Annotated in this window: 54 protein-coding genes and 1 tRNA gene (2 of these 55 running past the window's edge); 24 read left to right on the forward strand and 31 right to left on the reverse strand. The window is 70.1% G+C overall.

The genetic code is table 11. From position 1 onward, the window contains the following. Window positions 1-381, reverse strand: the 5' end (the start) of a protein-coding gene (gene secA / locus AC07O8_RS21455; protein WP_495049960.1) for a preprotein translocase subunit SecA. 2,379 nt of this gene lie to the left of the window's left edge; the window shows 381 of its 2,760 coding nt (coding positions 1-381); the start codon lies at window positions 379-381; the stop codon falls past the left edge of the window. A gap of 266 nt (window positions 382-647) precedes the next feature. Between secA and AC07O8_RS21460 the strand changes: the two genes are divergently transcribed. After that, complete coding sequence (locus AC07O8_RS21460; RefSeq protein WP_495049961.1) at window positions 648-983, forward strand: hypothetical protein; 336 nt, start codon at window positions 648-650, stop codon at window positions 981-983. A 98-nt stretch (window positions 984-1,081) separates the two neighbouring features. Here the strand turns inward: AC07O8_RS21460 and AC07O8_RS21465 are convergent, their stop codons facing one another. From AC07O8_RS21465 to petA, 7 genes are all read right to left on the reverse strand, one after another. Further along, the gene (locus tag AC07O8_RS21465; RefSeq protein WP_495049962.1) at window positions 1,082-1,762 is read right to left on the reverse strand and encodes a DVUA0089 family protein; all 681 of its coding nucleotides are present in this window, start codon (window positions 1,760-1,762) and stop codon (window positions 1,082-1,084) included. Between the two features lie 278 nt (window positions 1,763-2,040). Continuing rightward, window positions 2,041-2,116 (reverse strand) — tRNA-Thr (locus AC07O8_RS21470). A 130-nt stretch (window positions 2,117-2,246) separates the two neighbouring features. Further along, window positions 2,247-2,819 carry a ClpXP protease specificity-enhancing factor gene (locus AC07O8_RS21475; RefSeq protein ID WP_495049963.1) on the reverse strand — a complete coding sequence of 191 codons (573 nt, stop codon included), beginning with the start codon at window positions 2,817-2,819 and terminating at the stop codon, window positions 2,247-2,249. Window positions 2,820-2,833: 14 nt separating this feature from the next. Continuing rightward, the gene (locus AC07O8_RS21480; RefSeq protein WP_088382809.1) at window positions 2,834-3,451 is read right to left on the reverse strand and encodes a glutathione S-transferase N-terminal domain-containing protein; all 618 of its coding nucleotides are present in this window, start codon (window positions 3,449-3,451) and stop codon (window positions 2,834-2,836) included. A gap of 167 nt (window positions 3,452-3,618) precedes the next feature. Next, window positions 3,619-4,401: a cytochrome c1 gene (locus AC07O8_RS21485; RefSeq protein ID WP_495049964.1), complete on the reverse strand. Its 783-nt coding sequence runs from the start codon at window positions 4,399-4,401 to the stop codon at window positions 3,619-3,621. Between the two features lie 26 nt (window positions 4,402-4,427). Then, complete coding sequence (locus AC07O8_RS21490) at window positions 4,428-5,828, reverse strand: cytochrome b (RefSeq protein ID WP_495049965.1); 1,401 nt, start codon at window positions 5,826-5,828, stop codon at window positions 4,428-4,430. 32 nt (window positions 5,829-5,860) lie between these two features. Next, complete coding sequence (gene petA / locus AC07O8_RS21495) at window positions 5,861-6,457, reverse strand: ubiquinol-cytochrome c reductase iron-sulfur subunit (protein ID WP_495049966.1); 597 nt, start codon at window positions 6,455-6,457, stop codon at window positions 5,861-5,863. 221 nt (window positions 6,458-6,678) lie between these two features. Between petA and mscL the strand changes: the two genes are divergently transcribed. Both mscL and AC07O8_RS21505 read left to right on the forward strand, forming a co-directional pair. Then, on the forward strand, window positions 6,679-7,122 hold the full coding sequence (gene mscL, locus AC07O8_RS21500; RefSeq protein WP_495049967.1) for a large conductance mechanosensitive channel protein MscL: 444 nt from the start codon (window positions 6,679-6,681) through the stop codon (window positions 7,120-7,122). A gap of 117 nt (window positions 7,123-7,239) precedes the next feature. Then, a complete protein-coding gene (locus tag AC07O8_RS21505; protein WP_495049968.1) occupies window positions 7,240-9,651 on the forward strand; it encodes a DUF1631 family protein in 2,412 nt (803 codons plus the stop codon). Between the two features lie 49 nt (window positions 9,652-9,700). Here the strand turns inward: AC07O8_RS21505 and AC07O8_RS21510 are convergent, their stop codons facing one another. The 3 genes from AC07O8_RS21510 to AC07O8_RS21520 form a co-directional block, all read right to left on the reverse strand. Beyond that, entirely contained in the window at window positions 9,701-10,357 is a 657-nt protein-coding gene (locus AC07O8_RS21510) for an energy transducer TonB (RefSeq protein WP_495049969.1), read from the reverse strand. 138 nt (window positions 10,358-10,495) lie between these two features. After that, window positions 10,496-11,524, reverse strand: coding sequence for a 4-hydroxythreonine-4-phosphate dehydrogenase PdxA (gene pdxA / locus AC07O8_RS21515; protein ID WP_495049970.1), 1,029 nt, complete (start codon window positions 11,522-11,524; stop codon window positions 10,496-10,498). Next, the gene (locus AC07O8_RS21520; RefSeq protein WP_495049971.1) at window positions 11,521-12,273 is read right to left on the reverse strand and encodes a Nif3-like dinuclear metal center hexameric protein; all 753 of its coding nucleotides are present in this window, start codon (window positions 12,271-12,273) and stop codon (window positions 11,521-11,523) included. Before AC07O8_RS21520 ends, pdxA begins: the two co-directional genes overlap by 4 nt. A 13-nt stretch (window positions 12,274-12,286) precedes the next feature. Between AC07O8_RS21520 and AC07O8_RS21525 the strand changes: the two genes are divergently transcribed. The 5 genes from AC07O8_RS21525 to AC07O8_RS21545 all read left to right on the forward strand — a co-directional run bounded on the left by AC07O8_RS21525 (window position 12,287) and on the right by AC07O8_RS21545 (window position 17,204). Then, complete coding sequence (locus AC07O8_RS21525) at window positions 12,287-13,447, forward strand: S1C family serine protease (RefSeq protein ID WP_495049972.1); 1,161 nt, start codon at window positions 12,287-12,289, stop codon at window positions 13,445-13,447. A gap of 75 nt (window positions 13,448-13,522) precedes the next feature. Then, window positions 13,523-14,272 (forward strand): HesA/MoeB/ThiF family protein, encoded by a 750-nt coding sequence (locus AC07O8_RS21530; RefSeq protein ID WP_495049973.1) that lies wholly within the window; start codon window positions 13,523-13,525, stop codon window positions 14,270-14,272. Between the two features lie 120 nt (window positions 14,273-14,392). After that, on the forward strand, window positions 14,393-15,358 hold the full coding sequence (locus AC07O8_RS21535) for an LOG family protein (protein WP_495049974.1): 966 nt from the start codon (window positions 14,393-14,395) through the stop codon (window positions 15,356-15,358). Window positions 15,359-15,401: 43 nt separating this feature from the next. Then, entirely contained in the window at window positions 15,402-16,322 is a 921-nt protein-coding gene (gene rocF, locus AC07O8_RS21540; protein WP_495049975.1) for an arginase, read from the forward strand. Between the two features lie 351 nt (window positions 16,323-16,673). Further along, a complete protein-coding gene (locus tag AC07O8_RS21545) occupies window positions 16,674-17,204 on the forward strand; it encodes a Csu type fimbrial protein (RefSeq protein ID WP_495049976.1) in 531 nt (176 codons plus the stop codon). 133 nt (window positions 17,205-17,337) lie between these two features. On the opposite strand, the gene AC07O8_RS21550 is transcribed toward AC07O8_RS21545, so the two are convergent. After that, window positions 17,338-18,270 (reverse strand): ketopantoate reductase family protein, encoded by a 933-nt coding sequence (locus tag AC07O8_RS21550; protein ID WP_495049977.1) that lies wholly within the window; start codon window positions 18,268-18,270, stop codon window positions 17,338-17,340. 63 nt (window positions 18,271-18,333) lie between these two features. Beyond that, a complete protein-coding gene (locus AC07O8_RS21555) occupies window positions 18,334-19,212 on the reverse strand; it encodes a DUF429 domain-containing protein (protein ID WP_495049978.1) in 879 nt (292 codons plus the stop codon). A 110-nt stretch (window positions 19,213-19,322) separates the two neighbouring features. Here AC07O8_RS21555 and AC07O8_RS21560 point away from each other — a divergent pair, with 110 nt between their 5' ends. Further along, window positions 19,323-21,005 carry a GGDEF domain-containing protein gene (locus AC07O8_RS21560; RefSeq protein ID WP_495049979.1) on the forward strand — a complete coding sequence of 561 codons (1,683 nt, stop codon included), beginning with the start codon at window positions 19,323-19,325 and terminating at the stop codon, window positions 21,003-21,005. A gap of 1 nt (window position 21,006) precedes the next feature. Here the strand turns inward: AC07O8_RS21560 and AC07O8_RS21565 are convergent, their stop codons facing one another. From AC07O8_RS21565 to hutC, 7 genes are all read right to left on the reverse strand, one after another. Next, complete coding sequence (locus AC07O8_RS21565) at window positions 21,007-22,563, reverse strand: methyl-accepting chemotaxis protein (protein ID WP_495049980.1); 1,557 nt, start codon at window positions 22,561-22,563, stop codon at window positions 21,007-21,009. Window positions 22,564-22,687: 124 nt separating this feature from the next. Continuing rightward, window positions 22,688-24,244, reverse strand: a complete 1,557-nt coding sequence (locus AC07O8_RS21570) for a methyl-accepting chemotaxis protein (RefSeq protein WP_495049981.1) — start codon at window positions 24,242-24,244, stop codon at window positions 22,688-22,690. Between the two features lie 86 nt (window positions 24,245-24,330). Next, the gene (gene hutF / locus AC07O8_RS21575; protein ID WP_495049982.1) at window positions 24,331-25,686 is read right to left on the reverse strand and encodes a formimidoylglutamate deiminase; all 1,356 of its coding nucleotides are present in this window, start codon (window positions 25,684-25,686) and stop codon (window positions 24,331-24,333) included. After that, the gene (gene hutG / locus AC07O8_RS21580; protein WP_495049983.1) at window positions 25,683-26,507 is read right to left on the reverse strand and encodes an N-formylglutamate deformylase; all 825 of its coding nucleotides are present in this window, start codon (window positions 26,505-26,507) and stop codon (window positions 25,683-25,685) included. The genes hutF and hutG overlap by 4 nt, the downstream gene beginning before the upstream one ends. Window positions 26,508-26,598: 91 nt before the next feature. Continuing rightward, a complete protein-coding gene (gene hutI / locus AC07O8_RS21585) occupies window positions 26,599-27,861 on the reverse strand; it encodes an imidazolonepropionase (protein WP_495049984.1) in 1,263 nt (420 codons plus the stop codon). Then, complete coding sequence (locus AC07O8_RS21590) at window positions 27,858-28,412, reverse strand: HutD/Ves family protein (RefSeq protein ID WP_495049985.1); 555 nt, start codon at window positions 28,410-28,412, stop codon at window positions 27,858-27,860. Before AC07O8_RS21590 ends, hutI begins: the two co-directional genes overlap by 4 nt. 122 nt (window positions 28,413-28,534) lie before the next feature. Continuing rightward, a complete protein-coding gene (hutC, locus tag AC07O8_RS21595) occupies window positions 28,535-29,269 on the reverse strand; it encodes a histidine utilization transcriptional repressor HutC (RefSeq protein ID WP_495049986.1) in 735 nt (244 codons plus the stop codon). A gap of 141 nt (window positions 29,270-29,410) precedes the next feature. Between hutC and hutU the strand changes: the two genes are divergently transcribed. From hutU to AC07O8_RS21610, 3 genes are all read left to right on the forward strand, one after another. Beyond that, window positions 29,411-31,117, forward strand: a complete 1,707-nt coding sequence (hutU, locus tag AC07O8_RS21600; RefSeq protein WP_495049987.1) for a urocanate hydratase — start codon at window positions 29,411-29,413, stop codon at window positions 31,115-31,117. 86 nt (window positions 31,118-31,203) lie between these two features. Further along, on the forward strand, window positions 31,204-32,763 hold the full coding sequence (hutH, locus tag AC07O8_RS21605) for a histidine ammonia-lyase (protein WP_495049988.1): 1,560 nt from the start codon (window positions 31,204-31,206) through the stop codon (window positions 32,761-32,763). A 49-nt stretch (window positions 32,764-32,812) separates the two neighbouring features. Then, on the forward strand, window positions 32,813-34,183 hold the full coding sequence (locus AC07O8_RS21610; protein ID WP_495049989.1) for an alpha/beta hydrolase: 1,371 nt from the start codon (window positions 32,813-32,815) through the stop codon (window positions 34,181-34,183). 37 nt (window positions 34,184-34,220) lie between these two features. On the opposite strand, the gene clsB is transcribed toward AC07O8_RS21610, so the two are convergent. From clsB to nudB, 3 genes are all read right to left on the reverse strand, one after another. Further along, complete coding sequence (gene clsB, locus AC07O8_RS21615; RefSeq protein WP_495049990.1) at window positions 34,221-35,495, reverse strand: cardiolipin synthase ClsB; 1,275 nt, start codon at window positions 35,493-35,495, stop codon at window positions 34,221-34,223. Continuing rightward, window positions 35,492-36,196, reverse strand: coding sequence for an endonuclease/exonuclease/phosphatase family protein (locus AC07O8_RS21620; protein WP_495050138.1), 705 nt, complete (start codon window positions 36,194-36,196; stop codon window positions 35,492-35,494). Before AC07O8_RS21620 ends, clsB begins: the two co-directional genes overlap by 4 nt. 119 nt (window positions 36,197-36,315) lie before the next feature. Beyond that, window positions 36,316-36,867: a dihydroneopterin triphosphate diphosphatase gene (gene nudB, locus AC07O8_RS21625; RefSeq protein ID WP_495049991.1), complete on the reverse strand. Its 552-nt coding sequence runs from the start codon at window positions 36,865-36,867 to the stop codon at window positions 36,316-36,318. Between the two features lie 309 nt (window positions 36,868-37,176). On the opposite strand from nudB, the gene AC07O8_RS21630 reads away from it, so the two are divergent. The 3 genes from AC07O8_RS21630 to AC07O8_RS21640 are packed head-to-tail and all read left to right on the forward strand — an operon-like array spanning window position 37,177 to window position 38,873. Next, window positions 37,177-37,590 carry a hypothetical protein gene (locus AC07O8_RS21630; RefSeq protein ID WP_495049992.1) on the forward strand — a complete coding sequence of 138 codons (414 nt, stop codon included), beginning with the start codon at window positions 37,177-37,179 and terminating at the stop codon, window positions 37,588-37,590. Between the two features lie 2 nt (window positions 37,591-37,592). Continuing rightward, complete coding sequence (locus AC07O8_RS21635; RefSeq protein WP_495049993.1) at window positions 37,593-38,147, forward strand: cell division protein FtsI; 555 nt, start codon at window positions 37,593-37,595, stop codon at window positions 38,145-38,147. Between the two features lie 18 nt (window positions 38,148-38,165). After that, window positions 38,166-38,873, forward strand: coding sequence for a flagellar basal body L-ring protein FlgH (locus AC07O8_RS21640; RefSeq protein ID WP_495049994.1), 708 nt, complete (start codon window positions 38,166-38,168; stop codon window positions 38,871-38,873). Window positions 38,874-38,906: 33 nt separating this feature from the next. On the opposite strand, the gene AC07O8_RS21645 is transcribed toward AC07O8_RS21640, so the two are convergent. The 5 genes from AC07O8_RS21645 to AC07O8_RS21665 all read right to left on the reverse strand — a co-directional run bounded on the left by AC07O8_RS21645 (window position 38,907) and on the right by AC07O8_RS21665 (window position 45,252). Then, entirely contained in the window at window positions 38,907-40,499 is a 1,593-nt protein-coding gene (locus tag AC07O8_RS21645) for a hypothetical protein (RefSeq protein ID WP_495049995.1), read from the reverse strand. A 123-nt stretch (window positions 40,500-40,622) separates the two neighbouring features. Beyond that, window positions 40,623-42,416, reverse strand: a complete 1,794-nt coding sequence (aspS, locus tag AC07O8_RS21650) for an aspartate--tRNA ligase (RefSeq protein WP_495049996.1) — start codon at window positions 42,414-42,416, stop codon at window positions 40,623-40,625. A gap of 149 nt (window positions 42,417-42,565) precedes the next feature. Then, window positions 42,566-43,240, reverse strand: a complete 675-nt coding sequence (locus tag AC07O8_RS21655; RefSeq protein ID WP_495049997.1) for a DUF502 domain-containing protein — start codon at window positions 43,238-43,240, stop codon at window positions 42,566-42,568. Window positions 43,241-43,261: 21 nt separating this feature from the next. After that, a complete protein-coding gene (locus tag AC07O8_RS21660; RefSeq protein WP_495049998.1) occupies window positions 43,262-43,624 on the reverse strand; it encodes an FmdB family zinc ribbon protein in 363 nt (120 codons plus the stop codon). Window positions 43,625-43,806: 182 nt separating this feature from the next. After that, window positions 43,807-45,252 carry a high affinity choline transporter 1 gene (locus AC07O8_RS21665; RefSeq protein WP_495049999.1) on the reverse strand — a complete coding sequence of 482 codons (1,446 nt, stop codon included), beginning with the start codon at window positions 45,250-45,252 and terminating at the stop codon, window positions 43,807-43,809. A 183-nt stretch (window positions 45,253-45,435) separates the two neighbouring features. On the opposite strand from AC07O8_RS21665, the gene AC07O8_RS21670 reads away from it, so the two are divergent. The 9 genes from AC07O8_RS21670 to AC07O8_RS21710 all read left to right on the forward strand — a co-directional run bounded on the left by AC07O8_RS21670 (window position 45,436) and on the right by AC07O8_RS21710 (window position 51,406). Beyond that, window positions 45,436-45,657, forward strand: coding sequence for a hypothetical protein (locus AC07O8_RS21670; RefSeq protein WP_495050000.1), 222 nt, complete (start codon window positions 45,436-45,438; stop codon window positions 45,655-45,657). Window positions 45,658-45,697: 40 nt separating this feature from the next. Continuing rightward, window positions 45,698-45,979 carry a hypothetical protein gene (locus AC07O8_RS21675; RefSeq protein WP_495050001.1) on the forward strand — a complete coding sequence of 94 codons (282 nt, stop codon included), beginning with the start codon at window positions 45,698-45,700 and terminating at the stop codon, window positions 45,977-45,979. Between the two features lie 91 nt (window positions 45,980-46,070). Then, on the forward strand, window positions 46,071-46,634 hold the full coding sequence (locus AC07O8_RS21680) for a hypothetical protein (RefSeq protein WP_495050002.1): 564 nt from the start codon (window positions 46,071-46,073) through the stop codon (window positions 46,632-46,634). 13 nt (window positions 46,635-46,647) lie between these two features. Then, window positions 46,648-47,022, forward strand: a complete 375-nt coding sequence (locus AC07O8_RS21685) for a hypothetical protein (RefSeq protein ID WP_495050003.1) — start codon at window positions 46,648-46,650, stop codon at window positions 47,020-47,022. After that, window positions 47,022-47,861, forward strand: coding sequence for a type III secretion system inner membrane ring lipoprotein SctJ (sctJ, locus tag AC07O8_RS21690; protein ID WP_495050004.1), 840 nt, complete (start codon window positions 47,022-47,024; stop codon window positions 47,859-47,861). The genes AC07O8_RS21685 and sctJ overlap by 1 nt, the downstream gene beginning before the upstream one ends. 14 nt (window positions 47,862-47,875) lie before the next feature. Next, window positions 47,876-48,622: a hypothetical protein gene (locus AC07O8_RS21695; protein ID WP_495050005.1), complete on the forward strand. Its 747-nt coding sequence runs from the start codon at window positions 47,876-47,878 to the stop codon at window positions 48,620-48,622. Beyond that, the gene (locus AC07O8_RS21700) at window positions 48,619-49,401 is read left to right on the forward strand and encodes a GNAT family N-acetyltransferase (protein ID WP_495050006.1); all 783 of its coding nucleotides are present in this window, start codon (window positions 48,619-48,621) and stop codon (window positions 49,399-49,401) included. Before AC07O8_RS21695 ends, AC07O8_RS21700 begins: the two co-directional genes overlap by 4 nt. 37 nt (window positions 49,402-49,438) lie before the next feature. Next, window positions 49,439-50,245 carry an EscT/YscT/HrcT family type III secretion system export apparatus protein gene (locus tag AC07O8_RS21705; RefSeq protein ID WP_495050007.1) on the forward strand — a complete coding sequence of 269 codons (807 nt, stop codon included), beginning with the start codon at window positions 49,439-49,441 and terminating at the stop codon, window positions 50,243-50,245. Between the two features lie 18 nt (window positions 50,246-50,263). Continuing rightward, the gene (locus AC07O8_RS21710; protein ID WP_495050008.1) at window positions 50,264-51,406 is read left to right on the forward strand and encodes an EscU/YscU/HrcU family type III secretion system export apparatus switch protein; all 1,143 of its coding nucleotides are present in this window, start codon (window positions 50,264-50,266) and stop codon (window positions 51,404-51,406) included. A 66-nt stretch (window positions 51,407-51,472) separates the two neighbouring features. On the opposite strand, the gene AC07O8_RS21715 is transcribed toward AC07O8_RS21710, so the two are convergent. The 3 genes in view from AC07O8_RS21715 to AC07O8_RS21725 are tightly spaced (at most 7 nt apart) and all read right to left on the reverse strand, a layout consistent with a single transcriptional unit that may run on beyond the window. Beyond that, on the reverse strand, window positions 51,473-52,012 hold the full coding sequence (locus AC07O8_RS21715) for a hypothetical protein (protein WP_495050009.1): 540 nt from the start codon (window positions 52,010-52,012) through the stop codon (window positions 51,473-51,475). A 7-nt stretch (window positions 52,013-52,019) separates the two neighbouring features. After that, entirely contained in the window at window positions 52,020-53,375 is a 1,356-nt protein-coding gene (locus AC07O8_RS21720) for a FliI/YscN family ATPase (RefSeq protein ID WP_495050010.1), read from the reverse strand. After that, on the reverse strand, window positions 53,369-54,341 hold the 3' portion of the coding sequence (locus tag AC07O8_RS21725) for a hypothetical protein (protein WP_495050011.1). 125 nt of this gene lie beyond the right edge of the window; only the last 973 of its 1,098 coding nucleotides appear in the window; the start codon falls outside the window, past its right edge; it ends in the stop codon at window positions 53,369-53,371. Before AC07O8_RS21725 ends, AC07O8_RS21720 begins: the two co-directional genes overlap by 7 nt.

Here is a 54,341-nt window from a genome sequence, read left to right on the forward strand (position 1 = left end):
GTGCACGCCCTTGCCGGTCAGCGCGTTGAGGTAGACCGGCAGCGTCGCCATCAGCGTCTTGCCTTCGCCGGTGCGCATTTCAGCGATCTTGCCGGCGTTCAGGACCATGCCGCCGATCAGCTGCACGTCGAAGTGGCGCATCTTGAGGACGCGCTTGCTGCCCTCGCGGCAGACGGCGAACGCCTCGGGCAGGATGTCGTCGACGGTCTCGCCATTGGCGATGCGCTGCTTGAACTCCTCGGTCTTCGCGCGCAACTGCTCGTCGCTCAGGCCCTCGAACTGCGGTTCCAACGCGTTGATGCGCTCGACGTCCTTGCGATAGGTCTTGAGCAGGCGCTCGTTGCGACTGCCGAAAATCTGGGTCAAAAGCTTGGGCAACATGCGGCTTTTTGAAGTTCTGTGGAGGGCCCGGTCGACCGGGCCTGAACGCCCGGCGGACCGCCTCGTGGGCGGCCTGGTGAGGGCAGCGCCGCGCGACCGGTGCACATGAGGCCGGGGGCCTCGGGTTGCAAGCGTCTGCGCGGAGAAAAACCGGCGGAGTTTAGCACCCGCCCCCCGGTAGCCCGGGGCGGCGCAGCCTGTGCCGGACCGGCGGCGGACTCCGGCCGACGCCGGGTTTCCGAGCGGCAGGACTACACTGCCGCCCCATGGCCACCCGCTATCTGCCCCCTCGCGCCAAGCCCGACGCGCCCGACCCGCTGGACTTCGGCCGGGCCATGTCGCAGCACGGCGTGCTGGCCCGGCTGGGGCAACAGCTGGCGCTGTCGCAACGTCATCTGGCGGCGGTGAGCGTCGCGCTGCCGGGCGCGATGAAGCGCTTCGTCCAGGCCGGCACGCTCGATGACCAGGGGTGGACGCTGGTGGCCGACAACGCCGCCATCGCCGCCAAGCTGCGGCACCTGCAGCCAACCCTGCTGCGCCTGCTGCGCGAGGAAGGCCTGCTGCTCGAGGGCGAGCTGCGGATCCGTGTCAGGCAGTCCTGACGCGCCCGCCGGCCCGACGCCGACTCCACCAGGTCCACCAGGTCCACCAGGAAAAAAGGGACCGCCGCGGCGGTCCCTTTCGCTTGTCCCTGTGGGGGTCAGTCCTTGCGGCGCAGGCGGCGCGCGCCGCCCAGCCCGGCCAGCGCGATCGCGGCCAGGGCCAGCGTCGCCGGTTCCGGCACATCGTTCTGCTGGGCGCCTTCGACGTTCAGGATGTCGAAGGCCCACAGCGCGTTGCGCTCACGGCCGCCGGCATCGCAGAACACGCCGTTGGCGCACTTGCCGTTCAGGAAGTTGGGGTTGCCGTCGTAGGTGAAGCCGTTGGACAGGTTGGGGCCGAGCGCGAAGTTGTCGAACTGCATGACCGCGACCGTGTAGACGCCGGCGCCCAGCGTCAGGTCCAGGCAGGTGTCCCAGCGCTGACCGCCCGCGGGATCGGGGTTCACCGCACTGCCGCCGCAGGTGCCGGGCGTGCTGCTGACGGCATCGTCGTTCTGGCCGACCAGGACGCCGCTGGCATTGAACAACGCCAGGATCGGGTCGAAGCCGCCGGCCGCGACGACGTTGCCGTTGGACTGCGTGCCGCCCGCGTAGCTGTAGGTGATCAGGCGGACCGCCGACGAGCCGTTTGCCGTGAAGGTGAAGGTCTGGACGTCGTTGGCCTGCGCGAAGCTGCCGGCGAACGAGAAGTTGGTCGGTGCCGCGTGGGCGACGGCGGAGAGGCCGAGGGCGGCGACGGCGGCCAGGGCGGCGACACCGCGACGGAACAAGCTGTGCATGAGGTTTCCCGTGAAAGCCGGCGTGTGGAGGTGAACCGGCGGGTTGGACACGGGGGCGGCCAGAGCAAACCCTATGCCACAACTGATTCCTCTTTGAAATCAATCACGTACAGATGGTTACGTGAGCGAAGTCACACAAGTGTCAAGCCGGGCGACACCGCCTTTTGGGGGTGTCCGGCTCCAATCCGCACGCCAGGGATGGGGACAGAAAGACCGAAGCCCCGGCTCGTCGGTGACGAAACGGGGCTTCGGAACAGGCTGGGCGCCTGCGTGTTCGATGGTGCCGGCTATCGGATTCGAACTGATGACCTACCGCTTACAAGGCGGTTGCTCTACCAACTGAGCTAAGCCGGCACAAGGAAAACTGAGCACCGCAGAAGCTGCGGCGCGGGCTGCATTCTAGACGCAGCTTCGAGGGGTCCGCAGCGAAAAACCGCCCTTCCCCCGCAACACTTGCCCCCGCATCTGGACGGGGTTCAAACGATCACTTGATGCGCTTGAGCGCCGGGCGACCGCCCGACGGACCCGCGCCCGGATCGTCGTCCTCCGGCGGCGTCGTCGGCGTCGTCGTCGTGGCCGCAGGGGCGACCGGCTCCGGCTTGGGCTCGGCCTGCGGCGCACCGCCGCCACTGTTGCCGCCGCCACCGTTCGCATCCGACGCCAGGCGCAATCCTCGCGGCGCGCTCGGCGCCGGCTGGCGCGTGGCGGCGTCTTCCGGACTCGGCGGCGGGAAGGCCATGCCCTGGCCGTTCTCGCGCGCGTAGATCGCGACCACGTGATCGACCGGCACGATGATCTCGCGCGCCACGCCACCGAACCGGGCCTTGAACTGGATCAGTTCATTGCCCAGGTCCAGATTGCTGGTCGCATCGAAACCGACGTTGAGCACGATCTCGTTGTTGCTCACGTACTCCATCGGCACCTGGACCGTGCGATCCACGTGCACCGCGACATAGGGCGTGAACCCGTTGTCCGTGCACCACTCGTGCAGGGCGCGGATCAGGTACGGCCGCGTCGAGCTGGCGGCGAGACCGCCGCCGTCCTTGCTGTCATCCATGGGGAGGCAGTGTATTACTTGCGCATCACCTTCTCGGACGGCGTCAGCGCCTCGATGTAGGCCGGACGCGAGAAGATCCGCTCCGCGTACTTCAGCAGCGGCACGGCGTTCTTCGACATGTCGATGCCGTAATAGTCCAGGCGCCACAGCAGCGGCGCGATCGCGACGTCCAGCATCGAGAAGTCGTCGCCCAGCATGTACTTGTTCTTCAGGAAGATCGGCGCCAGCTGCGTCAGGCGGTCGCGGATCTGCGAACGCGCTTTCTCCAGCTGCTTCTCGGTCGGCTTGACGGCCTGGCCGCGGTTCTCCAGCACGTTGACGTGGGCGAACAGTTCCTTCTCGAAGTTGAACAGGAACAGGCGCACGCGGGCACGGGCCACCGGGTCGCCGGGCATCAGCTGCGGATGCGGGAAGCGCTCGTCGATGTACTCGTTGATGATGTGCGACTCGTACAGGATGAGGTCGCGTTCGACGAGGATGGGCACCTCGTTGTACGGGTTCATCAGCGCGATGTCTTCGGGCTTGGCGAACAGGTCGACGTCACGGATCTCGAAGTCCATGCCCTTCTCGAACAGCACGAACCGGCAACGGTGCGAGTAGGGGCAAGTGGTTCCGGAATAAAGCACCATCATGGCAGTGGACTCCTGATCGAAGCCTCTCGGCTTCATCGATTTCTACAAACAACACAGTTCAACGCCGGCGCGGTCAAAAGACCGAACAGACAAACGACAACGCAGTGGGGGCCTGTTCGGCGCCCCACTGCGCTTGAGGACCCGGCCCTCGGCCGAGTCATCGGTTCTTACTTGATGTCCTTCCAGAAGGAGGCATTCAAGCGCCAGGCGAACACGGTGAACCCCAGCAGGAACAGCACCACGACGATGCCGAGCCGGAAACGCGTCCCTTGCGCCGGTTCGCCCATCCATTGGAGATAGGCGACCAGGTCGGCAACGGACTCGTCGTACTGCTGCGGCGTCATCGTCCCGGGCGTCACCTGTACGAAGTCCTTGAAGACATGCGTGACCTTGTTCGGGTCATGCGGGTCTTTTTCTTCCTCGAACCTGGCGGTGCGGACGCCCTGGAGCTCCCACAGCACATGCGGCATGGCCACGCTGGGGAAAGCGAGATTATTCCATCCCGTGGCCTTGGTTTCGTCCCGGTAGTATTTTCTCAGGTAGGTATAGAGGTAATCCGCCCCTGTTCCCTTGGCGCCGTCGGCCCGTGAACGAGCGATCACGGTGAGGTCCGGCGGCAGTGCGCCGAACCATTCCTTCGCCTGTTTCGGGTCCAGCGAGACCTTCATCGTCTCGCCCACCTTGTCTCCGGCGAACAGCAGGTTGCCCTTGATCTGCTCGTCGGTCAGGCCGATGTCCTTCAGCCGGTTGTAGCGCATGAAACTCGCGCTGTGACAGTTCAGGCAGTAGTTGACGAAGATCTTGGCGCCGTGCTGCAGCGCGGCCAGATCGTTCATCTTGGACGTCGGGAAACGGTCCCACTCGATGCCGCCCTCAGACGCGAGCGCCGTCGACGTCAGGCCCGCGCCCAGGCACAGCGACGTCAGCAGCGTGGCGATGATTTTCTTCATTCGTTCGACTCCGTGACGTTGGCGGTTCAGTGCGGGTGAAACGTGACGCGATCGGGCACCGGCTTGAACTGGCCGGCCCTGCTCCACCACGGCATCAGCAGGAAGAAGCCGAAGTAGTACAGCGTGCCCACCTGCGACACGATCGTTCCCGCATCCGACGGCGGCTTGACGCCCAGGTAGCCCAGCACCAGGAAGAGCAGCACGAAGATCCCGTACAGGTACTTGTGCCAGTCGGGCCGGTAGCGGATCGACTTGACCGGGCTGTGATCCAGCCAGGGCAGGAAGAACAGGATGATGACCGCGCCGCCCATGACGACGACACCCCAGAACTTCGCGTCGAAGGTCAGCAGCAGCGCGATGCCGACGACCGCGCCCACCACCACGATGCCCTTGCCCAGCGTCGACAGCCCGCCGCGCAGCAGCGTGATGACCGCCGACAGCGCGATCACGCCGCACAGCACCTGGACCATGACGTCGGTGGTGGCGCGCAGCATTGAATAGAACGGCGTGAAATACCAGACCGGCGCGATGTGCGGCGGCGTCTTCAGCGGGTCGGCCGGGATGAAGTTGTTGTACTCCAGGAAGTAGCCGCCCAGTTCCGGCGCGAAGAAGATCACCGCCGAGAAGGCCATCAGGAACAGGCCGACGCCGAAGATGTCGTGCACCGTGTAGTACGGGTGGAAGGGGATGCCGTCCAGCGGATGGCCGTCGGCCCCCTTCTTCGCCTTGATCTCCACGCCGTCCGGGTTGTTGGATCCCACCTCGTGCAGCGCGATGATGTGCGCGACGACCAGGCCCAGCAGCACCAGCGGCACCGCGATCACGTGGAAGCTGAAGAAGCGGTTCAGCGTCGCGTCCCCGACCACGTAGTCGCCGCGGATCAGCAGCGCCAGGTCGTTGCCGACGAAGGGCACCGCGGCGAACAGGTTCACGATCACCTGCGCGCCCCAGTAGGACATCTGTCCCCATGGCAGCAGGTAGCCCATGAAGGCCTCGGCCATCAAGCACAGGAAGATCGCGCAGCCGAAGATCCACACCAACTCGCGCGGCTTGCGGTACGAGCCGTACAGCAGCCCGCGGAACATGTGCAGGTAGACGACGACGAAGAACGCCGACGCGCCCGTCGAGTGCATGTAGCGGATCAGCCATCCCCAGGGGACGTCCCGCATGATGTATTCGACCGACGCGAACGCGAGCGTCGAGTCCGGCTTGTAGTGCATCACCAGGAAGATCCCGGTGACGATCTGGATCACCAGCACCAGCAGCGCCAGAGAGCCGAAGATGTACCACCAGTTGAAGTTCTTCGGAGCGTAGTACTCCGACATGTGCTCCTTGTAGAGCTTGGACGCGGGGAACCGGTTGTCCACCCAGGTCATGAGCTTGACGCCCAAGGGGGCTCCGGCGGGTGCTTCCTTGAATTCAGCCATGTGTAGTCTGCCTCGGTCCTGTTCCTGGGAAGTTAGGCCTTCTTGTCTTCACCGATGATGAGACGGGTGTCCGACAGGAACGCGTAGGGCGGCACCTCGAGGTTGTCGGGCGCGGGCTTGTTCTTGAAGACGCGGCCGGCCATGTCGAAGGTCGATCCGTGGCAGGGGCAGAGGAAGCCGCCATGCCAGTTGTCCGGCAGCGACGGCTGCGGCCCCGACTGGAACTTGTCGCTGGGCGAGCAGCCGAGATGGCTGCAGATGCCCACGACGACCAGGTACTCCTTCTTGCGCGAACGCCATTCGTTCTTGGCGTAGTCGGGGATCGGGAAGGCCTTGCGGTCGGACTGCGGGTCGGCCAGTTCCGGATCGTTGCCCTTGAGCGCGTCGAGCTGCTCCTGGGTCCGGCGGACGATCCACACCGGCTTGCCGCGCCATTCGACGGTCAGCTTCTGACCGGGCGCGAGGCCGCCGATGTCCACCTCGACGGCGGCACCGGCCGCCTTGGCGCGCTCGCTCGGCGCGAAGGTACTGACGAACGGGACGGCGGTGGCCACGCCGCCTACTGCTCCCGCGCAACCGGTCGCAATCAGCCAGGTGCGCTTGCCTTGGTCCACTTGTGGGTCACTCATGAGGGTCCTTACAGGGAACTTCTGATCAGGGGCAACCAAAGATTCTAGGTAAGAAACTTGCGGCGCGCCCCTAGGCGCTCTACCGATGTGCATCGGTGCACCACGTTGACATTTGTCGTGATGCAAACGCCGTTAGGATGCTTGCCCGGAGGCGGAGGGCGACCCCGGGAAAGCGATTGGTAGTGGACGCCTTCGCACACGCGAAGCACAAGGAGCAAGCGATGGGTTTTTTGACCGAATTCCGTGAGTTCGCCGTCAAGGGCAACGTGATGGACCTCGCCGTGGGCGTGATCATCGGCGCAGCCTTCGGCAAGATCGTCGACTCGGTGGTCAAGGACCTGATCATGCCGATCGTCGGCAGGGCGGTGGGGGGGCTGGACTTCAGCAGCTACTTCATCATGCTGTCGGACCCGCCGGCCAACTACGCCGGCCCGATGACCTACGAGGCCCTGACCAAGGCGGGCGTGCCGCTCTTCGCCTACGGCAACTTCCTGACGGTGCTGTTGAACTTCATCATCCTGGCCTTCATCATCTTCATCATGGTGAAGCAGGTGAACCGCCTCAAGCGCGACACCCCCGCCACCCCGGCGGAGCCCGCCGCGACGCCGGAAGACATCCAGCTGCTGCGCGAGATCCGCGACGCGCTGAGGCGTGACAAAGCGTAAAGCTCCTCTCATTCGTCACCTTTTGCGCACAAGCCGGGTCAGCCCCACCCGGACGGGGGATGGCCATCGCCGATACTTGGCGTGTGGTGCGGTCACCACAACGTGCTCGATGCCTCGATGAACCGTCTGAACCCCCACGTCGACGCTGCGCTCCAACGCGTACGCCTCGCGGCGGAACAAGCCGCGGAACGCGGCGCTGAAGGTCTCGGTCTCGCCGCCCTGTCCTCTGGACAGGCCAAGCGGCGGGACGCGCTGCTGTCTGCGCAATTCATTTTCCGCAAGCATCAGGCGCTGTTCTCGCAGCGCTTCGACCAGGCCATGCGCCAGCAGGCGGCCGAAGCGCCGGGCGCCGGCTCCGCCACGCCCGGCCCGGCACGTGCCGGGTCCAAGGCGACGCAGTGGGACGAGCTGTCCCTGATGGACGACGACCAGGTCAACACCCTGGTCGCCACGGATCGCATCGGCCTGGCGCTGGGTCATCAGAGCGAGTGGGAACTGCGCGAGGTCAATTCCTACATGGGCGACATCCCCGGCGTGGACGAGGACCGTCACCCGCTGCGCCCGCAGGCCATCGCCCAGGCGCTGCTCGAAGCCGTGAACGCGGTCACCGACGACCCGGACACGCGCCAGGTCCTGACCGACGAACTCACCCGGGCGCTGTCGCTGGAGATGCGCGCCTGCTACGCCGACGTCGCCGGCCTGTTCCGCAGCCGCGGCCTGCGTCCGCAGGACCTGCGCGTGCGAGGGGTCTCCGGCGCGACGCGGGGTCAGTCCTTGCATGGCGGCACGACCTCGGGCGTGCCCTTGCACGACAGCCGCTACGCGACGCTGCCGGGCGCGCTCCACCCGGCCGTCCATGGCAGCCGCGCTGGCGGGCTGCACAGCGTGGCCGGCGGTTTCCATGGCGCCGGCCCGGAAGGGTATGCGACGACCGGCGGCGGCGCCGGCGGGGGCATGGGCTGGTCCGTCGATCCGCAGCTGATGGACCTGATGCGTCGGCTGGCGATGAGCCCCACGCTCGTCGGTCCCGCGACCGGCGGCGGTCCGCTGCCCGTGAACAGCCAGTGGCAAGGTTGGGACGGCGATCCCGGCAGTCATGTCGACGGCGGTCCGATCGTCCTGCCGCCCAACCTGATCCACCTGCACCGCGACGAACTGCGGCAGGCGGCCAGCGGCTCGCTCGATCACATGGTGATCGACGTGGTGGCCGGCCTGTTCGACCAGATCCTGTCCGACGCCAAGCTGCCGCCGCTGATGGCGCAGCAGATCGCGCGCCTGCAGCTGCCGGTGTTGCGCGCGGCGCTGGGCGACCGCTCCTTCTTCTCCTCGCGCCGGCATCCGGTGCGGCGGCTGGTCAATCGCATCGCGACATTGGCCGCGGCCTACGACGATTTCACCGACGAGCCCGGCAAGTCCTTCCTCGCCCTGGTCCGCGACCTGATCCAGGACGTGGTCAGCGGCGACTTCGACCGCATGGAGCTGTACGAGTCCAAACTCGGCCAGCTCGAGCATTTCATCCAGGACCAGACGGCCCAGACGCTGAAGTCGCAAGGCGACACCGCCGCGCTGCTGGAACGCAAGGAAACCGAGCTTCGCCTGCAGCGCCGCTACATGCAGCAGCTGCAGCAGGCGATGGCCAGCGTGGACATGCGCGACTTCCTGCGCGACTTCCTCACGCAGACCTGGAGCGAGGTGCTGGTGCACGCCTCGCGCCATCCGGACCTGGACGCGGCGCTGGTCGAGCGGCTGCGCAACATGGGCCGCGACCTCGTGCTGTCGGTCCAGCCTAAGACGACGCCGCAGCAGCGCCAGGGCTTCCTCGCCTCGCTGCCGGTGCTGATGCGCACCCTCAACGAGGGCCTGGACCTGATCCGCTGGCCCGAGCCCGAGCGCAAGAAGTTCTTCGCCGAACTGCTGCCCGCGCACGCCGAGTCGTTGAAGGGCCAGGCCCTGAGCCCGCTCGAATACAACCTGCTGGCCAAGCAGCTGGAATCGGTCTTCGGCCTGGCGCCCCCGCGCGAGCAGGACCTCCCGGGACCCGGCGCCGCGCCGCTGGACCTGGACCTGAGCGAGAAGCTCTCCGACGAGGAAGCCCAGCGGCTCGGCCTCATGGAGGACGAGCACGTCGACTGGGACGGCCATGTCGACATCGACCTGGACCTGGGCGCCGACGAACATCAGCCGCTGCAGGCAGTGGACATCAGCATCGACGGCCTGCCCGCCGCAGAGGAAGCCCCGTCACCGCCGTCCGGCGAGTTGCTGATCGATCACCTCCAGATCGGCACCGCCTACCGGATGCATCGCGACGGCGACTGGATCAAGGTCCGGCTGGCCCACATCAGCGGCACGCGCAGCTTCTTCATCTTCACCCACGGGACGAAGCATCAGGAGACGCTGACGATGACCTCGCGCATGCTGCACAAGCTGTGCGAGGCGGGGCGCTTGCGGGCGTTCGAACACGCCCACCTGCTGGAGCGCGCCACGGCGCGGGCGCGGCAGCAACTGGCCGCGCTGGGCGCCAAGCACTGAGCGGCCCCGGCACCGCGACCGGTGGCGGGCCCGACGTCGGCGCCTGGACTTACAGCTTGCGCGGCTCGCGGAAATCGACCGGCAGGTCGTCGCTGGTCTTCATGCGCATCAGCACGACGTATTCACCCTCGACGGGCTTGCCGTTCACTTCCTGCGGCTTGAAGCGCCACTGCTCCATCGAGGCGCGCCCATAGCGCCGCAACGACTCGGGCATGCCCGCCGGCATCTCGACGTTCATCTGCATGCAGGTGCCGTCGATACCCACCCGGCAGATCATCTTGAACTCGCCTTCCCAGCCGGCCCTCGACGCGGCGTCCTTGGGATAGGACGCGTAGGCGACCTTCGTCGGGATGGGCACGATCCGCATGGAGCTGATCGCGACCGTCGACTTCGCCTTGTCGACGGTGAGGTAGAGCTCGACGCCGGTGCGGAAGGTGGCGGCTTTCCCGTCCTCCTGACGCGCCGGGATCTTCGCCTTCTGCAGCCGGGCGATCATCTGCTGCCAGAAGGCTGGCGTCTGCGACGCTTCGTCGATCGGCGTGACCTCCTTGGCCTGCCCGTTCTCGTCGAACAGCACGTCGAAACTGACGTTCAGCGGCTGCTGCACCTCTTGCGCCGACGCGGCGCCCATGACCCCGAACTGCAGCGCGCCCGCCAGCGCCAGCGCCGCCAGCCGGCCCGGCCGCATCGTCTGTCCTGCTTCCATCTCGAACTCCCCGAATTGATGTGATGCCGAGGATTATCGGCAAGGCCCCGGCGGGAATCCATCGTGCGAATTCCCCATCACGGGGGATGCCTGGCCGGACGGTCCGACTGCCAGATGGACGGTCAGGCCCGCGGCGGTTCAGGTCGACATCGTCCGGGCCATGCGAATCGCCGCCGCCATGCTCGACGGATCGGCACGCCCCGTCCCGGCAATGTCGAACGCGGTGCCGTGATCGGGACTGGTGCGCACCAGCGGCAGGCCCAGCGTCACGTTGACGCCCTCCTCCACGCCCAGGTACTTCACCGGGATCAGGCCCTGGTCGTGCGTCATCGCGACGACGGCGTCGAACTCGCCCGGATGCTTCGGCGGCGCGTGGCGCGCCCGCATGAATACCGTGTCCGGCGCGAACGGGCCGCTCGCATCGATGCCGAGGCTGCGGGCCTGCGCGATCGCCGGCGCGATGTGCTCCATCTCCTCGCTGCCGAACAGTCCGCCTTCTCCCGCATGCGGGTTCAGGCCCGCCACCGCGATGCGCGGCGCGGCGATGCCGGCGCGGCGGAGCGCCGCGTCGGCGATGCGGATCGTCTGCAGCACGCGCCCGGTGGTGATCTGGTCGACCGCCTGGCGCAGCGCGACATGGATCGTCACCAGCACGACCCGGAGTTCCTCGTTGGCTAGCATCATGCGCACCGGCGGCAACCGGCCGTCCGGATCCGCGCACAGCGCCTGCAAGAGCTCCGTATGGCCCGGATGATCGATGCCGCCGGCATGCAGGGCTTCCTTGTGGATAGGCGCCGTCACCAGCGCGCGGGATCGCCCCGCCAGTTGCGCCTGCGTGGCGGCGACGATGCAGCGCGCCGCCGCGGCCCCTGCCTGCGCACTCACGCGGCCCACCGGCTGCGCGAGCAGATCCTGCGGCAGCCCCGCCGGCTGCCACAGGGGCAACGCGTCGGGCGGCGCCGGATCGTCGGCGTGTTCCAGCACCGCCACCGGCAGGCGCAAGCCCATGCAATCCAGCGCGCGCCGGAAGACGCCGACATCGCCGACGAGCCGCAGGTCCGCCCCGCGATCCTGCGCCCAGGCGGCGACGGCGATCTCGGGGCCGATGCCGCAGGCATCGCCCATCGTCAGCAGCACGGGGCGGGAACTCTCGAGGGGGGCGCTCATGCGGGATTGGGGATGTCGATGAACCGGCACTGCAGGCCCAGCTGCTCGGCCACCTGGCGACCCAGGGCCTGCACGCCGTAGCGTTCCGTGGCGTGATGGCCGGCGGCGATGAAGGCCACGCCCGTCTCGGCCGCGTAATGCGCCTGAGGTTCGGAGATCTCGCCGGTGATGAACACGTCCGCGCCGGCGGCGATGGCCGCCTCGAAATAGCCCTGGGCGCCGCCGGTGCACCAGGCGACACGCCTGAGCGGACGGCCGTCGCCGGCGGCCATGACGGTCGCCCGGCCCAGCCGCTGCCCGACGTGCTCGCCCAGCGCCTCCAGCGACTCGAACGCCGCCGGCAGCGCGCCGATGCAGCCCAGGTCCTGCTCGCCGAAGCGGCCTTCGGCCGCCCATCCCAGGTGTTTCGCCAGTTGCGCGTTGTTGCCGAGTTCCGGGTGTGCATCCAGCGGCAGGTGGTAGGCGAACAGGTTGATCTCGTTCGTCAGCAGCCGCGACAGGCGCTGCTTCATCCAGCCCGTCACGCGACCGTCCTGGCCGCGCCAGAACAGCCCGTGGTGGACCAGGATCGCGTCGGCCCCGGCCTCGATGGCGGCGTCGATCAGCGCGAGGCTCGCGGTGACCCCGCACACCAGTTGCCGGATCTGGTCGCGGCCCTCGACCTGAAGGCCGTTCGGCCCATAATCCTTGAAGCGCGTGGGCTCCAGCGTGGCGGCGAGCAGCCGCTCCAGCTCCGTGCGATGTGCCATGACAGGATCTCTCTTGCGTCAAACCTGGCTGATTTTCTCCCAGGCCACCACGGTGGCGCTGGCCGGCTACTTCGTCGTGGCCACGCTCAAGCCCGAATGGCTGCACGAGGCCCCCAAGGTCGTGCCCACGCTGCCCGCCGCGGCCGGCGCTCCGCCGCGCGCGTCGGTGCAGTTCAGCTTCGCGGCGGCGGCCCAGGCGGCGTCGCCGGCGGTCGTCGCGGTGCTGGCCAACAAGCCCGCGCCCAGCCAGCGCGAGATCGACGCCGACCCCTGGCTGCGCTTCCACTTCGGCAAGCGCCCCCAGCAGCAGCGGCCGCAGACCGGCCTGGGATCGGGCGTGATCGTCTCGCCCGAAGGCTACGTGCTGACCAACAACCATGTCGTCGCCGGTGCGACCGAGATCCGCGTGCAGCTCGCCGACGGCCGCGACACGCCGGCACGCCTGGTCGGCACCGATCCGGAGACCGACCTGGCCGTCCTGCGCATCACGCTGCCGCCGCCGCTGCCGGTGATCCATCCGGGCAAGGCCGGCGAGCTGCAGGTCGGCGACGTGGTGCTGGCCATCGGCAATCCCTTCAACGTCGGCCAGACGGTCACCTCCGGCATCATCAGCGCGCTGGGCCGCACCCAGCTCGGCCTGAGCACCTTCGAGAACTTCATCCAGACCGACGCCGCCATCAACCCCGGCAACTCCGGCGGCGCGCTCGTCGACGTGCAGGGGCGGCTGGTCGGCATCAACACGGCGATCTATTCGCGCACCGGCGGCGGCAGCCTGGGCATCGGCTTCGCGATTCCCGTGGACTCCGCCTACCAGGTCCTGGAAGCGCTGGTGAAGGACGGCAAGGTCTCGCGCGGCTGGCTGGGCGTGATCACCGGCGACGTCAACCCGGAGGTCGTCGACACGCTCAAGCTGTCGGTCGACCACGGCGTGCTGGTCAAGGAAGTCTTCAAGGCCAGCCCCGCGGCGAAGGCCGGGCTGGAAGCGGGCGATGTCGTCACCGAGGTGGCCGGTCAGGCCGTGCGCTCGCCGCGCGAGCTCGTCAACGTCGTCGCGGCGCTGAAGCCGGACAGCCAGACGCTGATCGGCGTGCAGCGCGGCAAGGAGTCGCTGAAGCTGCCGCTGCAGGTCGGTCTGAGACAACCGCAGACCACCGACGACGCCGTGCCGGAGTGAGGCGCGACGACTGCCGATCCGCCGCCGAACCCTTGCCGCATCACCGCTGACCGCCGAGACCGCCCTTCCCGCCCCATGGACGACGATCAACTCCTGCGCTACTCGCGCCACATCCTGTTGGACGACATCGGCGTCGAGGGCCAGCAACGCCTGCTGGACGCGCACGTGCTGGTGATCGGTGCCGGCGGCCTGGGGTCGCCCGCGGCGCTGTTCCTGGGCACGGCCGGCGTCGGCCGGATCACGCTGGTCGACCACGACCGCGTCGACGTGACGAATCTCCAGCGCCAGATCGCCCACAGCCTCGCTCGCGTCGACCAGCCCAAGGCCGAATCGGCCGCCGCCGGCATCGCCGCCATCAACCCGGAGCCCCGCGTGCACGCGGTCACCCGGCGCGCCGACGCGGCGCTGCTCGACGAGCTCGTGGCGCAGGCCGACGTCGTGCTGGACTGCACCGACAACTTCCCGACGCGCCACCTCGTCAACGCCGCGTGCGTGAAACACGGCAAGCCGCTGGTTTCCGGCGCGGCGCTGGGCTTCGACGCGCAGTTGAGCGTCTACGACACCCGCAGCCGGACCTTCCCCTGCTACGCCTGCCTGTTCCCCGCCGACCAGCCGCCCGAGGAGCAGCGTTGCGCGGTGATGGGCGTGTTCGCGCCGCTGGTCGGGATCATCGGCAGCATGCAGGCGGCCGAGGCCCTGAAGCTGCTCGCAGGCATGGGCTCGACGCTGCCGGGTCGGCTGCTGATGCTGGACGCGCGCCGCATGGAATGGACCGACCTGAAGGTCGCTCGCGACCCGCGCTGCCCGTGCTGTGGCACGGACTGACCCCGTCGAGGCGATCGAGGGCGACCTCGCGCAACAAACCACCACCCGGCGTCGTGCATGGCGCCGGCGAACGAACGGAAATTAAGTGCCAACGCCCGTAATCTCTCGGGCCATCGAATCATGATCAGAAGCGACAAACTCACCGCCCGCAACTTCCCCTCCGCGCAGGAGGAGGTCGAACAGCAGGCCTCTTTCGAAACGACCTTCGACGCGAATCCGCCCGCCGCCTACCAGCTCGCGTTCACCGACACGGACTTCCTGGTCCGGCCGGAATTGCGCCCGGTGCGCATGCAGCTCGAATTGCTGAAACCGGAGCTGATCCAGCAGGAGCTGAACATCCAGTCGACGGTGGTGATCTTCGGCAGTGCGCGCATCGCCGATAGCGAGTCGGCGCAGGCGGCCGTCGACGCCGCCCGCGCCGCCAAGGACGAGGCCGCCGTGCAGCGCGCCGAGCGTCGCCTGCTGATGAGCGGCTACTACGAGGAAGCGCGCAAGTTCGCCCGGCTGGTCACCGAGACGACCAAGGACTTCGCGCATCCGCTGTACGTCGTCACCGGCGGCGGCCCCGGCATCATGGAAGCGGGCAACCGCGGCGCGCACGAGGCGGGCGGCCGCAGCATCGGACTGAACATCGTCCTGCCGCACGAGCAGCGCCCGAACCAGTACATCACGCCGGAGCTCTGCTTCCGCTTCCACTACTTCGGGCTGCGCAAGATGCACTTCCTGATGCGCTCGGTGGCGCTGGCGGCCTTCCCGGGCGGCTACGGCACGCTCGACGAGCTCTTCGAGACGCTGACCCTGATCCAGACCGGCAAGTGCCGCCGGCGTCCGATCCTGCTGTTCGGACGCGACTTCTGGTCGCGCCTGATCGACTTCGAGCTGCTGATCGACACCGGCATGATCAGCCCGGGCGACGAGCAGCTCTTCCATTACGTTGAAACCGCCGACGAGGCCTGGGGCCTGCTGATGAAGGAATACGACATCGGCGGCGCCACGAACGGCACCAACGGCACCAATGGCACCAACGGTGTGAACGGCACCAATGGCCACGACGGGACCTCCGCGGTCCCGGCCGACGGCACCTGATCCGGCCCGTTGGGGCCTTCCAGCAAGCAAGAGAGGTTCGACCATGACCGCAGCACGACACGTGAGCCTGATCGGCGCCCCCACCGACGTGGGGGCCGGCGCCCGGGGCGCCAGCATGGGACCGGAGGCCCTGCGGGTCGCCGGACTCGCCGAAGCGCTGCGGGCGCACGGCGTCGAGGTCAAGGACTGCGGCAACCTCGTCGGCCCGTCCAACCCCTGGCTGCCGCCGACCGAGGGCTACCGCCACCTCGACGAGGTGACGGCCTGGAACCAGGCCGTGCACGACGCAGTCTACGCGGAGCTCAACGCCGGGCGGATGTCCGTCCTGCTCGGCGGCGACCACTGCCTGGGCCTGGGATCGATCGCCGCGGTCGCCCACCACTGCCGCGACACTGGCAAGAAGCTGCGCGTGCTGTGGCTGGACGCGCATGCCGACTTCAACACCAGCAAGCTCACGCCCAGCGGCAACATCCACGGCATGCCGGTCGCATGCCTGTGCGGCTACGGCCCACAGGAACTGATCGAGATCGGCGGCAAGGTCCCGGCGATCGATCCGAAATGGATCCGCCAGATCGGCATCCGCAGCGTCGACGAGGGCGAGAAGCGCTTCGTCCACGAGGTCGGCCTCGAGGTCTTCGACATGCGCTACATCGACGAGATGGGCATGCGCCACACGATGGAGCTGGCGCTGGCCACGCTGGACGCCAACACCCACCTGCACGTGAGCTTCGACGTCGACTTCCTCGATCCCGACGTCGCCCCCGGCGTCGGCACCACGATTCCCGGCGGTCCCACCTACCGCGAAGCGCAGCTCTGCATGGAAATGATCGCGGACACGGGCCGGCTGGGCTCGCTGGACATCATGGAGCTCAACCCGGCGCTCGATGTCCGCAACAAGACGGCGCTGGTGGCGGTGGACCTGGTGGAGTCGCTGTTCGGCAAGTCGACGTTGATGCGCAAGTGATGCGCAAGTGATGCGCAAGTGACGCGTGGTGGATGCGCGGTTGATGCGCGGTTGATGCGCGGGTGAGGTCGGCAGGGCCCGCGCAGAATGGGACTTCCGTCACACCCGCGTCGTTGGATCACTTTCCGACAGCGCTGGTGACGTTACCAATCAGAGTTGGGCGCACTCTTCCCCATTTGGGGGGCACTCTCTAGGCCGATGGGCACGATCCGTGAAGTGGCTCACGGAGTGAAACTGACAAAATCGTGTCCAATTGATACCCAGGGAAGGCAAAGAGGCCCGACGTCGGAGCGCATCGCGCCGATGTCATTGCAGCCCGCCGATACCCCCGATGCACGAAAGAACCCCACCATGCTGTCACGCCAGTTGTCTTCAGTTCTCTCGCGGACGTTGGCCGTCGCCGCGGCCATCGTGGGCTCCATCGCCGCCAGCCAAGCCGCCACGCCGTCGACCAGCTCGGGCACCTTCCAGGTCGGCGCCACCATCCTGGTCGCCTGCAACGTCACCGGCAGCACGCTGACCTTCGGCGGCTCGATCGATCCGCTGCAGACGCCCGGCCCGGTGGACGCCTCGACCGCGCTCAACGTCACCTGCACGAAGACCACGCCCTACAGCGTCGCGCTGAGCGCCGGCGCCAATGCGGGCAACGCCTCGGCCTTCAGCGCGCGCGCGATGAAGAGCGGCAACAACAGCCTGCCGTATCAGCTGTACCTCGATGCCGGCCGCACCCAGGTCTGGGGCGACGGCAACAGCAGCGGCGTGTACGCCGGCACCGGCACCGGCAGCCAGCAGCAGTTGACCGTCTACGGCCGCCTGCCGTCGCTCAACGGCATCGTGCCGGGCAACTACGCCGACACGGTCACGCTGACCATCACCTACTGAGCCGCGGCCTCGCGCCACGCTCCCCCTCGAAGCCGGGCCCGTCCCGGCTTTTTCACGCCTGTCGGGCACGGTCCGGGCGAGGTCCGGTCGCAGTCCCGGCGCTGACAGGGCGCGGTCCCGGCCCGGTCCCGGCTCAGTCCCGGCTGAGTTCGGCGAGCCGCACCAGCGTGTGCAGCACGCGATTCGCAGGCGTGGGCACGCCCAGCGCGTCACCGCGGCGCACCAGGAAGCCGTTCAGGTGATCGATCTCCGTGCGCTTGCCGCGGCTCATGTCCTGCGCGGTCGAGGAGAACTGCCCCGGCATCGTCTCGGCGATCTTGCGCACCGCCTGACGGACGTCGCCCACCAGCGTGACGCCGTCCGCCGCGGCCACCGCGAGGCCCTCGTCGACGAGCTGGTCCATCACCGTCCAGACGCCCTCCCCCTTCACCAGCTCGCCGTAGGACTGCTGCGCCAGCGCGGACAGCGCGTTGTAGGCGCAGTTGATCAGCAGCTTGGACCAGAGCGCGCCGCGCACGTTGTCCGACACCTCGGTCGGCACGCCCGCCGCGATCAGGGCCTGCGCGATGCGCCCGGCACCGGACGCGGGCTCGATGACCAGCTCCCCGCGTCCGTGATGCTTCACGTGACCGGGACCCGCCATCTCGGTGGCGACGTAGACCACCGCCGCCGACACCGGCTGCGGCACCGTCTCGCGCAGCCGCTCGGCGTTGTCGACGCCGTTCTGCATCGACAGCAGCAGCGTGTCCGCAGCGAGGTAAGGCGCCAGCGCCTGCGCGGCGGACACCGTGTCGGTGGACTTCACGCAGAACAGCACGACCTGCGCGCCGCGCGCCGCAGCGGGCTCGGTGTCGGCGCGCAGGCGGACCTGCTCGTCGAACATCCGCGTCTCCATGCGCAGGCCGTGGTCGCGGATCGCTGCCACGTGGCCGGCACGGCCGATCAGCGTCACGTCGTGGCCGGCGCGGGCCAGCATGCCGCCGAAGAAGCAGCCCACGGCGCCGGCGCCCATCACGGCGACCTGCAGCGGCGTCTGCGCAGCGGGGGTGTCATCGATTCGGGTCATGGCGTCCTCCTCACGGTCGGAAATTCGGGAAGTTGAAACAGGGACAAGGCGCGGAGCGGATCGTCAGGCGCAGACGATCCATCCCTCCAGCGGATCCATCCCGACGGGCAGCCCGTAGTCCGGCCGCGCGTCGGCCCAGGCCGCCTGCATCAGGCACAGCACGGCATCGAGCTTGTCGCCGCTGCCGTCGTCGGCCAGTTCGTCCCGCTGCGCATGGCTGAGCTTCAGGCGCAGGCCCAGACGGCTGCGGCCCTGCTCCAGCGCCTCGATCATGTCCTTGCGGGCGATCAGCCGCTCCGGCGTCTGCCTGGCGCGGTCGTCGCTCTTGTAGCTGCGCGTGCCGATCAACTCGCGCGCCAGCAGCCCCGGATAGGCCTCGAGCGCCACGCGCGCGGCGTCCCCGGCATGCAGTCCGGGCAGATGCACGCCGGCCCGCAGCAGGCGCGGCACGCCCGCGTGCAGCATGTAGGCGACGGGCGGATTGACCCACTTCATGCTCGGCGACGAGCCCGCCGGGCCATCGCAGGCCCGGTGCGCGAATTTGCCGCCGACCGGACGCGCGTCGCAGAACGCGGCGAAGGTGTCCCGGATCTCGGCGCGCGACAAGCCTGCGTAGTGCGCGATCAGCGGCGCCCAGTCGGTCGGCCAGCCGAGGGTCTCGACCAGCTCGCGCGGCAATCCGAACGGCAGGTCGAAGCCGCCCAGCCAAGGGCCCGGCGCCGCGAGCCAGGCTTCGAAGGCCTCCAGCGTCGCGATCGCCACCTGGCGTTCCAGCTTCAGGACGCTCCCTTGCCGACGACCGAAGGCCAACCGGATCGGCTTGCGGGTCGACGGCGCGCTGGTGAAGTCGACGCCCACCAGCGCGCGGTCGACCGGGATCGCCACCGGAGGCGGTTCGACGGTGCGGCCGGACGCGGCCGGCGCTTTCGAGACTTTTGGCATGCCTGCGACTGTATCCATCGTCCACTGGGGCGTGCCGCCATTGACGTGCGCTATGCGGCGGCGAATGCTGCGGCATCGAGGTCGACGAGTTTGACGGAGGAGAGTCTGCCTTGTTCCAACGCGAGCTGGCACGAGCCCTGCACCTGAGCCGCCGCGGCGCCTACCGCGACGCGACCGATGCCCTGGAGCTGTCCCTGGTGGCGGCCGACACGGCGCGGGATCGCGCGCGGGCGCTGATCCTCATCGCCCACAACCTGCCACGGCAGGGGGACCTGCAGGGCGCGCTGCGGCGCGCGAGCGAGGCCGCGGCCCTGATCCGCCTCATCGACGGCCCCGACCAGGACGCCTGGACCGCCGAGGCCCTCACCGAGCTCTGCTATGTCTACGCGCAGTTCCAGATGGGGCGGGACGCGATGCAGGCCGGCTGGCAGGCGCTGGCCGCCGCGCGGCGCGCCGAGGACGCGGCGCGCGAGGCCTGGGCGCTGAACCGGCTGGCGGTGTCCTTCGCGGTCTCGGACCAGGTCGAGCAGGCCTGCCAGCACACCCTGCAAGCCCTGGAGATCGCGCAGCAGCAGGCCCCGGGCGAGCGCGAGCTGATGCTCTCCTGCCTGAACAACCTCGCGCACTTCTGGCTGCAGGCGCATGCGGAGGCGATCCGCGACGAGGACCGGACGGCGTCCGCCGAGGCGCTCGCGCAGGCCGAGCCCTACGCGGTGCGGGCGGCCACGCTGGTGCGGGAGGAAGGCAATCCCTTCCTCGTCGTCGTCTCGCTGTCCAACCTGGTCGAGCTGCAGCTGGGCACGGGCGCCATCGACGAGGCGCTCCAGATCACCGATGAATACGAACGTCTGGCGCAGCGGCACGGCTACGCCGGCATGGTGCTGCAGGCCCGCGCGCAGCGGGCCCTGCTGCAGCTCAAGCGCGACGACACCGCCGGCGCGCAGGACGCACTGCCGGCGCTGGAGACGCTCCAGGACCTGGTGAGCCAGCAGGCGCCGCAATCGCTGCCCGCGCGCCTGCGCCGGCAGCTGACGCTGGCGATCTATCGCGGCTACAAGCTCCGCGGCGACGCGGTGCGGGCGCTGGCGGCGCATGAGCAGCTCACCGCCCTGGAACGCCAATCGGCGCGCAACGCCATGGCGCTGCAGACCGAGGCCATGCTGATCCGGCAGGAATTCCAGCAGGCGCAGGCGCGCGCCGAGCACGCGATGCAGGACGCGCGGCGCGAGCGCGAGCGCGCGGATCTCGCCGAACAGGAACAGCAGCGCCTGCGGCGCCAGGCGGCGGAACTGGGCCGCATGGCCCATGAAGACGCGCTGACGGGCCTCAACAACCGGCGTCATGCCGAGTTCGCACTGCCGCTGCTGCTGGAGCGCGCGAGACAGGAGAACAAGCCGATCTCGCTGGGGCTGCTCGACATCGACCACTTCAAGCAGGTCAACGACGCCTTCGGGCACGGCGTCGGCGACCAGGCGCTGCAGAAGGTCGCGCAGGTCCTGCGGCGTCAACTGCGCAGCGCCGACCTGCTGGCGCGGGTCGGCGGCGAGGAGTTCATGCTGGTATTCGTCGGTGTCACGCCCGAGCGCGCGCAGGACATCTGCGAGCGGCTGCGCGCCGCGATCGCCAGCCACGGCTGGGGCGAGCTGGCGGCGGCGCTGCAGGTCACCGTGTCCATCGGGCTGGCCGCGGGCGAGCCCCCGGCCAAGCCCGCCCTCCTCGTCGAGACGGCCGACCAGGCCCTCTACGCCGCGAAGCACGCGGGGCGCAACCGCGTGCAGTTCATGGGCTGCTGAATCAGCTGAGCTTGAAGACCGCGACCGACTGGGCCAGCGCATCGGCCTGATGCTGCAGGCTCTGCGCCGCCGCGGCGGATTCCTCGACCAGCGCGGCGTTCTGCTGCGTCATCTGGTCCAGCTGCGAGATCGCCGAGCCGATCTGGTTGATGCCGCCGCTCTGCTCGGCGGTCGCATGGCTGATCTCCGCCACGATGCGCGACACGCGCGAGACCGACTCGGAGATCTGGTTGATCGTCTGGCCGGCGCGCTCGACCAGCGCGGCGCCGCTGGAGACGCTCTCGCCGCTGGCGGTGATGAGCTGCTTGATCTCCTTGGCGGCCTCGGCGCTGCGCTTGGCCAGCGAGCGCACCTCGCTCGCGACGACCGCGAAGCCTCGGCCCTGCTCGCCCGCGCGCGCGGCTTCCACGGCGGCGTTCAGCGCCAGGATGTTGGTCTGGAACGCGATCCCGTCGATGGTGCCGATGATGTCGCCGATGCGCGACGACGACGCGCTGATCCGGCCCATCGTCTGCACGACCTCGCCCACCACGCTGACGCCGCGCACGGCGACCTCCGCGGCCTGCTCGGCCAGCGCCTTCGCCTCGCCGGCGGACGCCGCGTTGTGCTGGACGCTCGAGGTCAGCTGTCCCATCGCCGACGCGGTGGCCTGCAGGTTGGACGCGGCCTGTTCGGTCCGCTGGCTCAGGTCGTGCGCGCCGGCGGCGACTTCGCGGGACGCCGTCGCGATGCTGTCGGTGGCGTTGCGCACGCCGCTGACGACCTCGCGGATCGACGCCTGCATGCCCTGCACGCCGCGCGCCATCGCGGCGGTCTCGTCGGCGCCTTGCGCGTCGACGGGTTGGCTCAGGTCCTTGCGCGCGATGCGTTCGGTCGTGCTCACGGCCTGGGCGAGCGGCGCGAGGATGGAGCGGATGTTCAGCACGGTCAGCAGCGCGATCAGCGCCACGCCGACCGCCATCACGACGCCGAGCACGCCGCGCACGCTCAGTTCGCGGGTGCCGAGGCGCTGCACCTCGTCCTGGCCATGCTGCAGGATCGCGGTCGTCATCTCGCCGACGCCGCTGTCCATCGCCTGCACCGGCGCCTTGATCGCGTCGGTCGAGCGGTTCGCCTCGGCCGCGTCGACGAAGTCGGCATTGAGGATGCGCTTGGCGATGTCGTCGACGCCGGTCTTGTAGGCCTCGAGCGACTGCTTGAGCCTGGGCGGCAGCGCGCGGACCTCGGGGCTGGCCTCGAGGCTGGAGAGCGTGTCGAGCGAACGGATCACGCCGGCGTAGGTCTTCTGCCAATCGGCTTGCGCCTGCTTGACGGTGCCGTCGTCGCCGATGTTGATCAGCATGTCCTTCTCGAAGCGGCGCAGGTTGCCGATGCCGGCGCGGACTTCGGAGAGCTGGGTCAGGGCGCCGACGTCCTGGGCGACGTACTGCTGGAAGTCGGCGCGCGAGCTGCCCATGGCCCAGAGGCCGGCGCCGCCGATGAGCAGGAGGGCGAGGACGGACAGGAGGCCCAGACCGAGCAGGCGGGTCCGGATCGTGTAGTTGCGCAGAGACTGCATGTTTTCCCGACGAGATGGATCAATGGGAAAAGCCTAGCAGCCGCCATGCCAGCGCCCGAGGACGCCGGACTCTAAACCCCGACAAGCGTGGAGTTCTCCCGCACCGATGTCACGGCCGCGGACATCAGCCGAGCTTGAACACCGCCACCGACTGCGACAGCTCATCCGCCTGATGCTGCAGGCTCTGCGCCGCGGCGGCGGACTCTTCCACGAGCGCCGCGTTCTGCTGCGTCATCTGGTCCAGCTGCGAGATCGCCGAGCCGATCTGGTTGATGCCGCCGCTCTGTTCGGTGGTGGCGTGGCTGATCTCGGCCACGATACGCGACACGCGCGAGATCGAATCGGCGATCTCGTTCATCGTCTGCCCGGCGCGCTCGACGAGGGCGGCGCCGCTGGAGACGCTCTCGCCGCTGGCGGTGATGAGCTGCTTGATCTCCTTGGCGGCTTCGGCGCTGCGTTGCGCGAGCGAGCGCACCTCGCTCGCGACAACGGCGAAGCCGCGGCCCTGCTCGCCCGCGCGGGCGGCCTCGACGGCGGCGTTCAGCGCCAGGATGTTGGTCTGGAAGGCGATCCCGTCGATGGTGCCGATGATGTCGCCGATGCGCGCGGACGACGCGCTGATGCGGCCCATCGTCCGGACCACTTCCCCGACCACGTCGACGCCGCGCCCGGCGGCGCCCGCCGCCTCTTCCGCCAGCGCATTGGCCTGGCGTGCCGACTCGGCGTTGTGCTGCACGCTCGCGGTGAGCTGCTCCATCGCCGACGCGGTCTCCTCCAGGTTGGACGCCGCCTGCTCGGTCCGGTAGCTGAGGTCGTGGGCCCCGGCCGCGACTTCGCGCGAGGCCGTGGCAATGCTGTCGGTGGCGTTGCGCACGCCGCTGACCACGTTGCGGATGGAGGTCTGCATGCCCTGCACGCCGCGCATCATCGCGGCGGTCTCGTCGGTGCCCAGCACGTCGACGGGTTCGCTCAGGTCCTGGCGCGCGATGCGTTCGGTGGTTCCGACCGCCTGCGCCAGCGGCGTCAGGATCGACGCGATGTTGAAGAAGGTGAAGAGGCCGATCACCAGCGCGCCCACCAGCATCACGCCGCCCAGCGCCGTCCGGATGCGGATCTCCTCGGCGTCGATGCGTTGCACCTCCTGGTTGCCGCGCGCCATGATCGCCTGGGTCATGGCGCCGAGCTGCTTGTCCATCTCCCGCACCGGCCCCTTGATCGGCTCGGTCTGCCGGTTGGCCTCGGCGGAGTCGACGAACTCCTGCTTCAGGATGCGCGCCACGATGCCGTCGAGCCCGCTCCGGTAGCTGCCCAGCGAGGCCTTCATCGCCGGCGGCATCGACTTGATCTCCGGGAGGATGTCGAGCCGGCCGATCGCGTCCAGGCTCTGGTTGACGCCCTCGAAGGCCTTGCGCCATTCGTCCTGGTAGCGCTTCACTGCGGCGTCGTCGCCGATGTTGATCAGCATGTCCTTCTCGTAGCGCCGCAGGTTGCCGACGCCGGCGCGGATCTCGGAGAGCTGCACCAGCGACTCGACGTCCTGTTTCACGTAGTGCTCGAAGTCCTGCTTGGTGCGGGCCATCGCCCACAGCCCGTCGCCGCCGATCAGCAGCAAGGCGAACACCGACAACAGGCCGAGCGCCATGAGGCGCGTCCGGATCGTGAAGTTACGCATGGACCACATGGCATTCCCAACTTGGTGGAAGGAGTGGGAAAAGCGTAGCAGCCGGCGTGCCAGCCGGACATCCTGCGGAAACGGGGGGCCGAGGATCAGCGCCAGAGCGCGTTCATCGTTTCCGTGAAGCGTTCACGGCGGCCGGCGTCGTCGATGACACGCCGTTCGCCGGCCACATAGACCTCGCGCCAGGTCGGCCCCTGGCTGGCGAAGACGAGCCCGTCCAGCAGCGCCGCGTCCGGCAACCCGGCCAGGCCGCTCGCGGCCGTGTCGAGCACCAGGAAGTCCGCGCGCGCGCCCGGCCTGAGGCCCCAGGCGCCCAGCCCCGCGGCCCGCGCGCCGCCCGCGACGCAGGCGTCGAACAGGCGCGCCGCCGTCGACGGCTGCCGGCCCGGTCGTGCCGCGACGTTGCGTCGTTGCAGGCCCAGGCGCTGGCCGTACTCCAGCCACCGCAGTTCCTCGACCCAGCCGCGGGTGACCTGGCTGTCCGAGCCCACCGTCAGCGGCACGTCCGTCGCCAGCCAGCCGGGCAGGTCCGCCAGTCCGTCGCCGAGGTTGCCCTCGGTGCCCGGGCAGATCACCACGCCCGCGCCGCTCGCGGCGACGCGGGCGATCTCCTCCCGCGTGCTGTGCGTGGCGTGCACGAGGTGCCAGCGCGGATCCAGTCCGTAGTCGGCCAGCAGGTCGATCGGCCGCTTGCCGGTGGCCGCGAGGCAGTCATCGACTTCCTGCTGCTGCTCGGCGACGTGCACGTGGATGGGAATGTCGGCGTCGCCGACCAGCGCCTGCAGCGCCCGCACGTCCTCGACGTGCGCCGCACGCAGCGAGTGCACCGCCACGCCGGCGCGCACCAGCGGCAGGCCCGCCGCATTGATGCGCTCGCAGGCGCGCCAGACCCACGCGGCATCGGTGCGGAAGCGTCGCTGCGTGTCGCGCAGGCCCTTCTGGGCGAAGCCGGCATGCGCGTACAGCACCGGCAGCAGCGTCAGGCCGATGCCGGTCTCCTGCGCGGCCTCGGCCAGCGCCATCGCCATGGCGAGCTCGGCCTCGTAGGGCGTGCCGTCCTCGCGGTGATGCAGGTAGTGGAACTCGCAGACCTGCGTGTAGCCGCCGGCCAGCAGCTCGGTGTAGAGCTGGGTGGCGATGATCTTCAGCTGCGCCGGCGTCACGCGCAGCGCAACGCCATACATGCGATCGCGCCAGGACCAGAAGTCGTCGCTGTCGCTGTCGCGCTGCTCGGCCAGCCCGGCGAAGGCGCGTTGGAAGGCGTGGCTGTGCGCGTCGACCAGCGTCGGCAGCACCGGACCGCCCAGTCGGATGGCGCCGGACGGCGCCGGCTGTCCGGCGGCGAGTTCGATCCAATGGCCGTCGCCGCCCGCGCGCAGGAGCACGTCGCGCTGCCAGCGCCCGTCCAGCCACGCCAGCGGCGCATGGAAGGTCGCAGCGCTCATGCCGCGCCCCGGACCGGATTGGCCAGCAGGTAGGCCTGCAGCAGCGTCGTCAGCGCCGGCCGGACGCCTTCGACGCAGGCCGCGTCGAGCTCATAACCGGTGAAGCCCATGTCGTTCTCGACCATGTAGCAGCGATAGCACATCTCCAGCTGCACGGCCTGCTGGCCGAGCTCCGGGCGCCCGTACTGGCGCGTGATGTAGCCGCCCTTGAAGCGGCCGTCGACCACCCAGCTGAACCGGTCCTGCGCCTGCAGCGCGATCTCCATCGCCTGGCGCGTGACCTGCTTGCAGGACTTGCCTTCCACCGTGCCGATGTTCAGGTCGGGCAGACGGCCCTCGAAGAGCCAGGGCAGTTCCGAGCGGATGCTGTGCGCCTCGAACAGCAGGGCGAAGCCGTGCTCCTGGCGCAGGCGCTGCAGCTCGCCCTGCAGCGCCTGGTGGTACGGCGCCCAGTAGGTCTCGATGCGGCGCTGCTTCTCCGGCGCGTCGGGCGCGAGGCCGTCCTTGTAGAGCGGCTCGCCGGTGAAGAAACGCGTCGGGCACAGCTCGGTGTTGGAGGCGCCGGGATACATCGGCGTGTCCTCGGGCGGGCGGTTCAGATCGATGAGGTAACGCGAGAAGCGCGGCACCAGCAGCCCGGCGCCGAGCTGCTCGGCGATCGGCGCGTACAGCGGCTCGAGGTGCCAGTCGGTGTCCTCGCTGCCGAGCGCGCGCTCGACGTAGCGGTGGTGCTGGTCGGCCGGGATCTCGCGACCCACGTGCGGCATGCTGATCAGCAGCGGGGTGCGGCCGCGCCGCAATTCAAAGACGTCGTGCTTCATCGCTCGTTCCTCGTGTCTCCAGGAGATCGCGGCGGGCCCTGCGGCGCACCGTGACTCCTCGTTCTTGTCTCTGCTGCGCTTCAATCGCGCGTCAGCCGCGCGGTCGCCCGCCGACGACCGTCTGCCGCAGCGGATTGCGGCCGAACCAGTAGGCCAGCTCGCGCGGATGCGCGGCGTCCCAAAGGCAGAAATCGGCGCGCTGGCCTGCGGCCAGCCGCCCGCGATCGGGCAAGCCCAGCGCCCGCGCCGCGTTCGTCGTGAGGCCGCGCAGCGCCTCCTCCGGCGTCATCCGGAAGAAGGTGCAAGCCATGTTGAGCATCAGCAGCAGAGACAGCCCCGGCGAACTGCCCGGGTTGTGATCGGTGGCCAGCGCGATCGGCACGCCGGCGTCGCGCAGCGCCTGGACCGGCGGCAGCCTGGTCTCTCGCAGGAAATAGAAGGCGCCGGGCAGCAGCACCGCCACGGTGCCGGCGCGGGCCATCGCGGCGATGCCCGCGTCGCTCAGGTATTCCAGGTGATCGCAGGACAGCGCGTTGAATTCGGCGGCAAGCGCCGCACCGCCCTGGTCGCTGAGCTGCTCCGCATGGAGCTTCACCGGCAGGCCGAGCGCGCGGGCGGTCTCGAACACGCGACGGGTCTGGTCGGGCGTGAAGCCGATGCGCTCGCAGAAGGCGTCCACGGCGTCGACCAGGCCTTGCCGATGCAGCGCCGACAACCAGTCGCAGACGACGTCGACGTACGCGTCCTGACGGCCGTCGAATTCGGGCGGCAGCGCATGTGCGCCGAGGTAGGTGGTCTTCACCGTCAGACCGAGCTCGCCCAGCTGACGCGCGACGCGCAGGCACTTGGCCTCGTCCGCCAGCGACAGGCCGTAGCCGGACTTCACTTCCAGCGTCGTCAGCCCTTCGGCCATCAGCGCGCGGGCACGCGGCATCGCCAGCGCATGGAGCTCAGACTCGCTCGCCGCCCGCGTCGCGGCGACCGTCGAGCGGATCCCGCCGCCGGCGCGCGCGATCGCCTCGTAGGTCGCGCCCTGCAGGCGCAGCTCGAACTCCGCCGAGCGCTCGCCGCCGTAGACCAGATGCGTGTGGCAGTCGATGAAGCCCGGCGTCACCAGCAGGCCGCCGAGGTCGCGCAACTCCCCCGCGCTGTCGCGCAGCTCGTCCGGCAGCGCCGCCATCGGCCCGACCCAGCGCAGGTGTTCATCCTCGACCAGCAGCGCGCCGTCGTTCACCAGCCCCCAATCGCGGTCGCCCGCCAGGGTGGCCAGCGTCGCATTGGCGTAGAGCACGCGCCGCGGCACGTCCGCCGCCGCCGTGGCCGTGGCCGTGGCCGTCGAGGACCCGTTCGTCATGACTCGCTCCAGATCAGCCACCACGCGGGGCCGTGTTGATCGCCGTCGTCGAAGACGCAGCTCTGCGAGGCCGGCGACTCGCACCAGGCGAGCGTGTGCGGCGCCAGCGGCACCGACCGGTGGCCATGGATGATCATCCCGCCCTCCTGCGTGAACAGCCCCAGCCACTGCGCCCCATGCGGGATCACCGGCCGGTCGGCGGGCTGGACCCGGAACACGCCCGCGTCGCGCCGGTGCATCGCGTTGAAGTCCTGCGTGGGACCGTCGATGAGCACGCAGTTCGGCGCGTCCTCGCCGGCGAACTGCACGATGCCTTCCTTCGGTTTCAGCGCCCGGCCGCGCAGGATCACGCCCCCGCCCGACAGCACGCCGAACCAGCGGTCCACGCCCGGGAAGGCCGAGAACGGTCCGTCGCGGTCGATGTCCGCGATGCTGACCCGGACCTTCCAGTCCGCCACGTGCGGCCAGGCGAGCAGCTCGCGCGTCCGTCCTCCCCCGTTGCGCCACGGGGTGGGCGCGACATCATCGGCGGTGATCCTCATCCAGCTCATGTCCGGCAGCTTGTTGGTTCTTGTTGAAGCCCGGGATTTTCGAAGACTCATCCATCGCGCCACGTCACGAAACGTCACATCCGTCCTCCCGCCACAACTTGCCCGCCAACTCGTGAACAGCGTCACGCCTGGAAGCTGCCTTCGAGGAAGTAACGGCTGGCCGGATGCACCAGTCGCACCGCCGTCACCGTGCGGCCGAGGCTGGAGGTCGCCCGCTTCACCACGAGGCAGGGCTCGCCGCGCGGCATGCCCAGCAGTCTGGCCTCGAGGGCATTGGGCATCGCCGCCTCGATCGTATAGCGCGCTTCCGACAGCGGGGCCACCTCCAGCAGGTAATGCGTCGGCGTCACGCGCTCGAAATCCTGGTCCATGTAGGCCGGCGCGCAGGCCGGATTGACGAGGCGGTCCTCGCACTGGATCGCGACGCCGTTCTCGCGGTGCACGATGACGCTGTGGAACAAGGTCGTGCCGGCGCGCAGCCCCAGCATCGCCGCCTGGTCGGCGCTCGCCTTCAGCGTTTCCAGCACGTGGACTTGGGCTTCGTGCCGGTGACCGCGTTCGGCGATCTCCTCGTGCACGTCGCGCACCGTCAGCGTCGAGGCGATCCGGTGCAGCTCGGCCACGAAGGTGCCCACGCCCTGCACGCGGTCGATCATGCCTTCCTGATGCAGCTCGCGCAGCGCGCGGTTCACCGTCATCCGGCTGACGCCGAAGGTCTCGGTCAGTTCCGCCTCGGACGGCAGGCGCTCGCCCGGCCGCCAGCGGCCGCCGGCGATGCCTTCACGCAGATGCGTCTTCACCTTCAGGTATTGCGGCGAGGGGCCGCCGCCGGCCGCGCTCGATGAGGGGGTCGCCATGGGGCGGAATCCTACTTGACTGTACTTGTATAGACAACCTGGAAAACCGCTCCTATGATCGCGCCCCATCGGACCGCAAAGAACCGGCCGGCCGCGCCCGCCAGGGCCGCCGGACCTCGCCGCCCAGACCAGGAGATCTCGATGACGACACCCACGACGACCACTGCTTCCGCCCAGCCGCGCCCGGTGCGCGCGCCCACCGGCACCACGCTGAGCTGCAAGAACTGGCTGATCGAGGCCGCCTACCGGATGATCCAGAACAACCTGGACCCGGCCGTGGCCGAGAACCCCGATGCGCTGGTGGTCTACGGCGGCATCGGCAAGGCGGCGCGCAACTGGGACTGCTTCGAGCAGATCCTGACCTCGCTCAAGAACCTCAACGAGGACGAGACGCTGCTGATCCAGTCGGGCAAGCCCGTCGGCGTCTTCCCGTCGCATGTGGACGCGCCGCGCGTGCTGCTGGCCAACTCCAACCTCGTGCCGGCCTGGGCGAACTGGGAGCACTTCAACGAGCTCGACCGCCAGGGTCTGATGATGTACGGCCAGATGACGGCCGGCTCGTGGATCTACATCGGCTCGCAGGGCATCGTGCAGGGCACCTACGAGACCTTCGCGGAAGCCGGCCGCCAGCACTTCGGCGGCGACATGGTCGGCCGCTGGGTGCTGACCGCGGGCCTGGGCGGCATGGGCGGCGCGCAGCCGCTGGCGGCGACCTTCGCCGGCGCCTGCTCGCTGACGATCGAATGCCAGCAGTCGCGCATCGACTTCCGCCTGAAGACGCGTTACGTCGACGAGCAGGCCACGGACCTGGACGACGCGCTGGCGCGCCTCGCGAAGTACACGGCCGAGAAGAAGGCCGTCTCCATCGCGCTGCTGGGCAACGCGGCGGACCTCCTGCCCGCGCTGGTCGCCCGCGTGAAGGCCGGCAGTGCGATCAAGCCGGACCTGGTCACCGACCAGACCTCCGCGCACGACCTGATCAACGGCTACCTGCCGGTCGGCTGGACCGTCGAGCAGTGGAAGGCCGCCGCCGCCGATCCGGCCAAGCATGCCGATCTCAAGGCCGTCGCCGCGCGCGGCTGCGCGGTGCACGTGCAGGCGATGCTGGACTTCCAGGCCATGGGCATCGCGACCGTCGACTACGGCAACAACATCCGCCAGGTCGCCTTCGACCAGGGCGTGAAGAACGCCTTCGACTTCCCCGGCTTCGTGCCCGCCTACGTGCGTCCGCAGTTCTGCGAGGGCCGCGGCCCGTTCCGCTGGGTCGCGCTGTCCGGCGATCCGGAGGACATCTACAAGACCGACGCCAAGATCAAGGAACTCTTCCCGCACCATGCCGGCGTGCACCGCTGGCTGGACATGGCGCGCGAGCGCATCGCCTTCCAGGGCCTGCCCGCGCGCATCTGCTGGCTGGGCCTGGGCGAGCGCCACCTGGCCGGCCTCGCCTTCAACGAGATGGTGCGCACCGGCGAGCTGAAGGCGCCGATCGTGATCGGTCGCGACCACCTGGACTCCGGCTCGGTCGCCAGCCCGAACCGCGAGACCGAATCGATGAAGGACGGCTCCGACGCCGTGTCGGACTGGCCGCTGCTCAACGCGATGCTCAACACCGCCGGCGGCGCAACCTGGGTCTCGCTGCACCACGGCGGCGGCGTGGGCATGGGCTACTCGCAGCACAGCGGCGTGGTCATCGTCTGCGACGGCAGCGAAGCGGCCGACAGGCGCCTCTCCCGCGTGCTGTGGAACGACCCGGGCACTGGCGTGATGCGCCATGCCGACGCGGGTTACGAGCTGGCGCAGAAGACCGCGCAGGCGCGCGGCCTGAAGCTGCCGATGCTGGGCCGCTGAACCCCGGCCGGCCGGGCCCGCCGACGCCTGCATCGGCGCGAAACGGTCCCCGTCCAGATTTCTCTCCGACTTCGATCCGAGATCCCATGACGACCTCTCTTGAACTCATTCCCGGCCAGCTCTCGCTGGCGCAGCTGCGCCGCATCCGCGCCGGCGGCGTGACGCTCGCGCTGCAGGCCGACGCCTGGCCGGCGATCCGCCGCGGCGCCGCCGTCGTGCAGGCCGCCGCGGCCGGCGACGACCCGGTCTACGGCGTCAACACCGGCTTCGGCAAGCTCGCGTCCAAGCGCATCGGCAAGGACGAACTGGCCGCCCTGCAGCGCAACCTGATCCGCTCGCACTGCGTCGGTGTCGGCGCGCCGCTGGCGCCGCCGGTGGTGCGGCTGATGCTGGCGATGAAGGCCGCCTCGCTGGCGCGCGGTTTCTCCGGCGTGCGCGAGACCGTGGTGCAGAGCATCCTCGACGCCTTCAACGCCGGCCTCGTGCCCTACGTGCCGGCGCAAGGCTCGGTGGGCGCCTCGGGCGACCTGGCGCCGCTGTCGCACATGACGCTGGCGCTGATGGGCGAAGGCGAGATGCTGGTCGACGGCCAGCGCAGGCCCGCGCTCGCGGCGCTGGAGAAGGCCGGCCTGAAGCCGCTGGTGCTCGAGGCCAAGGAAGGCCTGGCGCTGATCAACGGCACGCAGACCTCGACGGCGCTCGCGCTCGAAGGCCTGCTGCGCTTCGAGACCGTCTACGCCGCCGCCGTCGTCAGCGGCGCGCTGAGCCTGGACGCCGCGCGCGGCAGCGACGGCCCCTTCGATCCCCGCATCCACGAGGTGCGCGGCCAGCCGGGCCAGATCGAGACCGCCGCCGCCTACCGCGCGCTGCTGGCCGGCAGCCCCATCCGCCAGTCGCATCGCGACGGCGACGACCGCGTGCAGGACCCGTACTGCCTGCGCTGCCAGCCCCAGGTCATGGGCGCCTGCCTGGACCAGTCGCGCTACGTCCGCGACGTGCTGCTGCGCGAGGCCAACGCGGTCACGGACAACCCGCTGGTGTTCGCGCCGGAGGGCGGTCCTGCCACGATGATCAGCGGCGGCAACTTCCACGCTGAGCCGGTGGCGCTGGCCGCGGACGCGCTGGCCTGCGCGATCGCCGAAGTCGGCGCCATCGCCGAGCGCCGCATCGCGATGCTGATCGACACCGGCGTCTCGCGCCTGCCCGCGTTCCTGACCGAGAACGCCGGCCTGAACTCCGGCTTCATGATCGCGCACGTCACCGCCGCGGCGCTGGCCAGCGAAAACAAGTCGCTCGCCCATCCGGCGAGCGTCGACAGCCTGCCCACCTCCGCCAACCAGGAGGACCACGTCTCGATGGCCACCTTCGGCGCGCGGCGTCTGGGTCCGATGCTGGACAACACCGCGCACATCGTCGCGATCGAGTTGCTGGCCGCCGCGCAGGGCATCGAGTTCCTGCGCCCGCTGCGCAGTTCCGCGCCGCTGGAGGACATGCACGCGCTGCTGCGCGAGCAGTGCCCGGCCATGTCCACCGACCACTACCTGGCGCCGGACATCGAGCGCGCCTTCGTGCTGGTCAACGACGACGGCCCGCGCGGCCCCGCCGCGCTGCTGCGCGCGCGCACGGAGATGGTCGTGCTGGACTAACATCCGGGGCATCGGCGGGCCCGGCCCGTCCTCTCCTCGCGAGTCCCGCATGCCTCCTACCGCCTCGACGGCGCGCTCCTCGCGCGCCGTTCCTGTTTCCGCCCTCCCCGCGCCGGAACGCGCCTCGCCCCACCTTGTGCGCTTTGTCGCCGGACTGTTGCTGCTGATCGCGGCGCTGCTGGTCGCGCCGCGCGCCTTCGCCGCGACCAAGGTCGTCTTCGACATCGACATGCGCGAGGAGATCGGCGCCGGCCGTTTCGACCCCGCCAAGGACATCGTCGGCGTGCGCGGCGGCGCGGCGCCGCTGAACTGGGGACGCTCGCTGGTCGCGCCGGCGGCGGGACTGGGCCGCGAGGGCTGGTACAGCGTCACCGCCGTCTTCGAGCGCATCCCGCCCGGCGGCAACGTCCCGTACAAGTTCCACGTCGAGCACCCCGGCCAGAAGGATCCGGAAGGCGACTGGGAGATCGGCTCCAACCGGTCGCTGGAACTGGTCTCCGACGAGGTGCGCGTCTCGCGCGCGTTCAACGCGCCGGGAGCGCCGATCTCGTTGAGCCGCGCCGGCACGATCGAGCGGCTGGCGCCGCTGCCCGGCAACTTCGTCGGCCAGCGGCCGGTGCAGGTCTGGCTGCCGCCCAACTATGAGCGCGACACCGAGCGTCGTTATCCGGTGCTCTACCTGCACGACGGCCAGAACGTCTTCGACGCCGCCGCGGCGGGCGCCGAGTGGCAGGTCGACGAGACCGCGCAACGCCTGGTCGTCGACGGCCAGATCCAGCCGTTGATCATCGTGGCGGTGCACAACACCTCGCGACGGATCGACGAGTACACCGCGACCGCGAGGGAGTACGAAGGCAACACGCGCGGCGGTCTCGCGCCCGCGTACGCGCGCTACCTGATCGAACAGCTCAAGCCGTCGATCGACGCGCGCTACCGCACGCGGCCGGATGCGGCGCACACGGCGGTGGGCGGCTCGTCGCTGGGCGGCATCATGAGCCTGTGGCTGGCGGTGCACCACGGCGACGTGTTCGGCTCGGCGCTGGTGGTCTCTCCGTCGCTGTGGTGGGACGACGAGTTCCCGATCCGCGACACGCAGAAGACGCCGCTGCCGATGTCGCAGCCACGCCCGAAGCTGTGGCTGGACATGGGCACGAACGAAGGTCCGGACGCCATCAGGCAGCTGCGCAAGCTGCGTTCGGTGCTCTTCGCGCGCGGCTGGGCCGCGTCGGACATCGGCTACCAGGAGGTCCAGGGCGCGACGCACGATGAGGGCAGTTGGGCCGCGCGTGTCGATCCGATGCTGCGGTTCATCGACCGCCAGTTCAACTCGGCGCCGGGCAACAAGGCGCAGAAGGATCCGTTCCCGCCGACCATGCCGGTGGACATCTTCTGGCGCCAGCCGCTGCCGCGCACCAATTGAAGCGCGCTCGGTAGCGCTCCGTAGTGCTCAGTGGCGCTCAGTAGCGCCCGGTCGCCCCGGCCACCCGCAGGTATACGTAGGCCACCCAGGCGACCAGCGCGCGGCCGAGGAAGCCCCTCAGCCCGCGCCCGGCCATCGGCTCGACGCGGTGGGACTTCGCCACCGCGGCATCGAACTCCCGCGCGACGTCCCCGGCGAATGCGGCGTCGCGCACGACGACGTTGGCTTCGAGGTTGAGCAGCAGCGACAGCGGATCGATGTTGGAGCTGCCGATCGTGGCCCAGTCGTTGTCGACGACGCAGATCTTGGCGTGCAGGAACGCCGGCGTGTACTCGTAGATCTGGACGCCGTGGCCCAGCAGCTCGTCGTAGAGCGCGTGCGCGGCCAGCGCGGCGATCTTGTAATCGACCTTGCCCTGCAGCAGCAGCCGCACCTGGACCCCGCGCCCGGCGGCGTCCTTCAAGGCACGACGGAAGCGCTGCCCCGGATAGAAGTAGGGCGTGATCAGGTCCACGCGGACGGTCGCGCCGCGGATCGCGTCGACGTAGGCGCGCTCGATGGTGCGGCGCTGGCGCAGGTTGTCCCGCAGCACGAAGGCTGCGCGCACCGGCGGCAGGCGGCCCGGATCGCGCCGGCGGTGTTCCCCGCGCGGCATCCGGATGCGCCGCATCAGGCGCTTCGCGCGCCGCGCCGGCGACGCGCTGCGGATCATCGCCCGCATCTCGTCGCCGAAATCGTGCCCCAGCCACGCCCGCGTCCACACCGCGCGCGCCGCCTGCTCGATGGCCCGCACCGCCGGCCCGCCGACGCTGACGGCGAAGTCCAGCCGCGGCATCTCGGTGCGGCCATGATGCAGGTCCACGCGATCGTCGATCACGTTGATGCCGCCGACGAATCCCACCCGGCCGTCGACCACGCACAGCTTCTGATGCAAGCGCCGCAGCTGCCCCGGATGCAGCCAGTTCCACCAGCGGTCGATCGGACGGAACACCGCCAGCGCGACCGGCGCGCCCTCGAGCTGCGCCCGCAGCCACGCCAGGCTGCCCTTGGAGCCGAAGCCGTCGACGACCACCCTCACCCGCACGCCGCGCTGCGCCGCGCGCTTCAAGGCCTCGACGGTGGCGGCGCCGGCCTCGTCGTCATGGAAGATGTAGGTCGCGAGCCAGACCTCGTGTTCGGCGCGATCGATCGCCTCGATCTGCGCCGGGAACAGCGCATCGCCGCCGCACAGCAGCCGCACCGCGTTGCCGCCGGTGAAGCTGGGCTGGGACCCGAGGGTCCACGGGAAGAGGGGCTCCTGGGTCCGTTTCAAGTCAGCACGAGCTCGGCGAGCAGCGGCAGGTGGTCGGACATGCGCGCCCACGCCGGACCGCGCGGCACCTTCATGTCGACGCAGCGCAGGCCGCGCGTGTAGATGCGGTCCAGCGCGAACACCGGCACCCGCGAAGGGAAGGTCGGCAGCGAGCGCTTGGCGCCGGGCAGCATCGCCCGGCTCAGGCCGGTCGTGCGCATGGACTCTTCCAGCCGCTCGCCCCAGTCGTTGAAGTCGCCGGCCACGACCAGCGGCGCGCCGTGCGGCACGTGGTCCTCGATGAAGGCGGCCAGTTTCTGGATCTGCCGCACCCGGCTGCCGTGGATCAGTCCCAGGTGCGCGACGACTGCATGCACCTCGGTGCCCTGCCAGCGCACCGGCACGTGCAGCAGGCCGCGCTGTTCGAAGCGGTGGTCCGACACGTCATGGTGGCCGATGTCGCCCAGCGGATAACGCGACAGCAAGGCGTTGCCGTGCTCGCCGTGGCGCGTGACCGCGTTGGTGCGATAGGCCACCTCGTAGCCCTCCGGCGCGAGGAACTCCGCCTGTCCCTGCTCCGGCCAGCCGAACCAGCTGCGATCGAACTGGCGCGCCTCGCGGTGGTGGAACAGCCGGACCTCCTGCAGGAACACCAGGTCCGCGTCCAGCGCCTGCACGCCCATGCCGAGGTTGTGGATCTCCAGGCGCTTGCCCGGCCCCATGCCGCGCACGCCCTTGTGGATGTTGTACGTGGCCACGCGCAGGCGTCCGACGCTGTCGGCCGGCGAGGTGTCCGTGGTCGCCGAGTTGGTCAGGGCCGCATGGCGCGGCGTTCGGCGGATCATGGTGCGGTCCTTTCATGGCGCGCCCGCTGCGCGGGCAGTTGCAGGATCGCTTCCGCGTTGGACGGCGAGAAGCACAGGTCCGCCGCCTCGCGCCACGGCAGCCAGCGGAACGCGAGGTGCTCGCGCGGCGCCAGCGTCACCGCGGTGCCCGCCGGCACCGTCAGGCCGAAGACGTGCTCGGTGTTGCGCGTCACGCCCGGCGCGTAGCGGTGGCGCCAGACCGGATAGATGTCGTAGACGTTGGCCAGCCCCCAGTCGTCCAGCGCGTCCGGGGCCAGGTCTTGCGCGCGGATGCCGGTTTCCTCGAACACCTCGCGCCGCGCGGTGTCGGCCAGGGGTTCGTCGGGCGTGTCCTTGGAGCCGGTCACGCACTGCCAGAAGCCGGGCCGGTCGGCGCGTTCCAGCATCAGCACCTCCAGCGCGTCGGTGTGGATCACCACCAGCACGGATTCGGGGATCTTGTAGGCGCGCGCAGCCAGTTCGGCGGAGGCCGTCTGGGCGGCGGCCGGGAGCGGGGTGGCGGCAGGGGCAAGAGGCACATCGCTCATGGCGGACAGCATATCCCAGGGTCATGGCACGGTCGGCGTGTGCCCGGTCCGGCACGCCGCCGACACGGGCGCCACAGGCGCGACAAACACTGGACACGAACGGGCGCATCGCGGCGCCCGACACGCTGTCCGCCTGCGCGGGCAACGCTTGTTCACAGTCGACGAACAACGCCGTCGGCAGATGTGCGGCAGGAAATATAGAAAGTTTGTAGAGCCGCCGCGCTCCACCGGTCATGAGGGCATCCGCCGTGCCGCCCCCCGGAAGAATGGGTTCCGTCGCCACCACCCACACGCACCCAAGGAGGGGTCATGACCACCGTCACCACCACGAACGGCACCGGCGCTCCGCTGGTCGCCTCCCGTCAACTCGTCAACCGCCCCAGCGGGAGCTTCGAGATCAACGCCCGGGAGTACGGCACCGTCGCCGCCGGCGCGATCGGCCTGGCGCAGGCCGCGTACCAGGGCGGCGAGAACGCCGTCAGCACCGTCGTGCACTGGAGCGAGGAAGGCCTCCAGGCGCTGGAAGACGGCGCCAAGGACCTGGGCCACGCGCTCTCGACCGGCCTGTCCGAGGTCAAGGAACTGGCCGGCGACGTGAAGGAGGCCGTCGCCAGCGGCACCAGCACGGTGATGAAGGAGGCGGGCGATCTCGGCAGCACCGTCGGCGGATACCTGGCCGCCGGCGCCGTCGCCGGCAAGGCCTTGATCGACGAGATCCTCTGACCATGCGCGCCGCCGCGATCGCCCTCGCGCTCGGTGCCAGCGCCGCACTGCCGCTGGCCGGCTGCTCGCTGCTCAGCCCGATGCCCAGCATCGAACTGGCCAAGGCCACGGCCGGCATGGCGACGGTGGCGATCGGCCAGGGGCCGGCCCGCGCGACGCAGACGGTGTTCCACGAGGCGGCGCTGCCGGAGCGCGTCTGCATCGAATACAACCGCGCGCTCGCGCTGCCCGAGTTCGTGCCGGCGCTGATCGCCGAACTGCGTGAGCACGAGGTCCAGGCCCGCGTCTTCGAAGCCGGCGTGCGTCCCGGCGACGAGGCCTGCCCGGCCTGGGTGCACTACCAGGGCCTGCAGCAGTGGGACAAGCCGCCGCTGTCGGACCAGATCAGGCCCTACCTCGCGCAGGCGACGTTGAGCCTGCACGACGCCGGCGGCCGCCTGATGGCCGCGAGCAGCTACCGCAGCGACGAAGCGACGCTGGGCCTGGGCAAGTGGGCCAGCACGCGCAACAAGCTCGCGCCGGTGGTGCGGGCGCTGCTGACGGGCTTTGAAGGTTGAAGGTTGAGGGGAGGAATCATGTTCAACGTTTCCACGGCCGCGCGACGCGGCGGATGGCTGCTGCGCCTCTCCGGCGCCGCGCTCCTGGGCGCCTGCGCCTCGCCCGACGCGCTGGTGCAAGGTCCGGTGCAGGTGATGCCCGCGCCCGACGGCGCCTATGTCGAGCGCGTCAACAACGGCGCCATCTACCAGCCCGGCATGGCCGCGGCCTCGCTCTTCACCACCGAGCGCCGCGCGCGCCAGGTCGGCGATTCGCTCAAGGTCGCCATCAGCGAGTCGCTCAGCGCCACGCAGAAGAGCAAGACCGACACCAGCCGCGACAACAAGCTCGCGGTCAAGGGACCGGGCGGCTCCAGCAACGTCGGCATCGTCGACCGGCTGCTCAAGGCCGATGTCACCGCGTCCGGCAGCGATGCCTACAAGGGCAGCGGCGACACCGAGGCCAGCGGCAGCCTCAGCGGGCAGATGGCCGTCTCGGTGATCAACGTGCTGCCCAACGGCCACCTCGTCGTGGCCGGCGAGCGCAGCATCGCGATGAACGGCGGCCTGCAGACGCTGCGCTTCTCGGGCGTGGTCAATCCGCAGGACATCCGCAGCGGCAACCAGGTCCAGTCGGTCGACGTCGTCAATGCGCGGATGGAGATCGCCGGCAAGGGCGAGGTCTCGGAAGCCGCCCGGCGCAGCTGGCTGCAGCGGGTGCTGACGTCCAGCCTCGCGATCTGGTGATCTGGTGATCTGGTGACCGGGTGATCGGGCAGCTCAGGCGAGCCGCGCCGCCAGCCGCCGCGCGAGTTCCAGCGCTTCGGACAGGTCGGCGCTGTGGACGCCCGCACCGGCGTCCTTGCCCGCACCGCCCGAGAGCCGCTCGAGCATCGTCACCAGCGCCTGCGCCTGCGCGCCCGGATCGATCGCGTCGGACGTCGCGGCGCCGGTCTCGGTGGCCGGCAACTGGGCGATCAGCCGTTGCAGCCAGCCGGCCAGCCGTTCGGCCCGGCTGCGGTCCGCGCGCGACCAGACGGCGCCTTCGGCCCGCTCCAGCACCAGTTCGCCGACGACCGCCCCGGAGGCGTTCCTCAAGGACAGGCGCTGCGCCGAGCGGCCTGCGCGCACCGCCGCGCCGATGAGCGCCGGCGCGCCGCCCGCGATCCAGCGCAGTTCCAGCGCCGTCAGCGCCAGGGCTTCCAGCAAGCGCAGCCGCGCCTGCTGCCACTGCGCTTCGACATCCGGGACGCTCGCCACCGCCACGCCGGAACGCCCCAGCGTCAGCAGCAGGCCTTCCGCGCCGTGCGGGTCCGTGTCGAAGCGCGCGAGCTGCTCCAGGCGCGCCGGCAGTTCGGTCTGCCCCAGCGTCGCTTCCAGCCGTTGCCGCTGTTGCTGGTGATACCAGCTCGGGCCGAGCTGCTCCTGCTCGGCCATCAGCTGCCCCAGCCGGCCGTGCGCCGCCGCCTGCAAGGAACGCGACTGGATGTCCTCGCCCAGCGCGAGCGCCTGCTGCGCGGGCGGCACGGCGTCCGCGCCGCCGCGCAGCTCGCTGATCAGCAGCAGCGTCTGCGCCTGCAGCCAGCGGTAGCGGCAGCGGCGCGAGAGGTCTTCCGCCTCCGCGGCCAGGGTCAGGGCGTGCTCCACCGCGCCGCTGTCACGGGCGCAGCGCGCGTGATGCCACATCGCCTCCGCCTCGTAGTCGCGGTGTCCGACGGCGCGCGCATCGGCGCGGGCCTCGTCCAGCCGCGGCAGCGCGGCCTGCGGCCCTTGCGTCGCGCGCAGGGACACGGCGCGGTTGAGCGCGATCTTGGACCGCATGTAGGGGTCGTCGCCCAGTTGCGGATAGTGCAGCTCGGCCTGGTCCAGCACGCGGCCGCCGCGCGCCCAGTCGCCGAGCGCGAAGCACAGGTGGGCCAGGCCGATCCGCGCCAGGCAGGCCCAGCGGGTCTCGTCGTCGGCGAGTTCCAGCGTCTGGCTCCAGGCGTTGCAGGCTTGGACGTAATCGCCGCGTTGGTAGTGCATGCGGCCCAGCGCCTCGCTGAGTTCCGCCGCCTCCTCCAGCAACCGATGCTGCAACGCGCGTGCGATGGCGCGTTCCAGCTCGGCCTGCAGTTCCGGTCCGCGGCCCCAGCGTTCCAGGATGAAGAAGGCGCCGAGCAAGGCCTGGAACGGCGGTTCGCCCTCGCGCGCGATCAGGCGCTGGAGGCGCGGCAAGGCCAGACCGGGGCGCCGCATCACCAGCCGTTCCCAGCGCGCCTGCGGCGTCAGGGGCAGACGCCCGCCGTCACCGGCGCCACGTCGTGCGGCCGCCTGTCGCGCGCGCCCCTCCCTGCCCTTGCCCCCGCGTTCGCCTCGCTCGCCCGTCGCCATGTCCGTCCCGTTCAGTGCGTCCCCGTCCGGGGGACGGCGGAAGCATAAACGCCCCGACGGCGTCAGCCTCGGGGCGTTGCATGTCGTGCGGCGGCGCTGTGGGCGCCGCCGCTGCCGGTCGGCTCAGGCCGTCGCGGCGCCCGGGTTGCGCAGACGGATGTGCAGCTCGCGCAGCTGCTTCTCGTCGACGAAGGACGGCGCGCCGGTCAGCAGGCACTGCGCCCGCTGCGTCTTCGGGAAGGCGATCACGTCGCGGATCGACTCGGCCTTGGTCATCAGCGTCACCAGGCGGTCCAGGCCGAAGGCCAGGCCGCCGTGCGGGGGCGCGCCGTACTGCAACGCATCCAGCAGGAAGCCGAACTTCACGCGCTGTTCCTCGGGGCTGATGTTCAGCGCCTCGAAGACCTTGGCCTGCACATCGGCCTTGTGGATACGCACCGAGCCGCCGCCCAGTTCCCAGCCGTTGAGCACCATGTCGTAGGCCTTGGCCACGCACTTGCCCGGGTCGGTGACCATCAGGTCCTCATGACCGTCCTTGGGCGCGGTGAACGGGTGGTGCACCGCGGCCCAGCGCTTGTTCTCCTCGTCCTCCTCGAACATCGGGAAGTCGACGACCCACAGCGGCGCCCACTTGTCCTCGAAGAGGCCGGTGGTCTTGCCGAACTCGCTGTGCCCGATCTTCAGGCGCAGCCCGCCGATCGCGTCGTTGACGACCTTGGCCTTGTCCGCGCCGAAGAAGATCAGGTCGCCGTCCTGCGCGCCGGTGCGCGACAGGATGTCCGCCACCGCCTTGTCGTGCAGGTTCTTGACGATCGGCGACTGCAGGCCCTCGCGGCCCTTGGCGGTCTCGTTGACCTTGATCCAGGCCAGGCCTTTGGCACCGTAGATCTTGACGAACTCGGTGTAGGCGTCGATCTCGCCGCGGCTCATCGTTGCGCCGCCGGGCACGCGCAGCGCGACCACGCGGCCGCCCGGCGTCGTCGCCGGGCCGGAGAAGACCTTGAAGTCCACGTCGCCCATCACGTCGGTCAGCTCGGTGAACTCGAGCTTGACGCGCAGGTCGGGCTTGTCGGAGCCGAAGCGATGCATGGCTTCGGCGTACTTCATCACCGGGTAGTCGCCCAGCTCGACGTCCAGCGCCTTGCGGAAGACGTGGCGGATCATGCCCTCGAACATCGCGCGGATCTCTTCCTCGCCCAGGAACGAGGTCTCGATGTCGATCTGCGTGAACTCGGGCTGGCGGTCGGCGCGCAGGTCCTCGTCGCGGAAGCACTTGGTGATCTGGTAGTAGCGGTCGAAGCCCGCCACCATCAGCAGCTGCTTGAACAGCTGCGGCGACTGCGGCAGCGCGAAGAACATGCCGTCGTGCACGCGCGACGGGACCAGGTAGTCGCGCGCGCCTTCCGGGGTGCTCTTGGTGAGCATCGGGGTCTCGATGTCGACGAAGCCGTGCTCGTCCAGGAACTTGCGCGCTTCCATCGCGACGCGGTAGCGCAGCATCAGGTTGTTCTGCATGTACGGGCGGCGCAGGTCCAGCACGCGGTGCGTCAGGCGCGTGGTCTCGGAGATGTTCTCGTCGTCCAGCGGGAAGGCCGGCGTGACCGACGGGTTCAGCACTTCCAGCTCATGGCACAGGACCTCGACCTTGCCGCTGGCGACGTTGGCGTTCTGCTTGTCGGCCGGGCGCGCGCGCACCTTGCCGACGACCTTGATGCAGAACTCGCTGCGCACGCTTTCGGCCACCTTGAACATCTCGGGGCGGTCGGGGTCGCACACGACCTGCACGAGGCCTTCGCGGTCGCGCAGTTCGATGAAGATGACGCCGCCGTGGTCGCGGCTGCGATGGGCCCAGCCCATCAGGGTCACGGTCTGGTCCAGCAGCTTCTCGCTGACTTGGCCGGCATAGCAGGTACGCATGGGGGTTCTCCGGAAATTCTTCAGTGTTCGGGGCGAGGCTGGCGGCGTGTCGTCGGCGCGGAGCGCGACGCGTGCGGCCAGCCGGTCAGGGCGCTGGCGGGGTCCGACGGACCCTCAGGACTGAGCGCTTGCCGGGGCGCTCAGCCCGGTCAATTTCGGGTGGCTTCGCCCGGCAGGACGATCGCGGGATCCCCTTGGGGAGCGACCACGCCCATCGAGATGATGTATTTGAGCGCCTCGTCGACGCTCATCGCCAAGGGCCGCAATTGCGCGCGGGGCATCATCAGGAAGAAGCCCGAGGTGGGATTGGGCGTCGTCGGCACGTACAGCGCCACGTGCTCGTCGGGCTCGGCGCCGCTGAGCGTGCCCAGCTGCTGGGCGACCTCGCCGCGCGGCGTGCCGGTGACGAAGGCGATGGTCCACGAGCCCTGGTGCGGGTACGGCACCAGCACCGCCTCGCGGAAGGCGTTGCCGCTGGACGAGAACAGCGTGTCCGAGACCTGCTTGACCGAGCTGTAGATGCTCTTGACGATGGGGATCTTGTAGAGCAGCTTGTCCCACTGGCGCAGCCACCACTGGCCGAAGATGTTCGCGACGAACATGCCGGTGAGCATCAGCAGCGCGACCATGACGAGCACGCCCAGGCCGGGGATGTCGTGCAGCCGCTTGAGCGATTCCTGGGCGGCCAGCGGCAGCACGGCGCCGACGGCCGACAGCAGCCAGACGAAGACGCCGTCGATCATGCCGAGCACCCAGAGGAGCACCCAGACGGTGATCGCGAGCGGGAGCCAGACCAGCAGGCCGGTGATGATGTACTTGCGCATGCCTGGGTCCGGGCCTCGGGATCAGTGGCAGGCGCAGGAGCCGCCGCAGGCCGTGCCCGAGGAGGAGGCCGACGAGCCGGAAGACGATTCGGAAGCGGCCGGCGAGGCGGACGACGTGGCGGGCGAGCCGCCCGAGCCCGACGGACCGTCGGCCCCGGCCGCCGGCGCGGCGGCGGCTGCGGTTGCGGCGGCCCCGGTCGAGCCCCCGCGGAAGTCCGTCGCATACCAGCCCGAGCCCTTCAGCTGGAAGCCGGCGGCGGTGACCTGCTTCGAGAAGCTTTCCGCGCCACAGGCGGGGCAGACGGTCAGCGGGGCGTCGGACAGCTTCTGCAGCACGTCTTTGGCGCGGCCGCAGGCGCCGCATCGGTAAGCGTAGATCGGCATGTTGAAGGGACTACCGGGTGAAAAACCCGAAATTATATAGAGAGCGCCGCTAATGCCGGGCGCACGCCGGGCACACGCCGGGCCCATGCCCGGCGAGTGACGGTCCCGTGCGAGTCCCGGGCAGCTCCCGGGCAGGTCCCTGGCAGGTCCTGGGCGGGTCCCGTGCCGGGCCCGCGTGACGCTCAGGCCCCCCCGGCCAGCCGGTGGTGCGACCCGTGCGAATCGGCGATCGCCTGCGGCCCCAGCGACCCGATCAGCATGCCGACGATGCCCGCCAGCAGGCCCGCCAGCTGGGCCGGGAACTGCTCGCCGGCCGGCGTCACGAGGAACAGCAGCCAGGTGACCACGCCCAGCACGATCGCGAAGATCGCGCCCTGGGTCGTCGCACGCCGCCAGTACAGGCCGAAGACCAGCGGGACGAAGGCGCCGACCAGCGTGACCTGATACGCGCCGGACACCATCTCGTAGATCGAGGTGCCCTGCAGCGCGATCGCGTAGCCGCAGACGCAGATCGAGAACAGCAGCACCGCGATGCGCATGGTGCGCAGCTCCTGCTTGTCCGAGACGCGCGGGAAGAACTGGCGCCAGATGTTCTCGACGAAGGTCACCGACGGCGCCAGCAGCGTGGCCGAGGCGGTCGACTTCAGCGCCGACAGCAGCGCGCCGAAGAAGATCACCTGCATCACGAAGGGCATGCGGTCCATCACCAGACGCGGGATGACCTGCTGCGGATCCTCGGCGATCAGCTGCTTCGCGGCGTCCGGCATGATGATCAGCGCGCTGACCACGATGAACATCGGCACGAAGGCGAAGAGGATGTAGCAGATGCCGCCGATCACCGGACCGCGCGTCGCGGCCTGGATGTCCTTGGCGGACATCACGCGCTGGAACACGTCCTGCTGCGGGATCGAGCCCAGCATCATCGTCACCGCCGCGCCGAGGAAGAACACGATGTCGTGGAAGCTCGGATCGGGCAGGAAGCGGAACATGTCCTGGCTGCTGGCCAGCGTGATGACCTTGTCGGCGCCGCCGGCCATGTCGGCCGCGAACCAGGCGATGAGGGACAGGCCGACCACCAGGATGATCATCTGGATGAAATCGGTCACGGCCACCGACCACATGCCGCCGAACAGCGTGTAGGCCAGGATGGACGCGGTGCCGATCATCATGCCCACCGGGATGCTGATCGCGCCGCCCGACAGCAGCTTGAACACCAGCCCCAGCGCCGTGACCTGCGCCGCCACCCAGCCGAGGTAGGACAGGATGATGATGAAGCTGCAGACCACCTCGACCACGCGGCCGTAGCGCTCGCGGTAGTAGTCGCTGATCGTCAGCAGCGTCATCTTGTAGAGCTTGGCCGCGAAGAACAGGCCCACCAGGATCAGGCACGAGCCCGCGCCGAAAGGATCCTCCACGACGCCGTTCAGCCCCGTCTGCACGAACTTGGCCGGGATGCCCAGCACCGTCTCCGAGCCGAACCACGTCGCGAACGTCGTCGTGATGATCATCACCAAGGGCAGGTGTCGCCCGGCAATGGCGAAGTCCGCCGTGTTCTTCACCCGGCGCGCAGCCCACAGGCCGATCGCGATGGTGACTAGCAGGTAGAGGATGACCAGGGTCAGGAGCATGGCAGCGGGCCTTGGGGGTTGGGGGAGGCAAGGACGCAGGAGGTCCGCACACAAAAATGCGCGCGGATTATCTCCGGAACGTCAAAGCTTGCTGCCCCGGGTCCTCCCGGCCCGCGAACTCCGCTTTCCCTCCCCCCTACTGATCGTTCGGCGCCGTCGTGCGCTTCATGAAAGGAACTCTCAATGAGTGTCAATGTCAACGATTACCTGAACCAGGGGATGGCTGCCCAGCGCGAGCAGTCGGCTGGTGAAGACGCCGTGCAGAGCGCACAGAACTATCAGCGCAACCGACAACTGCTGGCGATGAAAGAAGACCAGCAATTCGACAGCCACGTGCGCAACTTCAACCTCGAAGTCAACAGCTCGATGCTGGGATCGATGGAAAAAGTCAACCTGGCGCGCTGAGCGCGCCGCTCCCCCTTGAACACATAGAAAGGAATTTCCCATGTCCGGAGAAGTCAATCAACTGAAACAGCAACTGGCCTATCAAACGGGCCTCAACGACGGCATTCGCCAAGGCGGCATGCAGGGCGCCATGCAGGGCGGCAACTTCTTCAACCGGGGCATGCAGTTCGCGTCCGGCATGTGCAACAGCTTCATGGGCTTCTGCGCCAACATGAATCGCTTCGGCGCCGGCTTCGGCGGCGGCTTCGGCGGTGGCTTCGGCTTCAGCGGCGGCTTCGGCGGGTTCGGCATGAACTTCGGCTTCGGTCCCCGCGTCTGGTAACGGGCCGGGTCGCTGACTCACGACAGGGCGGCGCCGCGCGGCGCCGCCCGCTTCCGCGGTGCACGCGCCGCCCCCTCACCTCCTCATCGCCATGATCGAACTCGACACCGCCACCGCACCGGCGCCCCTCCCGACTTTCGTCCTGGAAAAGCGCGCCTGCATCGCCGCCTTCATGGACAGCCATCCGGACATCTTCGCCCCGCCGACGATCGCCGGCACCTGGACCGCCTTCGCCGACCTGGGCACGCCGCCGGACGAGCACGAGGAACGCATCCTCGACCAGGCCACCGGCCGCATCGTCCAGGCCATCCGCTCCGCTCAGGACCGCACCCCCGCCGACTTCGACATGCAGTCGGCCTTCGACCTCGCCAAGGAGGAAGGCCTCGGCGAGATCGCGCCCGACCCCGTCGTGCTGGCCATGGCGTCGGCGCCCTCGGACGAAGGCCCCGACGAGGAGGCCGCCACGATGGCCCGCGCCATGTCGCTGTACAAGACCGCGGTCCAGATGGGCCTGGCCGAAGGCGGCGAACTGCACCAGACCATCGAATCGAGCTTCAGCGCCCTGCCGGCGGAGACGCCGTTCATGCGGGACCTGCTGGACACCGCCAGGCGCATCGTGCTGATCGACCTCGATCAGGCCATGCGCCAGGGCTGAACCGGAGGGCGACATGGCGATCACCCTTCCCCCCGGCCGCAGCGTCGACGCCGTCGGCGCCTCCTCCGGCGGCCAGGCCCCTGGCCGCTCCCCCGCCGGCACCCGCTTCGCCCAGGCCGTGGCGCAGGTCGCCCGCATCCAGCGTCCCCTGTCGCCCGCGCTCGCCCAGGCGGGCGATCCCCACGCCATGACCCGTCTGGTGGGCTCGGTGCAGGAGTCCAAGGCCCGGCTGGACAGCTTGCAGACGCGCATGCGACGCACCGGCGACGCGCGCATCGCCCCGCTGATCGCGCGGCAGATGCAGGAACTCGACTACCGGTCCAGCCTGGTCGCCAAGGCGCTGGGCAAGGTCGGGGCCACCATCAAAGAAGTCGCGACGGCCGCCTGATGCGCCGCGCCGGACGTCATCTCGTCGCGTCGATGTCGCTGGCAGCGCTGCTCGCGGGCTGCTCCGGCGCCATCGACCTCTATACCGGCCTGAACGAGAAGGACGCCAACGAGATCACCGCGGAACTCGACCGCCACGGCCTGGAGGCCGCCAAGGCGCCCGCCGGCAAGCAGCTCTTCGCCGTGCGCGTGCCGCCGGAACGCTTCGCGTCGGCGGTCGCCGTCCTGCAGGCGGCCGGACTGCCGCGCCATTCGTTCACACGCATGGGCGACGTCTTCAAGAAGGACGGCATGATCTCGACGCCGACCGAGGAGCGCGCCCGTTTCCTCTCGGCGCTGGCCCAGGAACTCGAGAGCACGCTGTCCCAGATCGACGGCGTCGTGCTGGCGCGGGTCCACCCGGTGCTGCCGGAGCGCGTCGTCCCGGGAGAACCGGTGCTGCCTTCGTCCTGCTCGATCCTGATCAAGCACGCGGCGGGCTGGAACACGGCCGCCTACGAGGCGCGCATCCGCAAGCTGGTCGTGTCCAGCATCCCCGGCCTGGCGGAAGCGCCGGAGAAGGTGGCGGTCGTGTTCGTGCCGGCGGAGGCGATCGCATTGCCGCCGGCTACCGCGGCGATGGCGAATCGCGGCAACGGTGACGGCAACCTCTCCGGCACCCTGGACGCCGTGACGGGCTGGATCACCGGCGGCCTGGCGGTGCTCCTGGGTGTCGGGCTGCCGGTAGGCTGGTGGCTCTGGCAGCGCCGGAGCAGTCCCGCCCCGGCGCCGATGACGGACGACGACGATCCGCTGGGACTCGCCGCGGCGGAGCCGCCCACCGGCGCCAGGACGCCATGACCGCCGGGGCCGCCATGACCGCCATGACCGCCGGTGCCGTCGGTGCCGCCGGTGCCGCGTCGTGCGAGGGGGAGGCGCCCGCGCTCCCCTGCGGATCGCCCGCCGCCTGGCTGGAGGTCTGGTACGAGCCGTGGTGCCGGATGCACCCGGGCTGGCTGGACGCCGCGACGGGCGGCGACGTCTGCCGCGCGACCGCGCACTGGCTGGCGCGATTCCGCACGCCCGGTCCGTCGCTGCGACTCGCCCACCGGTGGTTCTGCAGCCGCTTCGACATCGACGCCGATGCGCCCTTGCCGTTGGACCGCCTCACCGCCCTGCCCGCGCATCTGCCGCTGGAAGGCCGCGCGCTGGAGCAGGCCGCCTTGGCGCTGGGCCGCGTCGCCCACGCGAGCCATTGCCTGGCCGGCGCGCGTCGTGATCTGGCCGACCTGTTCGCCGCCGGGCGCGGCGACACGCCGCCATGGCGCGACGCCCTCCGGCAGGCCAAGGCGCGCCCCTTGCGACCGGAGGGCGCACCGCCCCCGACGGACGCCTCGGACCTCGCCCTGCGTCGCTGGGGGCTGCCGCTGATGGGCCGCCTGATCGAGGACGCCTTGCCCGGCGCCTGGTCGAGGTTGCGCCTGCGATGCGCGCCCGAACTCCTGCACGCGGCCGCCCTCGCGCCGCGCATTCCCGATTCCGCCGCCGCGCTGCGGCGGCAGGCGTGGCGCATCTGGCGCACCGGCGCCGCCGAGCCGCACTCCCTGGTCCTGTCCCCATGAACACTTCAGCCCCGACCCGACCCGCGCCCTCCCGCCCCCACTCGAGCACCCCCTCGAGCACCTCCGCGGGCACCCCCTCGAGCACCTCCTCAAGCACCCCCTCGGGCACCTCCTCGAGTACCTCCTCGGGCAGCCCCTCGCGCGACGCCTCGACGCTGCATTGGCGTCTGGCCAAGCCCGCCGACGCGGTCCATCTGGTCCGCATCTACAACGAGTCCGTCGCCGGCGGCGGTCATTCACCGACGCTGGCGAACGGCACCGAAGCCGCGATGCTGGCGCTGATCGTCGACAGCCGTCGCCAGGGATGGCCGGTCTGGGTGATGACGGCCCCGGAGGACGCGCGCGACGACGGCCCGCAGGCCGACGCGCACCGGATCCCGGCCGCCTGGGCGCACATGCGCACGATCGCGTGGGGACCGAGCGTGTGCCGCAGCGCCGGCGATCTCTGGCTCTACGTGGCCGAGGCCTGGCAGGGCAGCGGCATCGCGATGCGCATGATCCGCGGCGTCTTCCAGGAATGCCGCCGCTACGGCTTCGACACCGTCACCTGCTGGATCCTCGGCAGCAACCGCCGCAGCCTTTCCCTGGTCCGCGCGTGCCGGCTCGAACGCTGGGCGCTGATGCCGGGCGTCGTCGACTACGGCGGACTGCGCTTCGATCTCGAGGTGTGGGGCTGCCGCCTGGACGATCCCCGGTGGCTGGCCCACATGGACCGGCTGGGACGTCGACAGGCGGGCATCGGACGCCTGCGCGCGGCGCGGCGCGCCACGACCGCCTGAAACCGGCTGATCCCGACTGATCCCGACTGATCCCGCCATGACGTCCGGCTCGTCCCTGTCCCTGCTGCTGTTCACCCAGGTGATGGCGCTGTCCATGGCGCGCGCGGGCGGGATGATCGTCTTCCTGCCGTTCCTGGCGCGCCAGCAGACCACCGCGATGGTGCGCGGCGCGCTCTGCCTGGCGTTGTCGCTGCCCGCGGCCGCCCAGGTCTGGCCGGCCTTCGCCGCCGCCCCGCCGCCGCCCGAGGCGCTGCTGATCCTGACGCTCAAGGAAGGCCTGATCGGCAGCCTGCTCGGCATGCTGGCGGCGATCCCGTTCTGGGCCGTGCGCGGCATGGGCACCCTGATCGACAACCAGCGCGGCGCCAACGCCGCCCAGCAGGTCAATCCGGCGCTGCAGGCCGACGCCACGCTGCTGGGCGAACTGTCCGAACGCGCCCTCGTCGCGCTCCTGGTGGACCTGGGACTGCTGCAGGCGACCTTCACCGTCCTCTCCGCCAGCCACGCGCAGTGGCCGATGCTGGACCTGTTCCCGACCCTGGACGCGGCGCACCAGCGCGGGCTGCTCCAGGCCCTGGCCGGCACGCTGACCCAGGCGCTGCTGCTGGCCGGGCCGGCGCTGCTGCTCCTGCTGATGGTCGAGCTGGCGCTGGCCATCGCCAGCACGGCGGTGCAGGGCATGGACGTCTATGCGTCGGCGATGGCGGTGAAGTCGGTGTCGGCCGTGTTCATCGTGGTGCTGATCGCGGCGCCCCTGTTCGACAAGGTCCTGGACGATGCGCTGCGCTGGTGGCAGGAGGGCATCCTGGACGCCCTCGGCCTCGCGCTGCCGCCGCCGCGCTGACCGGTGCCCGGGTGAGCGATGGCCGAGAAGAACCTTCCCCCGACCGAGTCCAAGAAGCGCCAGGCGCGCGAGGACGGGCAGCTGGGCGTCAGCCAGGACTCGATCAAGATCCTGCGCCTGCTGCTGATGGCGGAGGTGGCGTTCGCCACCGAGCCGCTCTGGCGCGGCATGGTCGACGTCCTGCTCGAGGCGGCCCTGCGCCAGACGGCGAGTCCGACCACGGCGGGCCTTGCGATGAGCTGGGCCTCCTGCCTCCCGGTCCTGGTCGTCCTGCTGGTGCTGGCCCTGCTGCCGGCGCTGACGGCCGTCCTGGGCACCCTGGCGCAGACGCGCTTCAACATCGCCGGCAAGGCGCTCGGCAAGGGCTTCGAGAAGCTCGATCCCAGCACCAACCTGAAGAACCTGGTGTCGGGACAGAAGCTCATGATGGCGGTGCTCGGTCCGGTGCGCAGCCTGTCCCTGCTGACCGTCGCCTGGCTGAAGATCGAGGACAGCCTGCCCGACATCGCCCTGGCCTTCCGCGTCGACACAGCCCAGGGCTGGTCGCTGTCGCTGGCCCTGCTGAAGGGTCTGGAACGCCAGTGCATCATCGTGCTGCTCCTGCTGATCGTCACCGACATCCTGCTGCAGCGCTATCTGGTGTTCCGCCAGCTGCGCATGGACATCAGCGAGGTGCGTCGCGACTTCAAGCAGAACGAAGGCGATCCGATGCTCAAGGGCATCCGCAAGCAGATCGCCAAGGAGATCGTCATGTCCGACGACATCGGCGCGAAGCAGCGGCCCAGCGCGGTGGTCGTCAATCCGGAGCACGTGGCGGTCTCGCTGTACTACGACCCCGAGCTCACCGAGATGCCGCTGATCCTGGACAAGCGCAGCGACGAGGAGGCGCTCGCGCTGCGACGCGCCGCGCGCGAGAACGGGGTGCCGGTCGTGCGTTACGTGGGTCTGGCGCGCCTGCTGCTCGCGTCGGGCGAGGTCGGCCAGCCGGTGCCGGAACATGCGTTCCGCGCGGTGGCGCTCCTGCTGCGCGTGATCGAGGCGTACGAGGAGCAGGCCCCCGAGCTGTTGCGCCCCACCCTGCGCCCCGGCGAAGACGAGCTGCACCTGGATCTGGCGAGCGTGGACGACGAGATCGGGCAGGAGATGCTGGATCTCGCGTGAGCAGCACGGCGGCACGGCGGCACGGCGGCACGGCGGCACGGCGGCGCGGGAGGCGCGCCGCCGGGCTCAGGCCTCGTCGCGCAATTGCTCCTCGACGAGGGCGTACTTCTCGCGGCGGCGCGCCAGTGCGCGATGCAGGTCGGCGGCCTCCGCCAGGGCCAGTTCGGCGGCGTCGCACTCGCGCTGACGATCCACCACGGCCTGCCGGGCCGGCGGCACGCGATCCAGCTGCGCCTGGTCGGCCTGACGCCAGCGCTTGAGGACCGGCGAGCCCCCGGGCGCCGCCTGACAGTCGGCCCGCAACGCGGCGCGCCGCGCGGCCACGTCAGTGATGCAGTCGCTCAGCGCCTGCTCCGCGCTCACCAGCGCCTGCGCGGCCGCTTCGCTGGCGCGCTGGGCGCGCAACAGGGCCGCCTCCGCCAGGGTCGCGCGGCGGCTCGCCAGCGCGCCGATGCGGCGCACGCCGGGGAGCCGGGCGTCCGGCGGTGCCGGCGCGTCGACCTCGTGCGGCGCGCGCTTCGGCGCGGGGCGATCGGGAGCAGCAGCAGAAGCAGCAGCAGCGGAGGCGGCGGCGGCGGCGCCACGCTGCGTCACGGCGGCCTTCATCCTGCGCTCACACCGCACCGGCGGTCAGCGCGTTCAGCCGCGCCAGGCTGTCTTCCCACGGCACGGGCGTGCGCGTGTCCTGGCGCAGGAAGTCGATCACCTTGGGATAGTCCGCGACGATGCGGTCGGTCTCCGGGTCCAGGCCGGGCCGGTACTCGCCCAGGCGGACCATCAGCTCCATGTCGCGGTAGCCGGACAGCACCTGCCGGATCCGGTTGGCCGCGCGGCCCTGCTCCCGGGGCACGATGTTGGACATCACCCGGCTCAGGCTCGCCAGCACGTCGACCGCCGGATACTGCCCCTGCTCGGCCAGCTTGCGCGACAGCACGATGTGGCCGTCCAGCAGCGAGACCGCCTCTTCGCTGATCGGGTCCGAGCGCAGCTCCCCTTCCAGCAGCACCGTGTAGAGCGCCGTGATGGAGCCGCCGGCGGCATTGCCCGCGCGCTCGATGAGCCGCGGCAGCAAGGCGTAGACCGACGGCGGGAAGCCGGCGCGCGCGGGCGCCTCGCCGGCGGCCAGGCCGATCTCGCGCTGCGCGCGCGCCAGACGGGTCAGGGAGTCCACCATCAGCAGCACGTTCAGGCCCTGGTCGCGCAGGCCCTCGGCGATCGCGGTGGCGGTGAACGCGGCACGCACGCGTTCGATCGAGGTGCGGTCCGAGGTCGCGCAGACGATCACCGTGCGCGCCATCAGTGCGGGGTCGAACTCGTGTTCGGTGAACTCGCGGACCTCGCGGCCACGCTCGCCGATCAGGCCGACGACGATCGCGTCGGCCGGACTGCCCCGGCCCACGGCCGCCATCAGCGTCGTCTTGCCGCAACCGGGGCCGGCGAACAGGCCCACGCGTTGACCCTGCCCGACCGTCAGCAGCGCATCGAGGCTGCGCACGCCGGTCGGGAACCGGTCCTTGATGCGCCAGCGCTCCACCGGCGGGGGCGCGTCCGCGATCACCGGGCGCAGCACGAGCCCGGCGTCGCCCGCGCGCAGCGGCGGCCCGTCGTCGAGGGGCTCGCCGAAGCCGTCGAGGATGCGACCCAGCAGCGGCCGGCCCACGGCGACGTGATGCACGGTGCGCAGCGGCCGGATCACGCAGTCGCCGGAGATGCCCTCCAGCGCCGTCAGCGAGGACAGCAGCACATGGGCACCGGTGAAGCCGACGACCTCGCAGCGCCAGATCCGGTCGGGCGCCGTGGGGTGGTAGACCTCGCAGAGTTCGCCGATGCTCGCGCCCGGCACGGTGCCTTCGATCAGCATGCCCAGCACGCGATGCACCTGGCCCAGCGCGCGGGTCAAGGGGACGTCCGCCATCGCGGCGGCGACGGCGGCGGCTTCGCGGGCGGCGATGTCGCGCGGCGTCACCATCCGATCTGCACCTTGCGGGGACCGTCGAAGACCAGCGTGCCGGGCCGGATCTCGGCCAGCCGCCAGTCGCCGACGCGATCGCCGGGTTCGATCCGCCGGCCGTCGGTCAGCGTCACATGGCTGCTGGATCCGAGCATCACCTCCTGGATGTCGAACGGCAGGACCAGGCTGCCGTCGCCGGGGATGTTGACCTGCAGCCGACCGCGTCCGCCGCGCCGCTCGGCCGGGGCAGCGAGCATCGCCTCGATCGTCGTGGATGCGGATCCAGATGCGGATGCGGATGCAGGTGCGGACGCGGACGCGGATGCAGGTGCGGACGCGAACGCGGACGCAGATACTGACGGGGATGCGGTCGGGATCGCGGAGGCCGAGGCGGCGGCGCTTCCGGGCTCTGGCGCAGGGCGCGGGTCGTCGCCGGAGGACCGCTGTTTCCGGCGCGGATCCGCGGCGGGAAGCTGCTTCTTCCTCGTCTCGTCGTCCGGCTCGATCGCCGTCTCGCTGTCCTGGACCTGCCGCACCAGCGCGGCCACGCCGAGCATCGTCGACAACAGGCCGGCCGCGACGATCAGGCTGCCCAGGGTCCGCATCGGTCGCGGCCCCAGCGCGGCGTGCCGACGGCGCGTCCCGGCGGGCCGGACGTCCGCCACCAGGGCGGGCGTCGCCTCAGGCGACGGACCGGGGATCTGCAGCGCGTGCGCCTGCGGCGTCGTCTCCGGAGACTCGATCACCAGCGCTTCGATCAGCGGCGGCGTCCACGTCTCCCAGGGCTCGCTCGAGCCCCGCACCACCAACCAGATGTCGCCTGTCCTGAAGGCCTCGCCGGGCGCCAGCGACACCGTCTGACCGCCCGCCAGCGTCACGCCGGTGGACAGCACGACGCCGTCTTCCACGGCTTCCAGCAGGAGACCGCCGTCCGGCGTCGCGCGCACGAACAGCCGCGCCGGCGCGGGGCCGTCGCCCATCAGC

The organism is Roseateles sp. GW821-FHT09G09, assembly GCF_059415965.1.

What these genes read in the sequence shown, in the direction of transcription:
- AC07O8_RS21685 (WP_495050003.1), top strand. Translation starts at nt 46,648, where the DNA reads ATGGCGATCACCCTTCCCCCCGGCCGCAGCGTCGACGCCGTCGGCGCC.
- hutG (WP_495049983.1), bottom strand. Translation starts at nt 26,507, where the DNA reads ATGAAGCACGACGTCTTTGAATTGCGGCGCGGCCGCACCCCGCTGCTG.
- AC07O8_RS21645 (WP_495049995.1), bottom strand. Translation starts at nt 40,499, where the DNA reads ATGGCGACGGGCGAGCGAGGCGAACGCGGGGGCAAGGGCAGGGAGGGG.
- AC07O8_RS21550 (WP_495049977.1), bottom strand. Translation starts at nt 18,270, where the DNA reads ATGACCCGAATCGATGACACCCCCGCTGCGCAGACGCCGCTGCAGGTC.
- AC07O8_RS21480 (WP_088382809.1), bottom strand. Translation starts at nt 3,451, where the DNA reads ATGATGGTGCTTTATTCCGGAACCACTTGCCCCTACTCGCACCGTTGC.
- AC07O8_RS21610 (WP_495049989.1), top strand. Translation starts at nt 32,813, where the DNA reads ATGCCTCCTACCGCCTCGACGGCGCGCTCCTCGCGCGCCGTTCCTGTT.
- AC07O8_RS21705 (WP_495050007.1), top strand. Translation starts at nt 49,439, where the DNA reads ATGACGTCCGGCTCGTCCCTGTCCCTGCTGCTGTTCACCCAGGTGATG.
- AC07O8_RS21520 (WP_495049971.1), bottom strand. Translation starts at nt 12,273, where the DNA reads ATGGCACATCGCACGGAGCTGGAGCGGCTGCTCGCCGCCACGCTGGAG.
- hutC (WP_495049986.1), bottom strand. Translation starts at nt 29,269, where the DNA reads ATGGCGACCCCCTCATCGAGCGCGGCCGGCGGCGGCCCCTCGCCGCAA.
- AC07O8_RS21545 (WP_495049976.1), top strand. Translation starts at nt 16,674, where the DNA reads ATGCTGTCACGCCAGTTGTCTTCAGTTCTCTCGCGGACGTTGGCCGTC.
- AC07O8_RS21475 (WP_495049963.1), bottom strand. Translation starts at nt 2,819, where the DNA reads ATGGATGACAGCAAGGACGGCGGCGGTCTCGCCGCCAGCTCGACGCGG.
- AC07O8_RS21720 (WP_495050010.1), bottom strand. Translation starts at nt 53,375, where the DNA reads ATGGTGACGCCGCGCGACATCGCCGCCCGCGAAGCCGCCGCCGTCGCC.
- AC07O8_RS21640 (WP_495049994.1), top strand. Translation starts at nt 38,166, where the DNA reads ATGTTCAACGTTTCCACGGCCGCGCGACGCGGCGGATGGCTGCTGCGC.
- sctJ (WP_495050004.1), top strand. Translation starts at nt 47,022, where the DNA reads ATGCGCCGCGCCGGACGTCATCTCGTCGCGTCGATGTCGCTGGCAGCG.
- AC07O8_RS21510 (WP_495049969.1), bottom strand. Translation starts at nt 10,357, where the DNA reads ATGGAAGCAGGACAGACGATGCGGCCGGGCCGGCTGGCGGCGCTGGCG.
- AC07O8_RS21655 (WP_495049997.1), bottom strand. Translation starts at nt 43,240, where the DNA reads ATGCGCAAGTACATCATCACCGGCCTGCTGGTCTGGCTCCCGCTCGCG.
- hutI (WP_495049984.1), bottom strand. Translation starts at nt 27,861, where the DNA reads ATGACGAACGGGTCCTCGACGGCCACGGCCACGGCCACGGCGGCGGCG.
- nudB (WP_495049991.1), bottom strand. Translation starts at nt 36,867, where the DNA reads ATGAGCGATGTGCCTCTTGCCCCTGCCGCCACCCCGCTCCCGGCCGCC.
- aspS (WP_495049996.1), bottom strand. Translation starts at nt 42,416, where the DNA reads ATGCGTACCTGCTATGCCGGCCAAGTCAGCGAGAAGCTGCTGGACCAG.
- AC07O8_RS21505 (WP_495049968.1), top strand. Translation starts at nt 7,240, where the DNA reads ATGAACCGTCTGAACCCCCACGTCGACGCTGCGCTCCAACGCGTACGC.
- AC07O8_RS21490 (WP_495049965.1), bottom strand. Translation starts at nt 5,828, where the DNA reads ATGGCTGAATTCAAGGAAGCACCCGCCGGAGCCCCCTTGGGCGTCAAG.
- hutU (WP_495049987.1), top strand. Translation starts at nt 29,411, where the DNA reads ATGACGACACCCACGACGACCACTGCTTCCGCCCAGCCGCGCCCGGTG.
- AC07O8_RS21635 (WP_495049993.1), top strand. Translation starts at nt 37,593, where the DNA reads ATGCGCGCCGCCGCGATCGCCCTCGCGCTCGGTGCCAGCGCCGCACTG.
- mscL (WP_495049967.1), top strand. Translation starts at nt 6,679, where the DNA reads ATGGGTTTTTTGACCGAATTCCGTGAGTTCGCCGTCAAGGGCAACGTG.
- AC07O8_RS21700 (WP_495050006.1), top strand. Translation starts at nt 48,619, where the DNA reads ATGAACACTTCAGCCCCGACCCGACCCGCGCCCTCCCGCCCCCACTCG.
- AC07O8_RS21665 (WP_495049999.1), bottom strand. Translation starts at nt 45,252, where the DNA reads ATGCTCCTGACCCTGGTCATCCTCTACCTGCTAGTCACCATCGCGATC.
- AC07O8_RS21590 (WP_495049985.1), bottom strand. Translation starts at nt 28,412, where the DNA reads ATGAGCTGGATGAGGATCACCGCCGATGATGTCGCGCCCACCCCGTGG.
- hutF (WP_495049982.1), bottom strand. Translation starts at nt 25,686, where the DNA reads ATGAGCGCTGCGACCTTCCATGCGCCGCTGGCGTGGCTGGACGGGCGC.
- petA (WP_495049966.1), bottom strand. Translation starts at nt 6,457, where the DNA reads ATGAGTGACCCACAAGTGGACCAAGGCAAGCGCACCTGGCTGATTGCG.
- hutH (WP_495049988.1), top strand. Translation starts at nt 31,204, where the DNA reads ATGACGACCTCTCTTGAACTCATTCCCGGCCAGCTCTCGCTGGCGCAG.
- AC07O8_RS21565 (WP_495049980.1), bottom strand. Translation starts at nt 22,563, where the DNA reads ATGCAGTCTCTGCGCAACTACACGATCCGGACCCGCCTGCTCGGTCTG.
- rocF (WP_495049975.1), top strand. Translation starts at nt 15,402, where the DNA reads ATGACCGCAGCACGACACGTGAGCCTGATCGGCGCCCCCACCGACGTG.
- AC07O8_RS21680 (WP_495050002.1), top strand. Translation starts at nt 46,071, where the DNA reads ATGATCGAACTCGACACCGCCACCGCACCGGCGCCCCTCCCGACTTTC.
- pdxA (WP_495049970.1), bottom strand. Translation starts at nt 11,524, where the DNA reads ATGAGCGCCCCCCTCGAGAGTTCCCGCCCCGTGCTGCTGACGATGGGC.
- AC07O8_RS21710 (WP_495050008.1), top strand. Translation starts at nt 50,264, where the DNA reads ATGGCCGAGAAGAACCTTCCCCCGACCGAGTCCAAGAAGCGCCAGGCG.
- AC07O8_RS21460 (WP_495049961.1), top strand. Translation starts at nt 648, where the DNA reads ATGGCCACCCGCTATCTGCCCCCTCGCGCCAAGCCCGACGCGCCCGAC.
- AC07O8_RS21630 (WP_495049992.1), top strand. Translation starts at nt 37,177, where the DNA reads ATGACCACCGTCACCACCACGAACGGCACCGGCGCTCCGCTGGTCGCC.
- AC07O8_RS21675 (WP_495050001.1), top strand. Translation starts at nt 45,698, where the DNA reads ATGTCCGGAGAAGTCAATCAACTGAAACAGCAACTGGCCTATCAAACG.
- AC07O8_RS21670 (WP_495050000.1), top strand. Translation starts at nt 45,436, where the DNA reads ATGAGTGTCAATGTCAACGATTACCTGAACCAGGGGATGGCTGCCCAG.
- AC07O8_RS21570 (WP_495049981.1), bottom strand. Translation starts at nt 24,244, where the DNA reads ATGTGGTCCATGCGTAACTTCACGATCCGGACGCGCCTCATGGCGCTC.
- AC07O8_RS21555 (WP_495049978.1), bottom strand. Translation starts at nt 19,212, where the DNA reads ATGCCAAAAGTCTCGAAAGCGCCGGCCGCGTCCGGCCGCACCGTCGAA.
- AC07O8_RS21715 (WP_495050009.1), bottom strand. Translation starts at nt 52,012, where the DNA reads ATGAAGGCCGCCGTGACGCAGCGTGGCGCCGCCGCCGCCGCCTCCGCT.
- AC07O8_RS21465 (WP_495049962.1), bottom strand. Translation starts at nt 1,762, where the DNA reads ATGCACAGCTTGTTCCGTCGCGGTGTCGCCGCCCTGGCCGCCGTCGCC.
- AC07O8_RS21535 (WP_495049974.1), top strand. Translation starts at nt 14,393, where the DNA reads ATGATCAGAAGCGACAAACTCACCGCCCGCAACTTCCCCTCCGCGCAG.
- AC07O8_RS21660 (WP_495049998.1), bottom strand. Translation starts at nt 43,624, where the DNA reads ATGCCGATCTACGCTTACCGATGCGGCGCCTGCGGCCGCGCCAAAGAC.
- AC07O8_RS21485 (WP_495049964.1), bottom strand. Translation starts at nt 4,401, where the DNA reads ATGAAGAAAATCATCGCCACGCTGCTGACGTCGCTGTGCCTGGGCGCG.
- AC07O8_RS21695 (WP_495050005.1), top strand. Translation starts at nt 47,876, where the DNA reads ATGACCGCCATGACCGCCGGTGCCGTCGGTGCCGCCGGTGCCGCGTCG.
- AC07O8_RS21620 (WP_495050138.1), bottom strand. Translation starts at nt 36,196, where the DNA reads ATGGGGCCGGGCAAGCGCCTGGAGATCCACAACCTCGGCATGGGCGTG.
- AC07O8_RS21530 (WP_495049973.1), top strand. Translation starts at nt 13,523, where the DNA reads ATGGACGACGATCAACTCCTGCGCTACTCGCGCCACATCCTGTTGGAC.